Annotated in this window: 54 protein-coding genes and 2 pseudogenes (2 of these 56 cut by a window edge); 20 read left to right on the top strand and 36 right to left on the bottom strand. The window is 48.4% G+C overall.

Annotated features, from left to right (window positions below; genetic code table 11):
- The 5 genes and pseudogenes from D0T92_RS06625 to D0T92_RS06645 form a co-directional block, all read right to left on the bottom strand.
- Positions 1–372, bottom strand: a pseudogene (locus D0T92_RS06625) (RHS repeat-associated core domain-containing protein) (its annotated part extends 381 nt beyond the left edge of the window); the annotation flags it as partial.
- 107 nt (positions 373–479) lie between these two features.
- Positions 480–941, bottom strand: coding sequence for a hypothetical protein (locus D0T92_RS06630; RefSeq protein ID WP_151051344.1), 462 nt, complete (start codon positions 939–941; stop codon positions 480–482).
- A gap of 447 nt (positions 942–1,388) precedes the next feature.
- Positions 1,389–2,039: pseudogene (locus D0T92_RS06635) on the bottom strand (RHS repeat-associated core domain-containing protein); the annotation flags it as partial.
- A gap of 336 nt (positions 2,040–2,375) precedes the next feature.
- Entirely contained in the window at positions 2,376–2,786 is a 411-nt protein-coding gene (locus D0T92_RS06640; RefSeq protein WP_151051346.1) for a hypothetical protein, read from the bottom strand.
- 1 nt (position 2,787) lies between these two features.
- On the bottom strand, positions 2,788–4,284 hold the full coding sequence (locus D0T92_RS06645; protein ID WP_151051348.1) for an RHS repeat-associated core domain-containing protein: 1,497 nt from the start codon (positions 4,282–4,284) through the stop codon (positions 2,788–2,790).
- Between the two features lie 54 nt (positions 4,285–4,338).
- On the opposite strand from D0T92_RS06645, the gene D0T92_RS11725 reads away from it, so the two are divergent.
- Complete coding sequence (locus D0T92_RS11725; RefSeq protein WP_263641678.1) at positions 4,339–4,464, top strand: hypothetical protein; 126 nt, start codon at positions 4,339–4,341, stop codon at positions 4,462–4,464.
- Positions 4,465–4,640: 176 nt separating this feature from the next.
- Here D0T92_RS11725 and D0T92_RS06650 read toward each other — a convergent pair whose 3' ends face one another.
- From D0T92_RS06650 to D0T92_RS06665, 4 genes are all read right to left on the bottom strand, one after another.
- Complete coding sequence (locus tag D0T92_RS06650; RefSeq protein ID WP_151051350.1) at positions 4,641–5,330, bottom strand: hypothetical protein; 690 nt, start codon at positions 5,328–5,330, stop codon at positions 4,641–4,643.
- A 13-nt stretch (positions 5,331–5,343) separates the two neighbouring features.
- Entirely contained in the window at positions 5,344–9,522 is a 4,179-nt protein-coding gene (locus D0T92_RS06655; protein ID WP_151051352.1) for a DUF6531 domain-containing protein, read from the bottom strand.
- A gap of 132 nt (positions 9,523–9,654) precedes the next feature.
- Positions 9,655–10,527, bottom strand: coding sequence for a segregation and condensation protein A (locus D0T92_RS06660; RefSeq protein WP_151051353.1), 873 nt, complete (start codon positions 10,525–10,527; stop codon positions 9,655–9,657).
- Positions 10,524–11,300 (bottom strand): tRNA threonylcarbamoyladenosine dehydratase, encoded by a 777-nt coding sequence (locus tag D0T92_RS06665; RefSeq protein ID WP_151051355.1) that lies wholly within the window; start codon positions 11,298–11,300, stop codon positions 10,524–10,526. The genes D0T92_RS06660 and D0T92_RS06665 overlap by 4 nt, the downstream gene beginning before the upstream one ends.
- Before the next feature lie 140 nt (positions 11,301–11,440).
- On the opposite strand from D0T92_RS06665, the gene D0T92_RS06670 reads away from it, so the two are divergent.
- On the top strand, positions 11,441–11,908 hold the full coding sequence (locus D0T92_RS06670; protein ID WP_151053010.1) for a universal stress protein: 468 nt from the start codon (positions 11,441–11,443) through the stop codon (positions 11,906–11,908).
- A gap of 91 nt (positions 11,909–11,999) precedes the next feature.
- Here the strand turns inward: D0T92_RS06670 and aroD are convergent, their stop codons facing one another.
- From aroD to D0T92_RS06685, 3 genes are all read right to left on the bottom strand, one after another.
- On the bottom strand, positions 12,000–12,761 hold the full coding sequence (gene aroD, locus D0T92_RS06675; protein WP_151051357.1) for a type I 3-dehydroquinate dehydratase: 762 nt from the start codon (positions 12,759–12,761) through the stop codon (positions 12,000–12,002).
- 33 nt (positions 12,762–12,794) lie between these two features.
- Positions 12,795–13,727: a prolyl aminopeptidase gene (pip, locus tag D0T92_RS06680; RefSeq protein WP_151051359.1), complete on the bottom strand. Its 933-nt coding sequence runs from the start codon at positions 13,725–13,727 to the stop codon at positions 12,795–12,797.
- Positions 13,728–13,819: 92 nt separating this feature from the next.
- On the bottom strand, positions 13,820–14,158 hold the full coding sequence (locus D0T92_RS06685; protein ID WP_151053011.1) for a P-II family nitrogen regulator: 339 nt from the start codon (positions 14,156–14,158) through the stop codon (positions 13,820–13,822).
- Between the two features lie 167 nt (positions 14,159–14,325).
- Between D0T92_RS06685 and purL the strand changes: the two genes are divergently transcribed.
- A complete protein-coding gene (gene purL / locus D0T92_RS06690; protein WP_151051361.1) occupies positions 14,326–18,240 on the top strand; it encodes a phosphoribosylformylglycinamidine synthase in 3,915 nt (1,304 codons plus the stop codon).
- 86 nt (positions 18,241–18,326) lie between these two features.
- On the opposite strand, the gene galU is transcribed toward purL, so the two are convergent.
- From galU to D0T92_RS11385, 8 genes are all read right to left on the bottom strand, one after another.
- Positions 18,327–19,202 (bottom strand): UTP--glucose-1-phosphate uridylyltransferase GalU, encoded by an 876-nt coding sequence (galU, locus tag D0T92_RS06695; protein WP_151051363.1) that lies wholly within the window; start codon positions 19,200–19,202, stop codon positions 18,327–18,329.
- A gap of 76 nt (positions 19,203–19,278) precedes the next feature.
- Positions 19,279–21,699, bottom strand: a complete 2,421-nt coding sequence (gene ligA, locus D0T92_RS06700) for an NAD-dependent DNA ligase LigA (protein WP_151051365.1) — start codon at positions 21,697–21,699, stop codon at positions 19,279–19,281.
- A 272-nt stretch (positions 21,700–21,971) separates the two neighbouring features.
- On the bottom strand, positions 21,972–22,691 hold the full coding sequence (locus D0T92_RS06705; protein ID WP_151051367.1) for an SDR family oxidoreductase: 720 nt from the start codon (positions 22,689–22,691) through the stop codon (positions 21,972–21,974).
- A gap of 102 nt (positions 22,692–22,793) precedes the next feature.
- Entirely contained in the window at positions 22,794–24,134 is a 1,341-nt protein-coding gene (gene hpnE, locus D0T92_RS06710) for a hydroxysqualene dehydroxylase HpnE (protein WP_151051369.1), read from the bottom strand.
- On the bottom strand, positions 24,131–24,979 hold the full coding sequence (hpnD, locus tag D0T92_RS06715) for a presqualene diphosphate synthase HpnD (protein ID WP_151051371.1): 849 nt from the start codon (positions 24,977–24,979) through the stop codon (positions 24,131–24,133). The genes hpnE and hpnD overlap by 4 nt, the downstream gene beginning before the upstream one ends.
- A 93-nt stretch (positions 24,980–25,072) precedes the next feature.
- Positions 25,073–25,861 (bottom strand): malonyl-ACP O-methyltransferase BioC, encoded by a 789-nt coding sequence (gene bioC / locus D0T92_RS06720; RefSeq protein ID WP_151051373.1) that lies wholly within the window; start codon positions 25,859–25,861, stop codon positions 25,073–25,075.
- A complete protein-coding gene (gene bioF, locus D0T92_RS06725; RefSeq protein WP_151051375.1) occupies positions 25,851–27,008 on the bottom strand; it encodes an 8-amino-7-oxononanoate synthase in 1,158 nt (385 codons plus the stop codon). Before bioF ends, bioC begins: the two co-directional genes overlap by 11 nt.
- Positions 26,902–27,201, bottom strand: coding sequence for a hypothetical protein (locus tag D0T92_RS11385; RefSeq protein ID WP_191963614.1), 300 nt, complete (start codon positions 27,199–27,201; stop codon positions 26,902–26,904). The genes bioF and D0T92_RS11385 overlap by 107 nt, the downstream gene beginning before the upstream one ends.
- Here D0T92_RS11385 and D0T92_RS06730 point away from each other — a divergent pair.
- The 13 genes from D0T92_RS06730 (at position 27,200) to D0T92_RS06790 (ending at position 37,985) form a co-directional block, all read left to right on the top strand.
- Positions 27,200–28,579: an MATE family efflux transporter gene (locus D0T92_RS06730; protein WP_151051377.1), complete on the top strand. Its 1,380-nt coding sequence runs from the start codon at positions 27,200–27,202 to the stop codon at positions 28,577–28,579. The two genes, D0T92_RS11385 and D0T92_RS06730, sit on opposite strands and share 2 nt — an antisense overlap.
- Entirely contained in the window at positions 28,579–29,610 is a 1,032-nt protein-coding gene (gene murB / locus D0T92_RS06735) for a UDP-N-acetylmuramate dehydrogenase (protein ID WP_151051379.1), read from the top strand. The genes D0T92_RS06730 and murB overlap by 1 nt, the downstream gene beginning before the upstream one ends.
- A gap of 132 nt (positions 29,611–29,742) precedes the next feature.
- Positions 29,743–30,426 carry a TetR/AcrR family transcriptional regulator gene (locus D0T92_RS06740; protein ID WP_151051381.1) on the top strand — a complete coding sequence of 228 codons (684 nt, stop codon included), beginning with the start codon at positions 29,743–29,745 and terminating at the stop codon, positions 30,424–30,426.
- Positions 30,427–30,615: 189 nt separating this feature from the next.
- Complete coding sequence (locus tag D0T92_RS06745; protein ID WP_151051383.1) at positions 30,616–31,638, top strand: ABC transporter permease; 1,023 nt, start codon at positions 30,616–30,618, stop codon at positions 31,636–31,638.
- Between the two features lie 5 nt (positions 31,639–31,643).
- Positions 31,644–33,185 carry an ABC transporter ATP-binding protein gene (locus tag D0T92_RS06750; protein ID WP_151051385.1) on the top strand — a complete coding sequence of 514 codons (1,542 nt, stop codon included), beginning with the start codon at positions 31,644–31,646 and terminating at the stop codon, positions 33,183–33,185.
- Between the two features lie 82 nt (positions 33,186–33,267).
- Complete coding sequence (trxA, locus tag D0T92_RS06755; protein WP_151051387.1) at positions 33,268–33,597, top strand: thioredoxin TrxA; 330 nt, start codon at positions 33,268–33,270, stop codon at positions 33,595–33,597.
- 134 nt (positions 33,598–33,731) lie between these two features.
- Positions 33,732–34,211, top strand: coding sequence for an LPS-assembly lipoprotein LptE (locus D0T92_RS06760; protein WP_151051388.1), 480 nt, complete (start codon positions 33,732–33,734; stop codon positions 34,209–34,211).
- Positions 34,212–35,213, top strand: coding sequence for a DNA polymerase III subunit delta (gene holA / locus D0T92_RS06765; protein ID WP_151051390.1), 1,002 nt, complete (start codon positions 34,212–34,214; stop codon positions 35,211–35,213). It abuts the gene before it with no gap.
- A gap of 150 nt (positions 35,214–35,363) precedes the next feature.
- Positions 35,364–35,783, top strand: a complete 420-nt coding sequence (locus tag D0T92_RS06770) for a LapA family protein (protein ID WP_151051392.1) — start codon at positions 35,364–35,366, stop codon at positions 35,781–35,783.
- A 96-nt stretch (positions 35,784–35,879) separates the two neighbouring features.
- Positions 35,880–36,227 carry a helix-turn-helix domain-containing protein gene (locus tag D0T92_RS06775; protein WP_151049971.1) on the top strand — a complete coding sequence of 116 codons (348 nt, stop codon included), beginning with the start codon at positions 35,880–35,882 and terminating at the stop codon, positions 36,225–36,227.
- 26 nt (positions 36,228–36,253) lie between these two features.
- Positions 36,254–37,027, top strand: a complete 774-nt coding sequence (locus tag D0T92_RS06780; RefSeq protein WP_263641705.1) for an IS3 family transposase — start codon at positions 36,254–36,256, stop codon at positions 37,025–37,027.
- A gap of 179 nt (positions 37,028–37,206) precedes the next feature.
- Positions 37,207–37,458 carry a helix-turn-helix domain-containing protein gene (locus tag D0T92_RS06785; RefSeq protein ID WP_151051394.1) on the top strand — a complete coding sequence of 84 codons (252 nt, stop codon included), beginning with the start codon at positions 37,207–37,209 and terminating at the stop codon, positions 37,456–37,458.
- A 272-nt stretch (positions 37,459–37,730) separates the two neighbouring features.
- Complete coding sequence (locus D0T92_RS06790) at positions 37,731–37,985, top strand: hypothetical protein (RefSeq protein ID WP_151051396.1); 255 nt, start codon at positions 37,731–37,733, stop codon at positions 37,983–37,985.
- Positions 37,986–38,102: 117 nt separating this feature from the next.
- On the opposite strand, the gene D0T92_RS06795 is transcribed toward D0T92_RS06790, so the two are convergent.
- From D0T92_RS06795 to D0T92_RS06835, 9 genes are all read right to left on the bottom strand, one after another.
- The gene (locus D0T92_RS06795) at positions 38,103–38,876 is read right to left on the bottom strand and encodes a TatD family hydrolase (RefSeq protein ID WP_151051398.1); all 774 of its coding nucleotides are present in this window, start codon (positions 38,874–38,876) and stop codon (positions 38,103–38,105) included.
- A 192-nt stretch (positions 38,877–39,068) separates the two neighbouring features.
- Positions 39,069–39,332: a hypothetical protein gene (locus tag D0T92_RS06800; protein WP_151051400.1), complete on the bottom strand. Its 264-nt coding sequence runs from the start codon at positions 39,330–39,332 to the stop codon at positions 39,069–39,071.
- Positions 39,333–39,578: 246 nt separating this feature from the next.
- Positions 39,579–41,375, bottom strand: a complete 1,797-nt coding sequence (gene lpdA, locus D0T92_RS06805) for a dihydrolipoyl dehydrogenase (protein WP_151051402.1) — start codon at positions 41,373–41,375, stop codon at positions 39,579–39,581.
- Between the two features lie 86 nt (positions 41,376–41,461).
- On the bottom strand, positions 41,462–43,111 hold the full coding sequence (aceF, locus tag D0T92_RS06810; protein ID WP_151051404.1) for a dihydrolipoyllysine-residue acetyltransferase: 1,650 nt from the start codon (positions 43,109–43,111) through the stop codon (positions 41,462–41,464).
- 62 nt (positions 43,112–43,173) lie between these two features.
- The gene (locus tag D0T92_RS06815; protein WP_151051406.1) at positions 43,174–43,503 is read right to left on the bottom strand and encodes a DMT family transporter; all 330 of its coding nucleotides are present in this window, start codon (positions 43,501–43,503) and stop codon (positions 43,174–43,176) included.
- 93 nt (positions 43,504–43,596) lie between these two features.
- A complete protein-coding gene (gene aceE / locus D0T92_RS06820; RefSeq protein ID WP_151051408.1) occupies positions 43,597–46,266 on the bottom strand; it encodes a pyruvate dehydrogenase (acetyl-transferring), homodimeric type in 2,670 nt (889 codons plus the stop codon).
- A 491-nt stretch (positions 46,267–46,757) separates the two neighbouring features.
- A complete protein-coding gene (gene mutY, locus D0T92_RS06825) occupies positions 46,758–47,864 on the bottom strand; it encodes an A/G-specific adenine glycosylase (protein ID WP_151051410.1) in 1,107 nt (368 codons plus the stop codon).
- A gap of 91 nt (positions 47,865–47,955) precedes the next feature.
- The gene (locus D0T92_RS06830; RefSeq protein ID WP_151051412.1) at positions 47,956–48,315 is read right to left on the bottom strand and encodes a PilZ domain-containing protein; all 360 of its coding nucleotides are present in this window, start codon (positions 48,313–48,315) and stop codon (positions 47,956–47,958) included.
- 14 nt (positions 48,316–48,329) lie between these two features.
- A complete protein-coding gene (locus D0T92_RS06835; protein WP_151051414.1) occupies positions 48,330–49,307 on the bottom strand; it encodes a DNA polymerase III subunit delta' in 978 nt (325 codons plus the stop codon).
- Between the two features lie 264 nt (positions 49,308–49,571).
- On the opposite strand from D0T92_RS06835, the gene D0T92_RS06840 reads away from it, so the two are divergent.
- A complete protein-coding gene (locus tag D0T92_RS06840; RefSeq protein ID WP_151051416.1) occupies positions 49,572–50,252 on the top strand; it encodes an epoxyqueuosine reductase QueH in 681 nt (226 codons plus the stop codon).
- 99 nt (positions 50,253–50,351) lie between these two features.
- On the opposite strand, the gene D0T92_RS06845 is transcribed toward D0T92_RS06840, so the two are convergent.
- The gene (locus D0T92_RS06845) at positions 50,352–51,395 is read right to left on the bottom strand and encodes a zinc-dependent alcohol dehydrogenase family protein (protein WP_151051418.1); all 1,044 of its coding nucleotides are present in this window, start codon (positions 51,393–51,395) and stop codon (positions 50,352–50,354) included.
- Positions 51,396–51,975: 580 nt separating this feature from the next.
- Between D0T92_RS06845 and D0T92_RS11390 the strand changes: the two genes are divergently transcribed.
- Positions 51,976–52,122 (top strand): hypothetical protein, encoded by a 147-nt coding sequence (locus D0T92_RS11390; protein WP_191963615.1) that lies wholly within the window; start codon positions 51,976–51,978, stop codon positions 52,120–52,122.
- A gap of 124 nt (positions 52,123–52,246) precedes the next feature.
- On the opposite strand, the gene nusB is transcribed toward D0T92_RS11390, so the two are convergent.
- The 4 genes from nusB to D0T92_RS06865 all read right to left on the bottom strand — a co-directional run bounded on the left by nusB (position 52,247) and on the right by D0T92_RS06865 (position 54,582).
- Entirely contained in the window at positions 52,247–52,672 is a 426-nt protein-coding gene (gene nusB / locus D0T92_RS06850; RefSeq protein WP_151051420.1) for a transcription antitermination factor NusB, read from the bottom strand.
- Positions 52,673–52,731: 59 nt separating this feature from the next.
- Entirely contained in the window at positions 52,732–53,226 is a 495-nt protein-coding gene (gene ribH, locus D0T92_RS06855) for a 6,7-dimethyl-8-ribityllumazine synthase (RefSeq protein ID WP_151051422.1), read from the bottom strand.
- 92 nt (positions 53,227–53,318) lie between these two features.
- A complete protein-coding gene (locus D0T92_RS06860) occupies positions 53,319–53,639 on the bottom strand; it encodes a DUF2185 domain-containing protein (protein ID WP_151051424.1) in 321 nt (106 codons plus the stop codon).
- A 58-nt stretch (positions 53,640–53,697) separates the two neighbouring features.
- On the bottom strand, positions 53,698–54,582 hold the full coding sequence (locus tag D0T92_RS06865; protein WP_151051426.1) for a DMT family transporter: 885 nt from the start codon (positions 54,580–54,582) through the stop codon (positions 53,698–53,700).
- 299 nt (positions 54,583–54,881) lie between these two features.
- Between D0T92_RS06865 and D0T92_RS06870 the strand changes: the two genes are divergently transcribed.
- Positions 54,882–55,661 carry an FKBP-type peptidyl-prolyl cis-trans isomerase gene (locus D0T92_RS06870; protein WP_151051428.1) on the top strand — a complete coding sequence of 260 codons (780 nt, stop codon included), beginning with the start codon at positions 54,882–54,884 and terminating at the stop codon, positions 55,659–55,661.
- Positions 55,662–55,820: 159 nt separating this feature from the next.
- Here D0T92_RS06870 and trxB read toward each other — a convergent pair whose 3' ends face one another.
- Together trxB and D0T92_RS06880 are read right to left on the bottom strand one after the other, a co-directional pair.
- Entirely contained in the window at positions 55,821–56,771 is a 951-nt protein-coding gene (trxB, locus tag D0T92_RS06875; protein WP_151051430.1) for a thioredoxin-disulfide reductase, read from the bottom strand.
- Between the two features lie 205 nt (positions 56,772–56,976).
- On the bottom strand, positions 56,977–57,531 hold the full coding sequence (locus tag D0T92_RS06880; RefSeq protein WP_151051432.1) for a hypothetical protein: 555 nt from the start codon (positions 57,529–57,531) through the stop codon (positions 56,977–56,979).
- Positions 57,532–57,666: 135 nt separating this feature from the next.
- On the opposite strand from D0T92_RS06880, the gene D0T92_RS06885 reads away from it, so the two are divergent.
- A protein-coding gene (locus D0T92_RS06885; RefSeq protein ID WP_151051434.1) for a gamma-butyrobetaine hydroxylase-like domain-containing protein crosses the window boundary here: on the top strand, positions 57,667–57,671 show its 5' end (the start). The gene runs 364 nt beyond the window's last position; only the first 5 of its 369 coding nucleotides appear in the window; its start codon is at positions 57,667–57,669; the stop codon falls past the right edge of the window.

Below are 57,671 nucleotides of genomic sequence, written 5' to 3' on the forward strand. Positions count from 1 at the left end.
GGTATATATGTAGGTGTAGTTGCCTTTGTAGGTATATTCCTGTAACAGGCGGCTGCCGTCCCAAACAAAATGGGTGCGTTTGGGATGGGTGGATTGTAACGCGCCTTTGTCGGTTCCTTCTTTGCTTAGTCGTCTGCCGAACGGATCATAGGCATAAGCCCAAGTTTGGGTTTCGCCGTTGTTCTTTTTGATTTCGGCCAGTATCAGTTGGTTTTCGGTATCGTAGCGGAAGAACTGGTTTTCACCGTTGGGCAGTTGGCGGTAGATAAGGTTGCCGAGGGCATCGTAGGTGTATTCGGTGCCGTTGTATGCTTCGATGCGGTTGCCCGCACCGGTATTGCCGCCTTTATGGGCATGCCTGTCTGAAAAGATAAGGCTGTCTGAAAGGAGTAGATTTTTTCAGACAGCCTTGAGGGGTAATAACGCGTGCGTGCCTGAGGGCACACACGCTATCGATAGAGCATGCAGGCTACGGCTTGCTAATTTACTTTATGGTCATCAAATAGATCAGAATTATATATAGTAATAGATTGTATATTCATCTTTATAGCTTCTTCTAGTGGTGGATCGTCATCAGCAACTTCCAATGCAATGCCTTTTAAATTTTTTGAAAAAAACGCTTCTTCACATTCATCGTAGTAAAAACCTAAATTTAAAGCTAATACATCATGAATTGGTGTGCCTATAGAGATAGAATCAAACTTACCTAAGTAACCACTCAGAGCTGAAATTTTATAAATTGATCCTGTTCGTATATCTACATAAATTTCAATGGGAAAATCAATAAATTCATACATACATGAGTAAATATCTACTTGTGAGAATTTTAATTTTCCTATTAAATTATATTCTTTAAGTATTTTTGAGTAATTTGAAATATTATTTCCTATAACTATTCCTCCTAAACTTTTTGCAGGAATAATTGGCTCATATATATTCATAATTTAATCCTTAACTATAACTTATTGTGCAGGGAATCGTTGTACTCCTCCTTTCCCTGAAGATACTTTCCAATAAGGAGAACCACCATAGTGTCTCTGTGTACCTGGATAATATTGTATATATCGATCAGTATAGTCTTTTCTTTAGTATTTAATTCCCTCAAAGTAAAACCTTTATCTGAACCTCTACTTCGTTTCATTACCCCTTGTTTTCACCCTTTAGGCACACCACCAATTTCTTTAAGAAATGATTCTGGAGTATGTCCTTTTAAAACTTGGGGACTTTCCATAACATCATCAACACTATTAATAACCTTTTTAATTTTTTCTTTTTATGTTTAATTTTTTTTGTACATTTTCCTATACATTCTTTAGTAGCTTTGGCTCCTTTTATAAAAAGTTTTCCTATTGCGCCTATTACTATGCCTATCATTCTGACATATTGTAGAAATAACCCTAATGGATCAACCCAACCTAATGCATTTGGGGCAAATTGATAAAAGTTTGCTCCCCCTTCTAACCCAATCGGATCCTGATTCACAAACCTACCGCTATCCGGCTTATAGTAACGGAAAAGTTATAGTGCAGCCCCGTTTCTTCATCATAATACTGGTTCTGAAGTCTAAACGGCTGATGCGCCAGCGGATAAACCCGTTCGTCTTTATTGAGTTTACCCCAAGCGGTGTATTCGCCATACCATAATAAATTACCGAACTGGTCGGTCATTTCGCGCGGAATACCGATTTGGTCGGTGTGGAAATAGGCTAGGTATTGCTGCTCATCTTTATTATTGTAAAAGACTTGGGCTAGGGGTTCGTAGGCATCTTGGTCGGTATAGACGTAGGTGTAATTGCCTTTGTAGTTATATTCCTGTAACAGGCGGCTGCCATCCCAAACAAAATGGGTGCGTTTGGGGTGGGTGGATTGTGATGCGCCTTTGTCGGTTCTTTCTTTGCTTAAGCGTCTGCCGAACGGGTCGTAGGCGTATGCCCAAGTTTGGGTTTCGCCGTTGTTCTTTTTGATTTCGGCTAAAACAAGTTGGTTTTCGGTATCGTAGCGGAAGAACTGGTTTTCACCGTTGGGCAGTTGGCGGTAGATGTGGGGTTGCCAAGCACGATATTTTGGCCTTTCAGACGGACTTGGGGGATGGCCCATGCACCTTACCTGTATAGAACCTGTATAGAGACTTTTGCAAAAATAAACTATTAACGAAATTTGACGCATGAAAATGCGTTGAGAGATGTACAACTAACTAAAAACTTTCTAAATTTGAATAAAAAATAGGCAAAATCGGAAAAGTTTTTCATTTTGAAAATTTTATTGAGCATAAAATTTTAATAACTTATGTTATTGCAAAAGCCTCATGTAGTATGTATAGGCTACGACTTGTTGTCTATGGGAGTATGCAGATTAAATCTTACTAAATTAGAGTTATTAAAATTCAAGTTTTTTGGCATATAAATCGTTATAAAAATCCCAATGAATAACAAAATTCATATCTATATGTAAAAAGATAGTATCTACGAAGTTTAAATCATCAATAAAAATTAGCCATTCTTTAAAGGTTGATTCTAAGAATGGAACAGCGTCATTTACATTTAAAATATAAAACTTATCCATTAAGCTAATTTCATAATATGAAAGTATGAATATTAAAACTTCTTTAAGTTTTTTGGGTGTTACACTTGGTATTTCTACTTTTTCTGTAACATTTGACCAGTCTAATTGCGTAATAGTGGGGATATGATTTTTCAAAAAAGCTATTACTTCATTTTCACTTATATTAGTTTTTTGATGTTTTTCAAGAAAAGAAAGGCAGTTTGGTGAGAAATCATTTAAATCCATTTTAATTAAACCTTTTTAAAATTTTGTTGACAGTTTTTTTGCTAGCATTGAAGCAATACGTTTTTTTATTTTTCTTATTAAATGCATTGATATGAGCATTATGTTTATTATCATATTCAACTCTAAAACCTCTAGATTCAGTTATATGTCTTCTTCCATTATAAGGCATGGACCCAAATTTAGTGGGATTTGGTTTTGAGTTTTTAGTAGATATACCAGAAAATTCTAATGCTGCATTTAATGCTTGCTCATAAGTATCAAATAAAGCGTCACAATTGCGCCGTTTGCGTTCTTTTTCCCTATCTTTTTCGTTCTTACATTTTCCTCCTTCGGGGCAGGGTGGCTCTATATTAGATGAAGTAGCAGTAACAGAACCAACTTTTTTTCCTGCTTCATGGGCAAGAGAAGCTGTGGCTCCGATTCCTATAAGAGCAAGAGCAGCTTTCCCGAGTGCGATTAATTCTGGTGCAATCATGGGTAGAGCAAAAGCAGCTAGTCCAGACGGGTCAACCCAAGAAGTAGCATTAAGTGCAAATGAATAAAGATTACTTCCGCCATCCAACCCAATCGGATCCTGATTCACAAACCTACCCGAATCCGGCTCATAATACCGCATCAGGTTGTAATGCAGCCCCGTTTCTTCATCATAATACTGGTTCTGAAGTCTAAACGGTTGATGCACGAGCGGATAAACCCGTTCGTCTTTATTGAGTTTACCCCAAGCGGTGTATTCTCCATACCATAATAAATTACCGAACTGGTCGGTCATTTCTCTGGGAATGCCGATTTGGTCGTTATGGAAATAGGCCAGGTATTGCTGCTCATCTTTATTATTGTAAAAGACTTGGGCTAGGGGTTCGTAGGAATCTTGGTCGGTATAGACGTAGGTGTAGTTGCCTTTATAGTTATATTCTTGTAGCAATCTTGAGCCGTTCCAAACAAAATGGGTGCGCTTCGGATGGGTGGATTGTAACGCGCCTTTGTCGGTTCTTTCTTTGCTTAAGCGTCTGCCGAACGGGTCGTAGGCATAAGCCCAAGTTTGGGTTTCGCCGTTGTTCTTTTTGATTTCGGCTAAGACAAGTTGGTTTTCGGTATCGTAGCGGAAGAACTGGTTTTCACCGTTGGGCAGTTGGCGGTAAATTAAATTACCGAGTGGGTCGTAGGTGTATTCGGTGCCGTTGTATGTTTCGATACGGTTGCCGAGGCCGATATTATCGCCTTTCAGACGGCCTTTGGTGGTTTGTTCTTTCAGGCCGTCTGAAAGAATATTATTGGCAGGGTCGAAAGCGAAATGCTCTTTACCGGCGGTTTTGATTCTACCGATTTTGTCATACACATAATCCAATACGCCGCTGCGCTGGTCGGCCGTCTGAATCAGGTTGCCGGCTTTGTCGTAGCGGTAGCTTCTGCGGACGGCGCCGCCGACGAGGGTGTTTAGTTTGCTGTTGTTTTGCAGGGTCGGGTTGGCGGTGGCGGTCTGGTGTTTCAGACGGCCCATCGGATCGTATTGGTAGAGGCTGGTTAATGCCCCCTGTGTGCGGCTGATTTCTTGATGCAGCTTATCGCGCTCGATATCGGATACGGTTTCGCCGTCGATATTGATTTGGTGCAGATGGCCGCTGCCGTAGTAAAGATAATTAATGTTTCTGCCGTCGGGCAGGGTGGTTTGGCCGTCTGAAAAGATAAAGCCGTCTGAAAGGGTAGAGTTTTTTCAGACGGCTTTGAGAAGCGATAACGCGTGCGTGCTTGATGGCACACACGCTAGCTACTGATGGCGCATGCAGGCTACGGCTTGCTACCGATAAATTTATGTAGGCTACAGCTTACTTGTATTACAGTTCTTTATTCAATTAATCATTTTTTGTAGTAAATGTTATCTTCTTGACCATCCTTTTCAATGGTGAAGATACGTTTCAATGTTTCTCCTTCATATTCATAAAATAAAGTTTTCGGTACTTTGTGGATATATTGCTTAAATTTTCTTTCATCATTGCTGGAAGTAATTGTTTTAATTTTTTGATTATTTTGATTGTAAAAATCTAATTTAATCACACTACGCTCCCCCCAATTACCTGCAACTAAAATGCGCAGAACCACATCGTCATCTAGATAAATTTTCCTTTCAAAAGACATTTTATTAAATATTGTTTTAAAGTCATTTTTTATCTTAAAATAAACTATACCATCCTCAATAGACATATCTGCATTATAGTTGGAATAAGATATATCGGTATTACTCTGAAAACAAACTAATTGCTTTCCTCCTAGCAAACCCGAACAATCTAGATCATTATCCAATGCCTCTTTTATGGAAGAAAATTTCTTTGGTCTTTTAAATACTTTATATTTGAAACCTGAAGCTTCATTTTCGTGTTCTATATATTCTATATAAGAAGTATTTCTTGCATAAAACCACTCCAGTTCTGCCAAATTTATTCTGGAGTATGCTAATTGTATATCCTCAATGGATAAAGAAAGAAAATAATCTTTCGTCTCTTGTAGAAACAATTGAATTTTTGGATCATCGTACAAATTCTCGTTCATTATTCAGTCCTTATTATCTATATCTCTTGCCTGTACAGGCTCCAAGAGATTTCATCCACGTTCCTGCTTCCATCCTGTCACGGATATCTGCAAGAATATTTTCTAGGGGTATTCCTCGTTTCTTAGCTTCTCGCAACATACGATAAATCATTTTATCGGCATCTAGACCATGCAAATGACTTCCTGCGTGGTAGTCTCCAAGAGATCTAATAAATTCTCTGTTTTGCTCTACCGTCAAATTTGAGTTATACAAAGGATGTTTTCGCAATTTACTTGTATACGTTGATGTAAGTCTTGCACCATTAGCTGCATCGTCAATATTAATGCCCTCACTATCTAATAAACCTCTTGAAAGTCTGGAATATTTTGTTTTATTGCTATTTTCTTGAACTATATGATGTGGAGTTTGCCAACTTTGCACTGTCAAACTTTTTCGGTTTAACTCTCTACCTAATTTGCCGGCACTTAGCCCAAGCGAGTCAACCCAATTCTGCGAATTAGGCCCAAACCAGTATAGATTGTTACCACCCCACAACCCAATCGGATCCTGATTCACAAACCGCCCACAATCCGGCTCATAGTAACGTAAAAAGTTATAGTGCAACCCCGTTTCTTCATCATAATACTGGTTCTGAAGTCTAAACGGCTGATGCGCCAGCGGATAGACACGTTCGTCTTTATTGAGTTTACCCCAAGCGGTGTATTCGCCGTACCAGAGCAGATTACCGAACTGGTCGGTCATTTCTCTGGGGATACCGATTTGGTCGTTATGGAAATAGGCTAGGTATTGCTGCTCATCTTTATTGTTAAAGAATACCTGTGCCAAAGGTTCGTAGGAATCTTGATCGGTATAGACGTAGGTGTAATTGCCTTTATAGTTATATTCTTGCAGTAATCTTGAGCCGTCCCAAACAAAATGGGTGCGCTTTGGGTGGGTGGATTGTAACGCGCCTTTGTCGGTGCGCTCTTTGCTTAAGCGTCTGCCGAACGGGTCGTAGGCGTATGCCCAGGTTTGGGTTTCGCCGTTGTTCTTTTTGATTTCGGCTAAGACAAGTTGGTTTTCGGTATCGTAGCGGAAGAACTGGTTTTCACCGTTGGGCAGTTGGCGGTAAATTAAATTACCGAGCGGGTCGTAGGTGTATTCGGTGCCGTTGTATTTTTCGATGCGGTTGCCGAGGCCGATATTATCGCCTTTCAGACGGCCTTTGGTGGTTTGTTCTTTTAGGTCGTCTGAAAGAATATTATTGGCGGGGTCGAAAGCGAAATGCTCTTTACCGGCGGTTTTGATTCTGCCGATTTTGTCATATACATAATCCAATACGCCGCTGCGCTGGTCGGCCGTCTGAATCAGGTTGCCGGCTTTGTCGTAGCGGTAGCTTCTGCGGACGGCGCCGCCGACGAGGGTATTTAGTTTGCTGTTGTTTTGCAGGGTTGGGTTGGCGGTGGCGGTCTGGTGTTTCAGACGGCCCATCGGGTCGTATTGGTAGAGGCTGGTTAATACGCCCTGGGTGCGGCTGATTTCCTGATGCAGCTTATCGCGCTCGATATCGGATACGGTTTCGCCGTCGATATTGATTTGGTGCAGATGGCCGCTGCCGTAGTAAAGATAATTAATGTTTCTGCCGTCGGGCAGGGTGGTTTGAATACGGTTGCCGAGTGGGTCGTAGGCGTAGGCGACGGTGGTGGTCTGGCCGTTGTGGACGGTGGTTTCGTTAATGAGTTGGCCGAGGATGTCGTAGCCGAGTTCGACGCTGCTGTGGGCATTGCGGGCTTTGACGAGTTCGCCGGTAAAGGGGTTGTATTCGAAGCGGGTGCGGCTATGGCCTTCGTCTTTGCCGTTGGGCTGTTTACCGTCGACGCGGCGGCTGGTTTTTTCAATCAGTTGGCCGAGGATATTGCGTTTGAAGTGGTGGATATGCCAAACGTCGGGACGGTCGTTTTGTCCGTCTGAAAGGCCGTATTCGGTTTGGGTGGTGAGTTGTCCGGCGGGGTCGTATTGATAGCCGGTGATTTTGCCGTCCCAACCGGTTTCCTGAATCAGGTTGTCGGTGCGGTCGTAGCCGAGGTGGTAACGGTCGCCGTTTTCATTGGTGAGGGCGGTGAGGCGGCGGGCTTTGTCGTAGCCGTAGCGGAAGCTGTGGCCGAGGGCGTTGGTGCGTTTGAGCGGCAGGCCGTCGGCGGCGAGTTCGTATTCGGTTTTGGCACCGAGTCCGTCGATATGGGCGGTGAGGCGGTTGATACGGTCGTATTCGAAGGTTTCATGGCTGCCGTCGGGGTAGTCGGTGCGGATGTGGTTGCCCGCTGCGTCGTAATGATGGCGGGTGGTGTGGCCGAGTGCATCGGTGGTGCTTTCGAGGTCGCCGGCTTCGGTGTAGGTGAAGCGGGTGGTTTCGCCGGAGCAGTCGGTATAGCGGATAAGCTGGCCGTCCGAATCATATTCGAGGGTTTTGGTTTTGCCTAAGGCATCGGTAATGGTGTCGGGCAGCCATTGGCTGTTGTAGCGGTAGCGGGTGGTGTTGCCGGCGGGGTCGGTAACCTGAATCAGGTTGCCGCGTTGGTCGTAGGCGTATTCGGTGATACGTCCGGCGGGGTCGTTGACGGCTACGGGCAGGTTTAGGGTGTCGTGGTAGTCGATATGGGTGATGCTGCCGTCGGGGGCGGTGATATTGATAACATTGCCGTATTCGTCGTAGCGGTAGCGGGTTTCGCGGCCGATTTCGTCGCGCCGTACGGTAATACGCCCCCAGTCGTCGCGTTCGCTGTCGCTGCGGTGGCCGTCGGCGTCGATATGGTAGATAAGTTCTTGATTGTCGTCGAAGCCGTAGATTTCTTCGCGGCCCAATGCGTCGGTTACGCGGGTGTAGCCGTCGCGGTAGTCAAACGTCCACTGTTCGCCGAGGTTGTTGTTACTGGTTAAGACTTTACCGTCTTTGGCATAACGGTCGTATCGGTATTGCGATACCAAACCGTCGGGCTGGCTGTGTTCGACCATAATATGGTTGCGATAGCCGAAGCCGCGGATGCGTTTGCCGCTACGGTCGTAAACGGCGGTGAGGTCGCCGTAGCCGTCGTATTCATAGCGCACCATTTCGCGCTGATGAAAGCCGACCGAAGTGAGGCGGTTGACATAAAGATTATCGTCGGTACTGACAAATGCATCGGGCTCGGCGGCGGCATCAAAATCTTCATCGCTGTTGTTGAGGCGGATGGATGAGAAGTTTAGCTGCAGCTGTCTGCCGGTGCTGTCGTAAATGCTGTGGGGGAGGCCGTTGTCGCCGTAGCTGAGGCGGATGTGGTGGTTATTGCGGTCGAGTTGGGCGATAAGCGGATAAACGTCATCGTCTTCATCGACGGCGGCAAACCATAAACGGGCACCGCCGTCGGGCGAAGCGATTTGGTAGAGGCCGTCTGAAAGGCGGGAAAAATAGATTTGTTCGTAAGGATCGAAGTAGGCATCTTCCAAACCGTAGGGGTCTTCTTCGGCAGTGGGGGCGGCGGGGTCTTCGTCTTCGAAGTCGGGGCCATCGTCGTCATCGTCGTCGCTAGAATAGGGGGTGGCTTCTTCTTCGTCGTCATCAATATCGGGCAGTGCGATTTCGCGCCCCTGTTCGTCGATATAGAGGAAGCCGTCGCGGGTGCGGAGCAGACGCATGGAAAAAGGCAGCGACCAACCTTGGCCGAGCCAGCCGTTGCCGAGTTGGTCGGAATAATAGCTGCGCGCCCAAATCAGCGGCAGCGGGGCATCGAGAGTGAAATCGGTTTCGGTGTCTTCGGTTAATAATTTAATACCGAGTATGGCATTAACGGGGTTACCGACGACGGCTGCCGCTGCCTTACAGGCAAGACACACGCCCTTACCGGCATTGGCATAACCGCCGTTCACCCCCATACCGCCACCACCGGAAAAGGCTTTAACGGTTTTTTGTGTGGGCGGGGTAGGCCCGGGGGTACCGGGTATCATGGTGGCGAGGGAAATAAGGGTGGAGATGGAATCGGCAGTTTCTGCGGCGGCGGAATCGGGGTCGGCAAGGGAGACGGCGGTAGAGGCAACATCGGCAACCATATCGATAATGTCAATGGGGCCGGCGGCATTGGTTAGGGGTTCGGGCGGGTTGGCAGAACCTTTAGACACCATGGCGGGGGCTGAAGGCTGGGGAACGAGTATGCCGATTGTATTGCCTATTTTTGCCATAATAATAATTCTTTAAATTAAGAAAAAAAAGAAAGTATTAAATTAAGTATGTTTAATAAAAGAAGACTGTTTTTCATTCATTTAGTTCCGAAATTCATTATATGCCAATTCAATTGAATAAAAATTATTTATTTAATTTTCATATTTATTGTTATCGGGCGTTTCGGCTTCATGGCTTTCCAAATTTTCGTTTTTAATATGGATTTCTATCTCGGTGAAGTTTTCGGGTTGGATAATGCGCACCAAGCCTTCTTTGGCCAATTCGAGCAGGGCGATGAAGTTGACGACCACATGGGCAATGCCTTGTTCGGCTTTGAATAATTCGGAAAAACGGCATTGTCCGCTTTGATTGAGGCGGCGTAGGATGCTGCTCATTTGCGCACGCACGGAAATGGTTTCCTGAACGACGGCATGGCTGCGGGTGTGTTTGGCGCGGGAAAGAATCGAGAGCCAGGCTTGTGTAAGGTCGGCGGTGTGTACGTCGGGCAGCTTGGCTTCGACGGCGATTTCTAATGGTAAGTACGCCCAAATAAAATCACGTCCGGCGCGGGGGAGGGCGTCCAGTCCGGCGGCGGCGAGTTTCATTTGTTCGTAGGCCAACAGGCGGCGGACGAGCTCGGCGCGGGGGTCGGCTTCTTCTTCGTTTTCAATATTTTCGGGTTGCGGCAGCAGCAGGCGCGATTTAATTTCAATCAATACGGCTGCCATCAATAGATATTCTGCCGCCAAATCAAATTGGTAGGCTTCCATCTGGGCGATGTAGTGCAGATATTGCTCGGTGATTTTAATCATCGGAATATCCAATACATCGATATTTTGCTTGCGGATTAAATAAAGCAGCAAATCTAAGGGGCCTTGGAAGCTGTGCAGCACAACTTCAAGGGCATCGGGCGGAATGAATAAGTCTTGCGGCAAATCCACTACCGGTTGGCCGAAAATCCAAGCAACGGCATGAGGGTTTTCGGCGGCGGTTTGTTCGGCTAAGTGCGTGGTGTCGGCGGTCATTTTCGGGCGCCTATGTGTTCGATGGCGGCTTGGGCGCAATAAAGGCCGAATGAGGCGGTTACCAACATACTGGCGCCGTATCCGGCACAAGATAAGCCTTGCGGCGCTTCACCGGTGTCGCAAACTTCGCCGCTTTGCGGCGGTGTGATGTTTTCGGTGGAATAAACGCAGGGCACGTTCATTTTTTGCTTGGTGTCGCGCGAAAAGCCGTAGCGTTTGCGTAGGGTATAGCGCAGATTGGCCAAGAGCGGGTCGTGGGTGACTCGGCTGAGGTCGGCGGTTTGAATCAGGGCGGGATTTTTCTGCCCGCCCGCGCTGCCGCTTAAGACAAACGGTTGTTTGTGCTCGGTGAAATAGGCGGCCATTGCGGCTTTTATCCGCACTTGGTCAATGGCGTCAATCACAAAATCAAACGGTTGATCGAATAATTCGGATAGATTTTCTTCGTTAACAAAATCTTCGATTTCGGTAACTTGGCAATCGGGGTTGATTTGTAGAATGCGTTCGTGCAAAGAAGTTACTTTGGCTTTGCCGAATTCCGATGTGAGTGCGGGCAGTTGGCGGTTCACATTCGATTCGGCGACATTATCCAAGTCGATTAAGGTTAAACGGCCGACACCCGAACGCGCCAAAGCTTCCACTACCCAAGAGCCGACCCCGCCGACACCCACCACGCAAACATGCGCCTGCCCGAAGCGTTGTAGCGCGGAATCGCCGTAGAGGCGGGCAATACCGCCGAAGCGGCGCGAGGAAGTGAGAACGGAATCGGACATAAACGGAGCCTTGTGATAAATCAATATTCGATAAAAAAATGCTGGCAAAACGGCGCAGGGGTATTATACTTCAAGGTGCGTAATGAATCACATTTCACTAAAAAATCGGTCGCTAGCCGACTATGGAAAGGAGAATGATGATGTATAAACATTTGGTGGTTGCTGTTGACGGTAGTGCGACTTCTTTAAACGCTTTGAAACACGCAGCAGAGCTTGCGCGCGTGGGCGATGCTAGATTAACCTTGGTTCACGTGGCCAATCCTGCCGAATATATGGCATTGGCGCCTGAATTTTTACAGCATGAAAGTTATGAAGCTGCAGCGGTTGCACAAGGCAACGAGGTGTTGGATTTCGCCGAAGCGCGTGCCAAAGAAAAAGGCGTTACCGATGTGGTGAAACATTTGTTGGTAGCCACTAAAGGTGCCCGTGAAATGGCACAGGAATTGGTGGATTATGCCGATTCGCAAGGCTCGGATCTGATTGTGTTGGGTACGCACGGCCGCAGCGGTTTAATGCATTTGCTGATGGGCAGTTTCGCCGAAACCGTGATGCGTCAAAGCCATCTGCCGTTATTGGTTATCCGCAGCGTGGCGGAAGAAGAGGAATAAAACGACACGAAGCGCGCTGAAGCAGTGTATTGAAGCGCATCAGTGATTAGGCCGTCTGAAAGGTTTTTCAGACGGCCTGTTTATTTTTTATTTAATGTTCGCCCGATAGCGTGTTCAAAATAAAGCGTAAATCATCGGCGCCAATCTGGCCGGGTGCGGAGGCTTTGCCGGCGGTGCCGAATGTGATGGCCGAGCCGAAAGTGGCGCCGGCCAAACGGCTGATCATGCCCAGTTTGCCCATAGAAATGGTGACCAAAGGCTGAATGGCATATTCTTGAAGCATGGTTTGGGTGGCATCGAGTAATATCAACACATCGGCAGGCGAGTGCGGCATCACGGCGATTTTGCAAATATCCGCCCCCCAATCCTGCATGGTTTTCAGACGGCCTATGATTTCTGTTTTCGGCGGTGTGTTGTCGAAATCATGGTTACACATCAAAACGGTTACGCCTTGTGTTTTGGCTATGGCAACGGTTTCTTTCACTTGATCGGCCGCGGCAAACAGTTCGATATCAATCATATCAATCAGGCCGGAAGAGATGGCCGTCTGAATAAGGTTGAAATAAGCGCTTTCGGGCATCGGGCAGTTGCCGCCTTCTTCGGCGCGGCGGAAGGTAAACAATAGCGGCGTCTCAGGCAGCGCCTGCCGTGTTTCCCGTAGGCGTTCGATAATATAGTCGGGATTGCGGGCTTCTTTGAAAAAGTCGGCGCGAAACTCCAATATATCGAAATCGGCACGGCGGATGTCTGCCAGTGCGGCTTTCAGGCCGTCTGAATCTTCTGCAACCAAAGGCACGGCGATTTTTGGGATGCCGTCGCCCAAAGTGAGGTTTTTAACGGTTACGGTGTTCATTTTATTCCTTATTGGGCCGGATAGCCTGCCGCTTTAGATATTGCGCTCGGCAAATTCGTCGGTAGCCTGTACCAAGCCGCGTGCGATTTCGCCTTCGGTGGAGGCGTGGCCGCCTTGAACGATTCTTAAATCCGCTTCGGGGAACACTTGTTTTAAATCCCATGCGCTTTGCATCGGTGTGCATAAATCATAACGCCCCTGCACAATCACGGTGGGAATATGGCGGATGGTGTCGATATTGGCCAATAATGCGCGTTCGTTATCCAGCCAGCAGTGATGGGTAAAATAATGGTTTTCGATACGGGCAATCGCCAATGCCTGTTCCGCATCTTCTTCTACCGGCTTGGGTTCGAACTGTATCAGCCAGCTTTCCCATTCCGCCCATGCTTTGGCGGCTTGCAAAGCGGCGGCGCGGTCGCTGCCGAATAATAATTCATGATAGGCAGCTACCAGCTTGCCGCGTTTGGCTTCGGGGATGGGCGCCAGATACTGTTGCCATTGTTCGGGGTGGATACGGGAAGCGCCGCCTGCTTCGTTAATCCAATCTACTTCGGCCTGCCGCGCCAGAAAAATGCCGCGTAAAATCAAGCCGCGTACCCGTTGCGGATGGCTTTGGGCGTAAGCCAGCGATAATGTGCTGCCCCATGAACCGCCGAATACCAGCCAGCTGTCGATATCCAGCATGGTGCGTATTTTTTCAATATCGTCTATCAAGTCCCAAGTGGTATTCTCGCGGGTTTCGGCATAAGGGCGCGAGCGGCCGCAACCGCGCTGGTCGATAACCACGATACGGTAGCGGGCAGGGTTGAAAAATCCGCGTACTTGCGGCGATGCGCCCGCACCGGGCCCGCCGTGAAGAAAAATCACCGGAATGCCGTCGGGATTGCCGGATTCTTCCCAATAGATTTCGTGCAAATCGGATACAGGCAGCAAACCGCTTTGATAAGGCTCTTGAATCGGATACATAAAATACCCCTTGCGCTTGGAAGATGTTTAGAAAAAATAGGGTATAGGCCGTCTGAAAACGGGCTTTCAGACGGCCTTTGGTGTATGGTTGATTAAACCGCTGCGTCGGAACGCTCGCCGGTACGGATACGGATGGCTTCTTCTACCGGCAAAATAAAAATCTTACCATCGCCGATTTTGCCGGAATGTGCCGCTTCGATAATGGTTTCGACGGCGCGCTCGACGTCGGCATCGGAAAGCACCAGCTCTAATTTGATTTTAGGCAGAAAATCCACCGCATATTCGGCACCACGGTAGATTTCGGTATGGCCTTTTTGACGGCCGAAGCCTTTGACTTCGGATACAGTCATACCGGTGATGCCGATTTCAGTGAGTGCTTCGCGTACATCGTCGAGTTTGAACGGCTTAATCACGGCTTCGATTTTTTTCATGGTTTTCTCGCATGGGAAATGAGGTTTCAGACGGCCTTGTTTTAACATAAACACGAGCGCTATTCAATCTACTTTCATTTGCTTGGGCATATCAAAATACCTCAGCAGCCAAAGTGGTTTTCGCGTACAATTCGGGCTTTCCCAACTGCTTTTGAAAGCCCGAATCTATGTCTGTTGTTTTAGCTTTGCGCGGCGTTAACGCCCTTTCTGATTTCCGCATCGAAAAACTACTGCAAAAAGCTGCCGCCGCCGGTTTGCCGACAGCGGCACCTCATAGCGAATATTGGTATTTTGTCGGCAGCGATACCCCTTTGAATACCGAAACCATCGAAAAATTACAAGCTTTATTGGCCGCCGAATATGTTCGCGAAACACCGGCTGCCGATAACGGCCATCATCTGTTTCTGATTACCCCGCGTATCGGCACTATTTCGCCATGGGCATCGAAAGCCACCGATATCGCCCACAACTGCGGCTTAAACGATATCGAGCGCATCGAACGCGGCATGGCGGTATGGTTAGACGGCCAACTCAGCGAAAGCCAAAAACAACAATGGGCGGCTTTATTGCATGACCGTATGACCGAAAGCGTTTTGCCCGATTTTCAGACGGCCGAACGCTTGTTTGCCCATCCCGAAGCACAAACCTTTGCAACGGTCGATGTGTTGGCGCAAGGCAAAGCGGCCTTAATAGAAGCCAACCGCAGCTTAGGCTTGGCTTTGTCGCCCGATGAAATCGACTATCTGGCCGAGAATTATCAAGCGCTCAAACGCAACCCCAGCGATGTCGAATTGATGATGTTTGCGCAAGCCAATAGCGAACACTGCCGCCATAAAATTTTTAATGCCGATTTTATTTTAAGCGGCGAGCAGCAGCCTAAATCATTGTTCGGCATGATTCGCGATACCCACAACGCGCACCCCGAAGGCACGGTGGTTGCTTATAAAGACAACGCTTCCATTATTGAAGGCGCGACCATCGAACGTTTCTATCCGCATGCCGACGAAGCACAAGGCTACCGTTTCAGCGAAGAAGAAACCCATATATTAATGAAAGTGGAAACCCACAACCATCCGACTGCTATTGCCCCGTTTGCAGGCGCGGCCACCGGCGCGGGCGGGGAAATCCGCGACGAAGGCGCAACCGGTAAAGGCGCACGCCCGAAAGCAGGCTTAACCGGCTTTACCGTATCCAACCTCAATATCCCCGATCATCCGCAACCGTGGGAAGGCAGTTATGGCAAGCCTGAGCATATCAGCAGCGCGTTGGATATTATGATTGAAGGCCCCATCGGCGGCGCCGCATTCAATAATGAATTCGGCCGCCCCAATCTGCTGGGATATTTTCGCACGTTTGAAGCCGAGTTCGACGGCCAGATGCGCGGCTATCACAAGCCGATTATGATTGCCGGCGGTTTGGGTAATATTCAGGCGCAGCAAACCCATAAAGACCGTATTCCCGAAGGCGCATTGCTGATTCAGCTCGGCGGCCCCGGCATGCTGATCGGTTTGGGCGGCGGCGCGGCCTCGTCTATGGATACCGGCAGCAATGCCGCCGATTTGGATTTCAACTCGGTGCAGCGCGGCAATCCCGAAATCGAACGCCGTGCCCAAGAAGTGATCGACCGCTGTTGGCAGCTTGGCAGCAATAACCCGATTATTGCCATTCACGATGTCGGCGCGGGCGGCCTGTCGAATGCGTTCCCCGAACTGGTGAACGATGCCGGGCGCGGCGCGGTATTTAAATTGCGCGATGTGCCTTTGGAAGAACACGGCTTAAGCCCGATGCAGATTTGGTGTAACGAAGCACAAGAGCGTTATGTATTGTCGATTCTGCCCGAAGATTTGGAAGCGTTCCGCCAAATTTGCGCTCGCGAACGCTGCCCGTTTGCCGTGGTCGGCACCGCTACCGATGACGGCCATTTGCAAGTACGCGATGATTTATACGACAACGATCCGGTAGATTTGCCTTTGAATGTTTTGCTTGGCAAACCACCCAAAACCACCCGTAACGACCAACCGCTTCAGCCGTCTGAAAAAGCTTTTTCGGGTAACGGTATCGAATTAAAAGAAGCGGCTTACCGCGTATTGCGCCTGCCGACCGTTGCTGCAAAAAACTTTTTGATTACCATCGGCGACCGTAGCGTCGGCGGCTTGTCCCACCGCGATCAGATGGTCGGCAAATATCAAACGCCGGTTGCCGATGCCGCTGTGACCATTATGGGTTTCAACACCGATAAGGGCGAAGCTATGGCGATGGGTGAAAAACCCACGGTGGCGCTGTTTGATGCGCCGGCTTCCGGCCGTATGGCGATTGGCGAAGCATTAACCAATCTGGCCGGGGTGAATATCGGCGATATCGGCCATATCAAACTTTCTGCCAACTGGATGGCTGCCAGCGGCAATGCGGGCGAAGATGAAAAACTGTACCGCACTGTTGAATCGGTATCGCAAGCCTGCCAGCAATTGGGCATCAGTATTCCGGTGGGCAAAGATTCGCTGTCGATGAAAACCGTATGGCAGGAAAACGGTGCGCAAAAAGCCGTCGTTTCGCCTTTGAGCCTGATTATTACCGGCTTTGCACCCGTGCAGGATGTGCGCAAAACCGTTACGCCCGAATTAAAAAATGTGGCCGACAGTGTTTTACTGGCGGTTGATTTAGGCTTCGGCAAAGCGCGTATGGGCGGCTCGGCTTTGGGGCAGGTTTATCAAGACTTAAGCGGCGATGCGCCCGATATTGAAGCAGGCCGTCTGAAAGCCTTTTATGCGGCAGTGCAGCAATTGGTGGCCGAAGATAAATTATTGGCGTATCACGACCGTTCCGACGGCGGTTTGTTGGCCACGCTGGCGGAAATGGCTTTTGCCGCCCGTTGCGGTGTGCAGGCCGATGTTTCTGCGCTGATTGCCGCCCTATCGAATGCGAAAAATGCCGAAGAAGCGGCTTTGCGGGTGCTGTTTAATGAAGAATTGGGGGCAGTATTGCAGGTACATGCCGCCGATGCCGATAAAGTGGCCGCTGTGTTTGCCGAACAGGGTTTAAACGATGCGGTACACCTTATCGGCCAAGTGCAGGCAGATGCCCAGTTCCGCGTATTGAACGGCGATACCGTTTTATTGGACGAAAGCACGCTGAAGCTGCAACAGGCATGGCAGGAAACCAGCCATCAAATCCAACGCCTGCGCGACAATCCGGCCTGTGCCGACAGCGAATGGGCATTATTGGCCGACAACGAACGCAGCAAACTGTTTGCCGATTTAACCTTTGATGTGAAAGAAGATATCGCCGCGCCGTTTATCAACCGCGGCGCCAAACCCAAAATCGCCGTATTGCGCGAACAGGGGGTAAACGGTCAGGTGGAAATGGCGGCCGCCTTTACCCGTGCCGGTTTTGATGCTTACGATGTGCACATGAGCGATTTAATGGCAGGCCGTACCCGTTTGGACGATTTCAAAATGCTAGCGGCTTGCGGCGGTTTCAGCTATGGCGACGTATTGGGTGCCGGCGAAGGTTGGGCAAAATCTATTTTGTTCCACCCGCAACTGCGCGACCAATTCGAAGCCTTTTTCAAACGCGGCGACACCTTAACGCTAGGCGTGTGCAATGGTTGCCAAATGGTGAGCAATCTGGCGGAAATTATTCCAGGAACGGCGGCCTGGCCGAAGTTCAAACGCAATGAGAGCGAGCAGTTTGAAGCCCGTTTGAGCATGGTAAACGTGCCCAAGTCTTCCTCATTGATTTTGGCCGAAATGCAGGGCAGCAGTTTACCTGTAGTGGTGAGCCACGGCGAAGGACGCGCCGATTTTGCCCATCACGGCGGCCAAGTTTCAGACGGCCTCAATATCGCCCTAAGCTATGTGGACGGCCTCAATCAGGTTACCCAAACCTATCCGCTCAACCCCAACGGTTCGCCGCAGGGCATTGCCGGTGTTACCAACAGCGACGGCCGCGTTACCATTATGATGCCGCACCCCGAACGGGTGTACCGTACCGCCCAAATGAGCTGGTCGCCCGAAGCATGGCGTGATAGCGAACTTTCCGGCTGGTACCGCTTGTTTGCCGGCGCGCGTAAAGCTTTAGGATAATTGCCGTTTTAGTGTAGGCTGATTTGAAATCAAGCCGTCTGAAATATTTCAGACGGCTTTTTATATGATTTTATATCGATAAAACGTTATTCGGTTTTTTCGATATAGTTTTTTAATAACTGGCGGAATGCTTCGCCGGTTTCGGGGTGTTTCAAACCGTAAGCAACGGTGGCTTCCAAATAGCCTAATTTGCTACCGCAATCATAACGGGTGCCTTCAAAGGCATGCGCCAGTACGAATTCGTGGTCAAGTAGGCGGGAGATGCCGTCGGTGAGTTGGATTTCATTACCGGCGCCGCGTGGCAGATTGGTGAGTAGGTCGAAGATACGCGGGGTGAGGATATAGCGTCCGACCACGGCCAGATTGGAAGGCGCTTCTTCGGGCTTCGGTTTTTCCACAATATTGGTGATGCGTTTGTAGTTTTTCAGGTTTTCGATTTCTACAATACCGTATGAGCCGGTTTGTTCGGGCGCAACGGTTTCCACACCCAATACGCTGTTGCCGGTTTGGTTATAGATATCGACCATTTGTTTGAGCGCGCCTTGCGGCGCATCAATTAAGTCGTCTGCCAGAATCACGGCAAAGGGATTTTCGCCGACGGCGGCTTTAGCGCACAAAACGGCGTGCCCTAAGCCCAACGCTTCTGCTTGGCGGATATACAGGCAGGTGATTCCCTGCGGCAGAATGTCTTTAACATGTGCCAACAGTTTGTCTTTATGGCGTTGTGCCAATTCGTTTTCTAATTCGTATGCTTTATCGAAATGGTCTTCGATACTGCGTTTATTGCGTCCGGTGATAAACACCATTTCGGTGCAACCGGCGGAAACGGCTTCTTCTACGGCATATTGAATCAAGGGCTTATCGACAATCGGCAACATTTCTTTCGGGCTGGCCTTGGTGGCGGGCAAGAAGCGTGTGCCCATACCGGCAACGGGGAAAACGGCTTTTTTAATCGGTTTCATAAAAGATTCCTTAAAGGGAAAGTTTGAGTAAGGCTGTTTTGCAAATTATCTTAAAGTATATTCATTAAAAAATGAATTAGGACTTATGGGAAAGCAGAGCCAAAAATTGTGCTTCGTCCAACACGGTAATGCCTAAGGTAAGGGCTTTTTCCAATTTGCTGCCGGCCGCTTCGCCCGCGACCACATAATCGGTTTTTTTCGAGACGCTGCCGGAAACTTTTCCGCCGGCGGCTTCAACCATCGCTTGGGCATCGTCGCGTTTTAGGGTGGGCAGGGTGCCGGTTAGCACAAAGGTTTTTCCGGCTACGGCGGCATTGGTGTCGCCCGAATCGGTTGGGTCGGTTTCAGACGGCATACGACTGAGAAAATCTTTAACTGCATGCAGAATGGCGCGGTTGGCGGGTTGGCTACGCCATTGTTGCCAATCGGCAGGCAGCGCCTGATCGTTGATGAGGTTGTCGATATTTTGCCCGGCCAAATCCCATAGAGCGGCGGCTTTGGTTTCGCTGATTTTAAATTCGGGCAGGCGGTTGATCCATTTTTTCGGTTCGGCATATTGTGCCAGCGGTAGGCTGATTTTTTGTGCTTGTGGGACAACGCCGACGGCCAAGAGCTCGTCTATCATGGCTTGTTGTTCCGGCTGGGCGAAAAAGTGGGCGATAGAGCGGGCGACTACGCTGCCGATATCGGGCAGGCAGGCCAGCAGCGGCTCGGGGGCATGGCGTACGCTTTCCAATGTGCCGAATGCTTGGGCAAGTATTTTGGCGGTACGCTCGCCGACATGGCGGATGCCCAATGCAAACAAAAAGCGCGCCAGTTCGGGATGTTTGCTGGCTTCGATACCGGCCAAGATGTTTTCCGCCCATTTGGTCGGCAACGGTTTTTTAGGGCCGTCTGAAACTTTTTCGGTTTCGGTTTCTGCGGCCTCTTCGGCATCGGCATTTTCTTTCATTTGTTGCAAGGTTGGGATGTCCAAGCGGTATAAGTCGGCAAAGTGTTTCACCAAATCTTGGCCAACCAATTGCTCGATTTGTTTTTGCCCCAAGCCGTCGATATCCATGGCTTTGCGCGAAGCAAAATGAATCACGCCCTGCGCACGTTGGGCTTGGCACAACATACCGCCGCTGCAACGGGCGACGGCTTCGCTTTCTTCGCGCTCAATCGGGCTGTTGCAAATCGGGCACCGCTCCGGCAAATGATAGCGCGGATAGAGCGGCTGCGGATCGGCAACGGTTTCGGCAAATAAATCGTCTGCCGCGCTAACCGTGGTGTCGGTTTGCATCGGGCGGCGCTCGAATACAACGCGCACCACTTCGGGAATAACGTCGCCCGCACGCCGCACCACGACGGTATCGCCCTTGCGGACGTCTTTTCTTTGCGTTTCGCCCTCGTTGTGCAAGGTGGCGTTGGTGACGGTAACGCCGCCGACAAATACCGGCTGCAAACGGGCAACGGGCGTTACCGCACCGGTGCGGCCGACCTGAACATCAATCGTTACAACTACGGTTAAGGCTTCTTCAGCAGGGAATTTGTGCGCGATGGCCCAGCGGGGGGCGCGGGAAACAAAGCCTAAGGTTTCCTGTTGCGCCAAACTGTTGACCTTAATCACCATGCCGTCGATTTCGTATGGCAGGTCGGGGCGTTTTTTCGACATTTTCTCATAGAATGCCAAAACGCCGTGAATATCGGGGAAAACGCGGTAATTGCCTTCGGGCAGGCTGAAACCCAATTGATTTAAATAGGCCAGCTCGGCGCTGTGCTGTTGCGGCGCTTTGACACCTTCGAGACGGGCAATGCCATAGGCGAAAAAGTGCAGGCGGCGTTTGGCGGTAACGCGTGAATCGAGTTGGCGCAGACTGCCGGCGGCCGCATTGCGGGGATTGGCAAATGTTTTTTGGCCGTTGGCGGCCTGATGTTCGTTTAACGCGGCAAAATCTGCTTTCAGCATCAATACTTCGCCGCGCACTTCGATGAGTTCGGGCAGTGTGTCGCCGTGCAGTTTCAAGGGAATGCTAGCGATGGTTTGGATATTGCGGGTCACATCTTCGCCGGTACTGCCGTCGCCACGGGTGGCGGCCTGAACCAATACGCCGTTTTGATAAAGCAGACTGACGGCGAGACCGTCGAACTTAGGCTCGATAATGTATTCGGGCTGTGCGCCGGAAAGGCCGTTGCGAACCCGTTCGTCAAACGCCAGCATTTCACTGTGATCGAATGTGCCGTCTTCGTTAGGCGGCGAAAACGCATTATTCAGCGACAACATCGGCACCACATGGCGCACGCTGTCGAAGCCTTCCAAAGGCGCGCCGCCGACGCGGAGGGTCGGGCTTTCGGGCAGGCGCAGTTCGGGGTGGGAGGCTTCGAGGGCTTCGAGTTCTCGAAACAGTGTATCGTATTCCGAATCGGGTACGGTCGGCGCGTCTAAGGTATAGTATTCGTAGGCGTAGCGGTTGAGCAGATCGGTTAATGCGCGGATGCGGTCGGTGGTTTGAGTCATAAATAAAAGGCCGTCTGAAAAATAAACAACGGTATTTCAGACGGCCTTTATTGTGTTTGGTTTGCTTGGTTTGCAGTTCATAATAATGAATAGTAAACCATAAGGCCGTCTGAAACGGATAACCCGTATTGTATAGAAAAAGCGGCGGTATGGCTTTAGTGCGGCTAAAAAGGCCGTCTGAAAATATTTTCAGACGGCCTTTTATAAGTCATAAATATCATTGGGTTTGAGAAAACGGGGGCTTAATCCGGCCAACCGCTCAATTTAAATCCCTATAAATAAACAATTTCACCGCTGCGGCCTTGGCTGGCGTTGCTGCTCCACCAAACAAATTTCGGCATGATGTCTTCATAGTTTTTGCGTTCACTGCGTGCTTCGCCGGGGTGGGTTTTCATCCGTTGCGGGGAATTGACCGGGCCGGGGATGAGTACATTGGCGCGTAGGTTGGGGAAGCGTGACCACTCATCGGCGGCGACTTTGCATAGGTAGTTCAGTGCGGCTTTGGAAGCGCCGAAGCCGCCCCAGTAGGCGCGTGGGTCTTCGCCGTGGCTTTCGCCGACAAAAATCACCGAAGCATCGGGCGAGGCTTTGAGGGCGGGCAGGAAAGCACGGGTTAAGCCCATCGGGGCGACGGTATTGATGCGGTATTGGTTCACCCATTCGGCGACGGTTTGGAAATCCAACGGCGATAGGGCGTAGAAATAGCTGGCGCAATGCACGATGCCGTCGAGTTTGCCGCCGGTAGCTTCGTTGATGGTGGCGGCGAAACGCTCGAATTCCGCTTCTTCGGCGGTGAGTAGGTCGAAGCAGATGGCAAAGGGTTCGGGGCCGCCTGCGGCGACAATCTCATCATATACTTTTTCCAACTTTTTCTGATGTCTGGCCACCAGTATCACGGTGGCACCTTCGGCGGCATAGGCTTTGGCCACTTGTTCGCCGATACCTTGCGATGCGCCGGTTATCAGAATGGTTTTGTCTTGAAGTTGGGGCATGTTTCTCTTCCTTTTCGTCTCAATCGCTATCGGCGGCAGGCCGTCTGAAAGTAGGGTGGTTGGTTATTTGAGGGGGTGCGGCAAAAATAATTCTGTATTTTATCAGCTTGGTGCCCGATCGGCATTTTTCAATCCGTTTAAATCATGAATACATTGTTCGGCAGCAGCTAAGCCCGATTGTACGGCCGCTTCGAGGGTGGCGGGATAACGTGGGTGTAGGTAATCACCGCAGGGGTATATATACCGTTGATGCAAATACATCAAATCGGGTAGGTATCGGTTAACGCTTGATGCCGCGGTAGCGCGTTTTTCGGTAATCACTTGTGCGGCCGTCGGTTCGCCGAGATGGGGGCAGAGGGTTTTGAGGTCGTGGTGTACCCGTTTTATCCATTCTCCGTTTTTATAGGGGCCAACAAGGTCGGATACGCTGATAACGGCGGCGGTTTCATGCTCGGACAGCCCTAATGCGCCGCGGTCGATAAACCATTGGGCGGTATTTTCTGCCAAGCCGGTGAGCGGGGCGGGTAAGTGCACGCTTTCGGCATAGCGCAAATAAACGGTGGTAATGGCGTGATAGCGCATATTGCGGTAGGCCGTCTGAATATTATCAGTTGTTTCAGACGGCATCAGGGCGGCGGCATGATAGGGGGCGACGGCGAGAATGGCGGCATCAAAGGTTTCGTTGTTTATGCATACTTTGCCGCCCGGCAGCGTGCTGAGGCGGCCGACCCGCGTTTCCATACGGATATCGGCATGGTGTTGTGCTAAAAAGGCCAGTGCCGGATCAGCAACGAGGCTGCCGAGATCGCGTTTGGGCAATAGGTAATCGCTGCCTGCGGCATCCGACCAAACGCCGTCTTGCAAAACATTGCACAAGGTATTTAGGGAAGCCGTTTCCAGCGGGGTGTTTAATGCGCCCCAAACCAACGGCTGCCAAAACTGGGCGGTTAATGTGTTTGAAACGCGGCGGCTGTGCAGCCATGCGGCGACGGTGGTATCGGCAGGATGGCTATGGTGTCGGCTTTGCAGGGCGCGCATATCGTTAATCAGCCTGATTTTTTCTTTCCAGCCGATGTTGTTGGCAGTAAGCAGGCCATAGAGGATATGCAGCGGCGGGGGGAGGGCGGCCGTCTGAAATTGCAGGCCGTCTGAAATATGCCATTGCAGGGGCAGGCGTAGAAAAGCTTCTTGTTCGGATACGCCGATTTTGTTCAGCATGGCGGCTACGCTGCGGTAGGCGCCGATGAGGATATGTTGGCCGTTGTCGAGAAAGCTGAAACCGTGGCTGTCGGTATTGAGTGTGCGCGCCCGCCCGCCGGCTTGCCGGCCTGCTTCGAATAAGGTTAGGCGGGTGTGCGGTGCCAGCGCTACGGCGGCCGACAAACCCGCCCAACCGGCACCGATAACGGCAACTTTGGGTAGCGGGCGGGGGGATGGTTTCATGGGTTGAATCCGAACAGCCATATTTTCAGGGCAATGCGTTTTTTACGCGGCGAGGGAATGGCGATTTTATATTTCAATACGTTTTCGGCACCATCGGCAATGATTTCGTTTAATAAGGCATAGTAAATGCCGGCCATAATCAAGCCCGGTTTTTGGGCTTTTTTGTCTTGTTGCGGCAGCAGGGCGACGGCTTCGCGGTAGAGATTGCGCGCGCGTTCGGTTTGAAAGGCCATTAAGGCGGCGAATTCGGGGGTGGGGGTGTGCTGCATAATCACTTGGGCGGGCACGTTGAAACGTTGCATTTCTTCGGTAGGCAGATAGATGCGGCCGTTGCGGGTATCTTCGCCGACATCGCGGATAATATTGGTTAATTGCAGCGCCAAGCCCATTTTTTCGGCATAGTCTAGGGTGGCCGCTTGGGTGAAACCGAGAATACGGGTTATCAGACGGCCGACCACGCCGGCGACGCGGTAGCAGTATTGTTTCAGGTCTTCAAAGCGTGCATAGCGCGCCTGTTCCAAATCCATCTGCATGCCGTTGATGATTTCTTCTAGCTCTTCATGCGGCAGCGAAAAATCGGCGGCGATGGTTTTTAATGCCTGACAAACGGGGTGTTCGGGCGTTTCGCCGGAAAACACTTTTGCCAAATCGCCGCGCCACCAGTTGAGCGTGGTTTGTGCGACATGTGCATCGGAATGCTCGTCCACAATATCGTCCAGCTCGCGGCAAAACGCATATAACACGGTCATCGCATCGCGTTTCGGGGGCGACAGAAAACGAAAACCCGCCAAAAAGCTGGATTGGCTTTCGGCGGCTTTTTGGCGGCAGTATTCGAGCGGTAGCACGGCGGTTCCTGAAACGTTTTTATAGTTAGGGGATTGTAGCGGTAAATACCGGTGAGAACAATGACGGCACAATGATTCTGCTATCGGAAGGCTTTAGCGGTGTCCGGTCGCGACAATATAAACTATTTTATAATCCAGTGGCAGCATGCCGTTTGGGTCGCGCATGGGTTCGTAGGCCGTCTGAAAACGCTGCCAGCTTTGTTTTCCGGTTAGGCCCTTGTTGCCGCGTTGCAAGACATGGTTGGCACCGATGTTTTTCAGGCTTCGCAGCAGCGATTCGAGAGTGGGAAAGGTTTGGGTGTAGGTTTCGGTGTGTATCTGCACATCGGCAAAGGCTTGAAAGGCCGTCTGAATTTCACTTTCAGTGAGAAACGGGTTCACGGGGGCGGGTTGCCCGACCGACTGCCATGCGGTTTTGAGTTGGTGCAGGCTGCCGTGGCCGAGGGTGGCGACGGCAGCGGTGCCGTTTTTTCGGATAACCCGTTGCATTTCGGCGGCGGCTTGGTCGAGGTCGCACCATTGTACGGCGAGATTGCTGAAACAGGCATCGACGCTGTGGTCGGCCAGCGGCAGGTTTTCGGCGTCGGCAAGGATACAGGCGTCGGCGCGTTGGTGTTGTGCGATATGGCGCAACATGCCTTCGGCCAAATCGAGCGCCCACACTGTGCCGCCGGAACGGCGGATTTGCTGACTCGTCCAACCGCTGCCCGCGCCGATATCGAGTATGGTGCGGTTATCGAGGCCGTCTGAAAACTGTTGTTCGAGCAGGCGCAGCAGGCGCAGGCCGCTGTGTTGTTGCAGTACGGCGGCGTTGTCGTAGCTTGCAGCAGCTTGGCTGAATGCGCGGGCGATGTGTTGTTTGTGTAAGGTTTCAGACGGCATCTTGCAAGCCTTTTACCAAGGTGTCGATATGGGTATCTTCATGGGCGGCGGTGAGCGTAATCCGTAAGCGTGCGCTGCCGGCGGGTACGGTAGGCGGGCGGATAGCGGGTACATACAGCCCGTTACGGCGCAGTTCGGCCGATACGGATAAGGCGCGCTCGTTGCTGCCGCCTACAAAGGGTTGGATGGCGGTTTCAGACGGCATTAAATAATCGGCCAATCCTGCCTGAGTCAAGGCCGTCTGAAAACGGCGGATATTGTGCCGCAATTTGGCGCGTAAGTCATCGGCATGGCGGATGCGCTTCAATGCGGCGGCAAGGGCGGCGGCTTGTGCGGGTGGGAAAGCGGTACTGTAAATCAGGTGGCGGGCGGTTTGGGTGAGGTATTCGGCAACGGTTTGGCTGCATAAAACCGCCGCGCCCATCAGCCCGACCGCCTTGCCGAAGGTGACCACCAAAATATCGGGGCGAACGCCGACGGCCGCCGCACTGCCGCGGCCTTCTTCGCCGAGTATGCCGATGCCGTGGGCGTCGTCAATCAGCAGCCATGCGCCGTATTGTTCGCTTAAGGTTTTCAGACGGCCTATATCGGCTTTGTCGCCGTCCATGCTGAATACGCCTTCGCTGGCAATGAGGATGGCACTTTCGGGGTGGTCGTTTAATTGTTTTTCGAGAAAGTCGTAGCGGTTGTGGGGGAAACGGCGGTAGCGGGCGGCGCCGAGCATGGCCGCTTCCTGCATGGAGGCATGGCAGAGTTTGTCGGCCAATAAAATATCGTCTTTTTGCAGCAAGCCCAATAAAACGGCCTGATTGGCGGCATAGCCGCTGGGGAAAAGCAGCGCGGATTCGTAGCCGAGCCAGTCGGCCAATTGATGTTCTAAGGCTTGGTGTACGTCGGTATAACCTGTTACCAAAGGCGAGCCGCCGCTGCCGGTGCCGTATTGCGCCAATGCCTGCTGCCATGCGGCAATCACGTCGGGGTCGCGGCTGAGGCCGAGATAGTCGTTGCCGGCAAAATTCAGATAGCGCACGCCGCCGCTTTCAATATAAGGCGGCAGAGTGTCTGCGCGGCGGGCGGTGCGGCGGCGGTAGGCCGATTGCGCGGTTTTTTTGTCTAATGCGGCTTGCAGGCGGGTGTTCCAGTTCATATCTTGGCTGCGGGGCGTAAAGCGCTAAAGTGTCTATGCTTTCAGACGGCCTGTCAAACATATTGGCCGTTTTCGCACTGACTACCACGGCAGTTTTTTGATACACTATCGGGTTTTGATATATGACGGCGAAACGGGCGGATACGGTTGTTCTGCACAGAAACAGGCCGTCTGAAATTTTTGGAGCATTCATGCTTTTTGATTTAAACCGTTATGCTTTTCCGGTATTTATAAAAGAAGCACGCAAATTGGCGGTTTTGGCGATGCCGATGCTGTTGGCGCAGGTGGCGCAGGTGGGGGTCAGCTTCGTGGATACGGTGATGGCAGGCGGTGCCGGTAAAAGCGATTTGGCCGCGGTGGCACTGGGCAGTAGTGCGTTTGTGATTATCTATGTGACGTTTCTCGGCGTGATGACGGCTTTAAACCCGATTATCGCCCAACTTTTCGGTGCAGGGAAAAAGCAGGAAGTCGGCGAAATGGGGCGGCAGGGTATTTGGTTTGGCCTGATGCTGGGGATTATCGGTATGCTGCTGATGTGGTTGGCAATATGGCCGTTTAAACTTTATTTGTCGCTCGATAACGATATTAAAGACATGATGGCGCTGTATATGGTTTTCACCGGTTTGGCGATGCCGGCGGCGATGATACACCGTGCGCTGCATGCGTATGCATCAAGCTTGAATAAACCGCGGCTGATTATGTTGGTGAGTTTTGCCGCCCTTTTCTTAAACGTGCCGCTGAATTATGCGTTTGTGTATGGCAAATTCGGTATGCCGGCTTTGGGCGGTGCCGGTTGCGGTGTCGCGACGGCAATAGTGTTTTGGTTTAATGCGACTGCTTTATGGCTTTATGTGGCCAAGCAAAAATATTTTAAACCGTTCGGGTTGATGGATAAATTCGACCGTCCTAATGTCGAAACACTCAGGCAGATTTGGTCGCTCGGTGTGCCTATCGGGTTGTCTTTTTTTCTTGAAGTGAGTCTGTTTTCTTTAATCGTTTTTTTGGTGGCACGTTTGGGTGAGGATTATGTGGCGGCGCAGCAGGTGGTGATCAGTCTGACCAGTGTGATTTATATGATTCCGCAAAGTGTCGGTGCATCGGGTACGGTGCGGGTGGGGCAGACTATCGGGCGTAGGGAATATGTACGGGCGCGCTATATTGCGGGCGTATCGTTGGTAATGGGTTTGATATTGGCTGTTATCACGGCGTTGACATTGGTTTTTTTCCGCGACAGCTTGGCGGGTATGTATACAGACGATGCGCATGTCTTAACGATTGCGGCAACGGTATTGCTGTTTGCCGCCGTTTTCCAGTTGGCAGATTCAACCCAATGCGTGGCTTCTTATGCATTGCGTGGTTATAAATTAACAAGGGTGCCGATGTTGATTCATGCGATGGCTTTCTGGGGCATAGGTTTGGTGCCGGGTTATCTGTTGGCTTTCCATGCCGATATGGGTATTTATGGTTTTTGGACGGCGCTAATCTTCTCGCTCACGTTTGCCGCTGTTTGTTTGGTGTGGTATTTGGAAAAATACAGCCGTTCGTTTGCACTACGAAAAAGGATGTTGTAATGCAGGTTTTGCATAATGTGGATTTAACCCCCTTGAATACGTTCGGCCTGAAAGCCCGTGCGCGTGATTTTGTGGTGTTGGCCGATGCCGGCGAGTTGCCCGAATTGGTGAAACTGCCAGAATTCAACCGCAACAGCGTGCTTTGGCTGGGCGGCGGCAGCAATATTTTGCTGATGAAAGATTATGACGGCTTGGTGGTTCACATTCAAAACAAAGGGATAGATGAACTTTCCCGTTCAGACGGCATCGTTTATATAGAAGCGCAAGCCGGTGAAACTTGGCACGATTTCGTTTTGAAAACCTTGTCTATGGGCTTGAGCGGCTTGGAAAACCTGAGCCTGATTCCGGGAACGGTCGGCGCCTCGCCGGTACAGAATATCGGCGCATACGGCGTAGAAGTGAAAGATGTGATTGAGCGCGTGCGCTGTTTTGATTTGGATACTTCAACGTTTATCACGCTGAGTAATGCCGATTGCCATTTTGCCTATCGCGAAAGCCTGTTTAAGCAGCAGGGCAAAGGGCGTTATGTGATTGTTTCGGTGGTTTTTGCATTGAAAGAGCAGTTTACCGCCAATGCAGGCTATGGCGATTTGGCGGTGATGCTGGCAGAAAAATGCGCAGGCAGGCAGGCTACTGCGCAAGATGTTTCCGATGCCGTGTGCACCATCCGTTCCGGTAAACTGCCCGACCCGAAAGTGTTGGGCAACGCCGGTAGTTTTTTTAAAAATCCGGTGGTGGCCGCCGAGGAGGCGGAGCGTTTGTTATCTGTCTATCCGGATATGCCGCATTATCGGCAGACAGACGGTTCGGTTAAACTGGCTGCCGGCTGGTTAATCGACCAATGCCGTCTGAAAGGCCATTGTATCGGCGGTGCGGCAGTGCACGACAAACAGGCTTTGGTTTTGGTTAACAAACATCAGGCAACCGCCGAAGATGTGGATGCGTTGGCACGCTATATCCGCCATACGGTTAGCGAAAAATTCGGCGTTGTATTGGATACCGAACCCAATTGGCTGCCGGAAAATTTCTGAACCCACTTATTTTTTACATCATCCGGTTTCAGGCCGTCTGAATAAACGGTATATTGTATGATGTGAATATTTTTATCATGATTATATCGAAAAGCCGCATTCGGTTTTCCGGCATGAAAAAGGATCTGTACCATGGTTAAAGAAAACAAACAGAGCACATACACACGTATTATCGATGCCGCCTTGGTGCTGTTTAACGAAGAAGGCGAACGCAATACCAGCACCAACCACATTGCAGCGCATTTAAACATCAGCCCCGGCAATCTTTATTATCATTTCCGCAATAAAGACGAAATTATCGTGCAGCTTTTCAAACGTTATAGCGAAGATTTGCTGAGTTATCTGCATGATGCCAAGCTGCCCGCCGGTGTGTGCGATGCTATAGATTATATGTCGGGCGTTTACGATATTATGTGGCGTTACCGCTTTTTGTTTAACGATGTGAACACCCTGCTGGCCAGAAGTGCCGAGCTTTTGGGCGAACACAATAATTTTACCCAAGCCAAAGTGTCGCCGTTATTGGTGAACCTACTTGCCCGTTTAAATAGTTTGGGCATTATGCAGGCCGATGAAATCGCCATGAACGATTTGGCTTTGAATATGTGGGTGATTACCAAATACTGGTTTGATTTCGACGGCTCGATACACGGCCGCGCCAAGCTCACCGAAGATTCGAAAGTACGCGGTATCCAACGCACCCTCAGCCTGTTGCGGCCTTATCTGCGTAAAGAATATTTGGATGAATTTGATAGTACGATGAACAAATTATTGGCGGAATCGAGCCGTATACTCAAAAAAACGGCCGAATCAGAATAAAACGGGATGGTGAAAATTATGCGGTAGGGTAAGGCCGTCTGAAACAATATCCGCCCATCCTGAGCAAAGCCGGCACTATGCCGGCTTTATCCATAGCACCTGCGTTTTGATTTCCGTATAAAACGGTATAGTCATAAAGCGATAAAAACGTTATGCTTGCGACCACTTTTATAAAACTGCGTATTCCCTATGCATTCCAATTTTTCCCAAAACGCATGGCAGGCATTCAAACGGCACAAACGCGGCTGGCTGGCATGGCGCCTGTTGATTGTTTTATTCGTTCTGGCCGTGCTTGCGCCTTTATGGAGCAACGACAAACCCTTATGGGTGCGTTATCAGGGGCAATATTATTTTCCGCTGGTGCACACCTATAACGAAACCGTATTCGGCGGCGATTTTGAAACGCCAGCCGATTATCTCGACCCGTTGATTAAAAGCAATATCACATCCAACGGCAATCAGGCGGTTTATCTGCCTAATCCTTATGCCGCCAATACCCTCAACGATTTTGATACCGACCCCGATCCGGCCAAACCTTCCGAACGCCATCTGCTCGGCACCGACGACCGCGGCCGCGATGTTTTGGCGCGCTTGGTGTACGGTTTTCGCGATTCGCTGCTGTTTGCACTGGCACTCACTGCCATTACCACCGTTATCGGTGTTTTGGCCGGTGCCGTGCAGGGCTATTTCGGCGGCAAGGTCGATTTGGTGATGCAGCGTTTTTTGGAAATCTGGGGCGGCCTGCCCGAACTTTACCTGCTGATTATTTTGTCTTCGTTTTTTAATCCCGGTCTGCTGATATTGCTGGTGTTGCTGACGCTGTTCGGCTGGATGGGGCTTTCTGATTATGTCCGCGCCGAGTTTTTGAAAAACCGCCAAGCCGATTATGTGCTGGCGGCAAAAAGCATGGGCGTGGGCAACCGCACGATTATGTGGCGGCATATTCTGCCCAACAGCCTAACGCCGGTATTGGCGTTTCTGCCGTTCCGTATTTCCGGCGCGGTGCTGGCGTTAACCAGCTTGGATTTTCTCGGCTTGGGCGTGCCCGCATCGCAGGCAAGCTTGGGCGAGCTTTTGGCGCAGGGCAAAGACAATCTGGATGCATGGTGGATAGGCTTGTCGGCCGTCGGTACGCTGACGGTGATGTTGTTGTTATTGGTGATGATTGGCGAGGGTTTGCGCTATGCGTTTGATGTTCGGGCGCGGAGTTAAATGATATGAATATTCTCGAAATCGAAAACCTAAACGCTGCGTTTCCCGGTAACAAAGTCTTGCACGACATTAACCTCAACGTAAAAACAGGCCGAAAATTGGCGATTGTGGGTGAAAGCGGCAGCGGCAAAACCGTGTTGGCACAAGGTATTATGCGCCTGAATCCGGCCGTATCGTTTACAGGCCGTCTGAAATTCAACGGGGAAAACCTGTTGGATAAATCCCCGCGCCAATTGCAGAAGCTGCGCGGGCGCGAAATCGGTATGGTTTTTCAAGAACCGATGACGGCTTTAAATCCGGTGATGCGGGTCGGCAAACAGATTGCCGAAGTATTAACGCTGCATCTGGGTTTGCCGGCCAAGCAGGCATGGGAAAGGGCGGTGGCTTTATTGGCGGAAACCGGTATCCGCGACCCCGAAGAAAAGATATTTGCTTTTCCGTTTCAGCTTTCCGGCGGACAGCGGCAGCGGGCGATGATTGCGATGGCAGTGGCGGCCGAGCCTAAGCTATTGATTGCCGACGAGCCGACAACCGCGCTCGATATGGCGGTGCAGGCGCAAATTTTGGATTTGCTTGCCCGTTTGCAAGCCGCCCATAATATGACTTTGGTGTATATCAGCCATGATTTGAATTTGGTGCGCCGTTTTGCTGACGATATCGCCGTGATGCAAAACGGGCGTATTGTCGAGCAGGGCGTTACCGAAACAGTATTTACCAATCCGCAACACGAATACACCAAAATGCTGTTGAACGCGGGTGCGGTTCGGCAGGTGCAGCCGTTGGCGGAACAGGCGGAAACGGTATTGGAAGCCGACCGTATCAGTGTGGCCGTTAGCGAGCGGGCGGGGTGGTTGAAAAAGCGCAGTAAAGTATTGTTGCATCCGCTGTCATTCGATTTAAAGGCGGGCGAAACTTTGGGTATTATCGGCGAGAGCGGCAGCGGCAAAACCACATTGGCCAAAGCGGTTATGCGCTTAATGCGTTCGGAAGGCCGTCTGAAAATCAACGGGCAGGAGTGGCAGCCGCTGTTGCGCAAAGAAATCCAAATGGTGTTTCAAGACCCGTTCGGTGCGTTTAACCCGCGTATGAACGTGTTTGATATTGTTTCGGAAGCCTTGCGGGTGCACGAGCCGGAAATCGGCCGCCAAGCCATGCGCGAACGTGTGGTTGCCGTGTTGCAACAGGTCGGCCTGCCCGATGATATTCTTGATCGCTACCCTCATGCTTTTTCGGGCGGGCAACGGCAGCGGCTGGCGATTGCCCGCGCCATTATCGTGCGCCCGAAAGTGTTGGTGCTCGATGAACCGACCAGTGCTTTAGATGTGCAGCGACAGCAGCAGATTTTGGAATTGCTGGCCGATTTGCAGAAAAAATACGGTTTGAGTTTAATCATTATCAGCCATGATTTGGCCGTTATCCGTGCATTGTCGCATCGGGTGATGGTGTTGAAAGACGGGCATGTGGTCGAGCAGGGCGTATTGGAAGCCGTGTTTGAAAAACCTGATGCAGACTATACACAAAAGCTATTGTCTTATTACAACCCTTGAAATTTTATCTGCCAGCCCCTATGCTGTTAAGTATCACGCAACCAAATGGTTTCGGTTTAACAAATCACTCTAAGGAAAAAACATGAGCAGCGATTTAATTGTACATGCTACCGACAGCACTTTCGAACAAGACGTTTTGAAATCGGATGTTCCCGTATTATTGGACTTTTGGGCACCATGGTGCGGCCCTTGTAAAATGATTGCCCCCGTTTTAGACGAAGTAGCCGCCGAGTTTGAAGGCCGTCTGAAAGTGGTAAAAATCAACGTTGATGAAAACGAACAAATCCCGGCACAATTCGGTGTACGCGGTATCCCCACGCTGATGGTATTCAAAAACGGCGAAAATGTTGCTACTAAAGTGGGTGCGTTAGCCAAAGGTCAATTGGTTGCCTTTGTAAATGCTTCTATCTAACAAACAGACTATCTGCCCATAAATAGGGTTGTTGTCTTCAAAGGCCGTCTGAAAAAATTCAGACGGCCTTTTCCATCATTTGCCTGCATGGGCTATAATCGCAGCCTGTCCTGTATCCAAGGAAAGATACATTTATGAAAAAAATCCTTATTACCGTTGCCGCACTGATGCTGACCGCCTGCGGTTTTCATTTAAAAGGCAACAATAACTTATTGGGCACGCTGCCTTATCAATCTTGGTATATCGGCGGCGTAGAAAGCATGCAGTTGCCGTTGGAAAAAGCCTTATTGCGTGCCGACGGCCGTAGAGTGTCTCCTTCGGATGCGCAGGCGGCGATTATGATTACCGATCTGCAAACCCGTCGCGATATCTATACCATCACCCGCGCGGCAGACATTAATGAATTTTTGCTCATCTTGCGCGTGGAAGCACAGGCTGCGGTAGACGGCAAAGCGTTTGGCGCACCGATTCAGGTGGTGGTTGAACGCAAAATGGATTTTGCCGACAGTGAAGTATTGGGCAAACAGGAAGAAGAAGCCACGATTTGGTCGGAAATGCGTGCCGATGCGGCCGATCAGATTGTTCAACGTCTGATGTTTCTGAAAGCCCAATAAATGCCTGTGATGCGTATCGGCGAGCTTTCGCCCGATTTACCGTTAAAACCGCTGTATGTGATACACGGAGAAGAAGACCTGCTCAGAATCGAAGCATTGGATACTTTGCGGGCGGCGGCGAAAAAGCAGGGCTATCTCAATCGCGAAGTCTATACCGCCGATAATGCGTTTGATTGGAACGAGTTATTGCAATCGGCGGGCAGTATCGGGTTGTTTGCCGATCTCAAACTGCTTGAAGTGCATATTCCAAACGGCAAGCCGGGTAAACAGGGCGGGGATGCTTTGCAAACCTTGGCCGAGCGGCTGCCGGAGGATACCGTTGTGATTGTGATGCTGCCCAAACTCGAACGCACCCAGCTTAAAGCCAAATGGTTTACCGCACTGGCGCAACACGGTGTGGTTTTAGAAGCCAAAGCCATCACCGGCGCGGCTTTACCCGAATGGATAAGAGGCCGTCTGAATGCATTAAACCTGAATATCGAACACGATGCACTGGCTTTGTTTTCCGACCGGGTCGAAGGCAATTTATTGGCGGCCAAACAGGAAATCGACAAACTGGCCTTATTGTATCCGGCCGGCCATTTGGTAAATCTGGCCGATGCCGAAGCGGCTGTTGCCAATGTGGCACGTTTTGACGTGTTTCAATTGGCAGGCGCATGGATGAGTGGCGACAGTGCCCGTGCAGGCCGCCTGTTGGAAGGCTTGGAAGCCGGCGGAGAAGAGCCCGTTTTATTATTGTGGGCCTTAGCTGAAGACATCCGCACGCTTATCCGCTTAACCGCCGCTTTAAAACAGGGGCAGAGCGTTCAGGCCGTGCGCAACAGTTTGCGTTTGTGGGGCGATAAGCAAACACTGGCACCGCAGGCAGTCAAACGCATCAGCATCAACCGCCTGATTGCCGCACTTCAAGAATGCGCCCGTATCGACCGCATGATTAAAGGCGCGGAAGACGGCAATGCTTGGGCGGAGTTTAAGCATTTGGTTATGGGCTTGGCCGCTTAAAGCGTATACCATAGGCCGAACAGATTAATTTACGCTATAATTAAGCTTCTTAACCTTATTTGATTTTCGCATAGCGAAAAATTTCAGGCCGTCTGAAAACGCTTTCAGACGGCCTACAATAAAACCGTTATATCTTAGGAACATCACCGTATGGATAATAAAACCAAACTCAAATTAGCCGGGTTGGCAATATTGGCAACCGCCGTTTTGAGCCTGATTCTTGTATTGTTTACCGACTCATGGCCGCTGGCTATCCTGATTGCCGTTGCTGTGATGGCCGGTGTGATCGGCGGCCTGATTTGGTCGTCACGCCGCCAACAACGCCAATTTCTAGAGCGTTTGAAAAAATTCGATATCGACCCCGAAAAAGGCAAAGTCAATGAAGCCAACCTGCGCCGTATGTATCACAGCGGCGGGCAGGCGCAAAAAGATGTGATAACCATTCTTTGCGTATCACAAAAATGCTCGGTAGAAGAAGCGCATGCGATGATGAAAAAACGCCCGACGCGTCAAGAAATGAACCAAATGGCGCAACAATATATGAAAGGCCAGCGTAAACCGCACCGTTAAAACATATTCAATATATTAAATATCAGGCCGTCTGAAATCTTGAACTGCACCCCAAAAGTTGGACACTCCTCCAACCCATTAAGGTGCAGTTTTCTTATGAGCAAATATACATTAGACTTTAAATACCAAGCCGTGCAATATTATCAGCGCGTACGCAGCCAACAGCGTACTGCCGATCACTTTAATATTTCCCGTACCCATTTACGCCGTTGGATAGCCGCATACAACCAAGGCGGCATCCGCGCACTTGAGCATCCGCAGGCCATTATGATCATCAAACGCAAAAACCCCTTTATCGTCGATAAACCCGACCACGAAAAAACACAGGCGGAACTAATCGAAGAGTTGCGCTATATGCGGGCGGAGAACGACTATCTAAAGGAATTAAAAGCCCTCAGGCAGAAAGAAGCGGTCGCCAAAAAAGCGAAGCCGTCCAAGCACTGAGGGCAAAACATCCGCTTAAATACCTGCTGCACAGTGCTGCACTGCCCAAAAGCAGCTTTTATTACCACCACGGCCGTCCCGACCCGGACGAACAGGACAAAGCCGCCGTTGCCGAAGTTTATGCCCGCCATCAAGGGCGTTACGGATACAGGCGGATTGCCGCCACTTTGTCATGGAATAAGAAAAAGGTTATCCGTTTGATGAAACTGTTGCAATTGAAAGCCAAAGTGCGTCCGAAAAAAGCCTACCGCCATCCGGCAATGGGCGAACCGTCGGATAATATTCTGAACCGCCGCTTTGAGGCGCAAAAGCCCAATGAGAAATGGCTGACGGATGCCACCGAATTCAAGTGCAGCAATGGCAAACTGTATCTGTCACCGATATTGGATGTATTTAACCGCGAAATCGTCGCTTATGCGATGAGCCGCCGCCCGAACAGCGAGATGGTGGAAAGAATGCTGAATGATGCGGTCTGCAAACTGACAAAGGCAGATAAAGTGCTGCTGCATTCCGATCAAGGTGTGCTGTACCGTACGGAAGCCTACCGCCGCACGTTGGCAGAACACGGCATAGTGAAAAGTATGTCGCGTAAAGGCAATTGTTGGGACAATGCACCGATGGAAAGCTTCTTTGCGATACTGAAGACGGAATGCTTTTATCAGGAAGGCAAAGTTTCGACAACAGAGCTGATGCAGACAATAGATGACTATATACGATACTACAATCATGACAGATGTAGTTTGAAATTGAAAAAGCTGAGTCCTGTGGCATACAGAACCCAGCTCGAAAAGGCAGCCTGAAAAGGCTTTTATGTTTGTCCAAGATTTGGGGGTCAGATCAATCTTTCAGACGGCCTTTCATATTGTGTTTCCATATTGGTTTTTTATTTATGAAAAATATTAGAGGTGCCTTGACATTGAATTAAAAATAGATAAAATATCGAATAAATTATTCGATATTTTATCTGATGGGATTTATCATGGCTTATAATGGAAAAGCATCTAAACAACAAGCAAAAATAGCAGCATATGTATTGTCTTATGAATTTGGAGCTACTCAATCAAGCATAGCTCAAGTGTTTAATACATCACAATCGGTCATTAGTCAGTGGATTAAGGAAGTTACTTATCAAAAAAAAATAGGTGATCTTGAAGGCCAAATAGATAAAGCAATGGAATTAGTACAAGAGTTAAGTAAGCAACTACAAATAGAATCTAAAAGATTAGACTGAAAGTAAATTGGCATAATTGTGTTAATCTGTAATATTAAAAATACATATTAAATAGTCTCTGAAACATAATATTATCTTTCAAACGGCCTTTTATATTGTCATTTTAATAGTGGTTTTAAGATTTCCTATTAGGAAACGAATATTAAATAAAATTGGTATTTATCAAAATACAGTCGTTCCATACAATACGCACATCAACAAAGCAGACAGTAGTTTAAAACTTTTTCCTAACTATCAAACTAAATTAAAAATACATCATAAGGACAATTATCATGAAAAAAACAATGCTTACTTTCGCCGCTTTAGCTACTTTAGCCACTTCTTTTGCTTCTGCCCGTGGTGCTCATTTGCCGGCTTATAATCATGCCAATAATTCAGGTGAAATTGTTGGTTTGCAAGCTGTTCAATACGAAGGTATGAAACGTGCCGATAAAAACGATGACAGCATCAAATTCAGCTTTCCCGGCAGCACAGAAGTTGCCGTAGACAACGGTTATCAATTCTTAGGCAGAACTGAAAGACGTTAATAGATTTTCAATCAATATTCCTTAAAAGATAATAAGCCGTCTGAATTATTTCAGGCGGCTTATTATTTTCCGGAAAGCTTAAATGGCAAAGCCTGTGTTAAATAGTCAAGAAGCAGCTTAAATGGATGAAACCGTTGCCAATAATGTTTCAATATTCTGCTCGGTTACCGCTGCCACTTCTTCAAGGCTGATATGTCGCAATTGTGCCATTATTTCTGCAATTTTTCGTACATTAGCTGGTGTGTTCACTGTGTTTTTCAGCATAAACGGGCTGTCTGTTTCTAAAACCATATCTTTTAACGGCAGATTTTGCGCTGCTTGGCGGGCTTTTTTAGCGGTAGGGTTGAGGAGTAACGAACCAATGCCGATTTTAAAACCATTTTTAATTAATAATTGCGCTTCTTCCAGGCTACCTGAAAAGGCATGGGCAATACCACCTTGGGTAAATCGGCTTTTTTTTACTGCTTCAACAATGGCCGAAGTTGCTTTCAAATTATGCATAATCACAGGGCGGCGCAAACGTTCGGCCAATACCAATTGGTGGCAAAAACAGTCGATTTGTTTTTCATGTTGCTCAGGCGTTTGTTCCTTATCATAAAAATCCAATCCGATTTCACCAACCCATGCTTGCGGATATTGTTTCAGCAGCGATGCCAAGTGATGGAAATCTTGCTCGGATGCCGCTTCGGCAAACCAAGGGTGAATGCCTAAAGCAATATGTACCGATGGTATTTCGTCTAGTGCAATCACTGCTTGAAAATCATCCGAACAGGTTGCCGGCACAATAAAGCGGTGCACCCCTTGAGCTTGGGCGGCTTTTAATATATCAGGCAATTGATTGCTGAATGCCGGATCGGCAAGGTGGCAATGGGTATCGGTGAGTTTGAGCATGTTGTAATAGTTTTTGGTTTTCGGCTATAAGTTCTATTTTATCGTAAAAATCATATAGTCAATAATCGAAAAGCAGCTTAGTTTATGATTGAAGCAGATGCGTATTTCTATTTGATTCTCTAAAAGTAATGACAAAACAGGCTGTCTGAATAATTTCAGACAGCCTGTTTTGAATCAATATTTAATCATCTATTAATTACGTCTTTCAGTACGGCCTAAATGATTGTAGTGGTATTGGAAAACTGCGTCGGAAGTTTCGCCGCGGGGTGCAATAAATTTAACACGATCATCATTTTTAGCTGCACGTCTCATGCCCTCATAATGAACTTCTTGTAAACCCGGAATCGGGCCTGAGTCGTTAGCATGGTCATATTTAGGCATATGGGCGCCTTTAGCAGAAGCGAAAGAAGCGGCAAGAGTAGCTAAAGCGGCGAAAGTAAGTACGGTTTTTTTCATGATGGTGATCCTTTTAATATGTGCTTTGTATTGGTTAATATGTCAGACAATATTTAAAATTTGTTGTCTGCTTTGTTGATGTGTGTATTGTATAAAACAACCAATAATTGATAAATACTAATTTTATTTAACTTTCATTTCTCAATGGGAAATCTTAAGCCGCTATGAAAATAACCATATAAAAAGCCGTCTGAAATCTTTCAGACGGCCTATATAATATTGATTTAATTTAGATATTAAATAATATTATTTTTTCTTACGTTGCGGTGGCAAGTCGGTACATACACCCAATGCTACTTCTGCACTCATACCGATGCTTTCGCCTAAGGTCGGGTGAGGATGGATGGTTTTACCGATGTCTTCGGCATCGCAACCCATTTCAATTGCCAAGCAGACTTCGCCAATCATATCGCCGGCATGAGTACCAACAATACCGCCGCCAATAATATGGCCGGTTTCGGCGTCGAAAATCAACTTGGTGAAACCTTCGTCACGTCCGTTGGCAATGGCGCGGCCGCTGGCTGCCCAAGGGAATACCGATTTGGTGATTTTGATACCGTCGCGTTTGGCGATTTCTTCGGTAACGCCCACCCATGCTACTTCAGGGTCGGTATAGGCCACACCCGGAATCACGCGGGCATCAAAGTAGGCTTTGTGTCCGGCGCAGTTTTCGGCGGCAACGTGTCCTTCGTGTACGGCTTTGTGTGCCAACATCGGTTGGCCGACCACATCGCCGATGGCATAAATGTGCGTCACATTCGTACGTTGTTGTTTATCCACTTCGATAAAGCCGCGTTCGGTGACGGCAACGCCTGCTTTGTCGGCGCCGCATAGTTTGCCATTCGGCGCACGGCCTGCGGCAACCAATACCAAATCGTAACGTTGTGGCTCTGCGGGGGCTTTTTTGCCTTCGAAAGTCACATAAATACCGTCTTCTTTGGCTTCAACGGCAACGGTTTTGGTTTCGGTCATAATATTGTCGAAGCGGTGGGCGTTCATTTTTTCCCACACTTTAACCAAGTCGCGATCTGCGCCTTGCATCAGGCCGTCCAACATTTCCACAACATCTAAACGGGCGCCTAAAGTGCTGTATACCGTACCCATTTCTAAACCGATAATACCACCGCCGATAATCAGCATTTTTTCTGGTACTTTGCTTAATTCAAGCGCGCCGGTACTGTCGACAATACGGGGGTCTTCCGGAATAAACGGCAGATTTACCACGCGGCTGCCGACTGCAATAATGGCATTTTTGAAGGCAACGGTTTTTTTAGAACCGGTTTCGGTGGCTTGTTCGTATTGTGAAGATTCGGTTAGCGCCACTTCGATATGGTTGGCGGAAACAAATTCGCCACGGCCTTGAATCACATCCACTTTGCGGGCTTTAGCCATACCGGCTAAGCCGCCGGTTAATTTGCCGATCACTTTTTCTTTATAAGTGCGCAGCATATCGATATCGATTTCCGGAGCAGGGTATTTGATACCGTTGGCGGCAAGATGTTTCACTTCGTCAATCACAGCGGCATTGTGCAACAATGCTTTAGAAGGAATACAACCCACGTTTAGGCAGACGCCGCCCAAGGTGTTGTATTGCTCGATAATGGCTGTTTTCAAGCCTTGGTCGGCTGCGGCAAAAGCAGCGGAATAACCGCCGGGGCCGCCGCCCAATACAACCACATCGTATTCTGCATCGGCAGAACCGGAGAATTGAGCCGCTTGCGGAGCGGGCGCGGCGGCTGCTGGGGCAGCTTCTTGTTTCGGTGCGGCTGCCGGCTCTTCGGCTTTAGGCGCTTCTGCTGCGGCACCTTCGGCTTCGATAACCGCAATCACACCGCCTTCTGAAATTTTATCACCCACTTTTACTTTAACTTCTTTTACCACACCGGCTGCTTCTGCGGGTACATCCATAGTGGCTTTGTCGGTTTCCAAAGTAATCAGGGTATCTTCAACGGCAACAGTGTCGCCGGCTTTGATTTCGACGGCAATAATGTCTACATTTTCATGACCGCCGATATCGGGAACTTTGAGTTCAATCAAGCTCATTGTCAAACCTTTCTCTCAAGCAGCTAAGCTGCTCTGCTTATTGTGTATTTTCAGACGGCCTTGATTATCAGGCCGTCTGAAAAGCCTTACAGTATTACGCGGCGGAAGTCTTTCAACAGGTTCGCCAGATAAACGGTAAAGCGCATACCTGCGGCACCGTCGATAACGCGGTGGTCAAACGACAGGCTCAACGGGCACATCAGGCGCGGTTCGAAAGAAGAACCGTTCCAAACAGGTTTCATTTGTGATTTGCACACGCCCAAGATAGCGACTTCCGGTGCGTTCACAATCGGCGTGAAGCTGGTGCCACCGATACCGCCGAGGCTGGAAATGGTAAAGCATGCGCCTTGCATTTCTTGCGGTTTGAGTTTGCCTTCGCGGGCTTTTTTGCTCAACTCAGTCAACTCTTGTGAAATTTCTTTCAAGCCTTTTTTATCGACATCTTTAATCACCGGTACAACCAAGCCGTTAGGCGTGTCGGCCGCAAAGCCGATGTTGTAGTATTTTTTCAGAATCAAATTGTCGCCATCAAGCGAAGAATTGAATTCCGGGAAGGCTTTTAGTGCGGAAACAGAGGCTTTAATAATGAACGCCAGTGGAGACAGTTTCAGACCTTCGCGCTCCCACTCTTTATTCAGCTGTTTACGGAATGTTTCCAAGTCGGTCATGTCGGCTTCTTCGTTCACGGTAACATGGGGAATCATCACCCAGTTACGAGACAAGTTTTGACCGGAAATTTTCTTAATGCGGGAAAGCTCTTTAACTTCGATTTCACCAAATTTGCTGAAATCGATTTTCGGCCATGGCAACAGATCCAAACCACCACCAAGAGAAGCGGTTGCAGCAGCAGGCGCTCCTTTACCGGCGCCACCTTGCATAGCAGCTTTCACAAAGGCTTTAATGTCTTCACCGACAATACGGCCTTTCGCACCGGTACCTTTTACCAAGCTCAAGTCAACACCCAATTCGCGTGCCAGTTTACGGGCAGAAGGACCGGCATGGGCTTTGGCAAATGCGGCTTCGTTTACAGGGGTGTTACCAAATGCGGCAACAGGTGCACTTTCGGTTTTAGCAGGAGCGGCGGCCGGAGCAGCAGGTGCTTCGGCTTTGGGTGCGGACTCTGCTTTAGGTGCTTCTTGTTGGGCAGGCGCAGGGGCAGCTGCGCCACCGGCTGTTTCCACTTCGATAATTTGCGTACCTTGAGAGACTTTGTCGCCCACTTTGATATAAACCGCTTTCACTACACCGGCAGCTGTGCTGGGTACGTCCATAGTGGCTTTATCGGTTTCTAAAGTAATCAGGGTGTCGTCTAAAGCAACGGTATCGCCTTCTTTGATTTCTACGGCAATCACATCAACACCTTCGTGGCCGCCGATATCCGGTACTTCCACTTTAACAGTGGCACCGCCTGCGGCAGGTGCGGCTGCAGCAGGGGCTGGTTCGGCTGCTTTTTCAGCAGGCGCAGCGGTTTCGGCGGGCGCGGCAGAAGCTTCGGCTCCGGCAGCTTCAACCAATACGATAACGTTGCCTTCTGAAACTTTGTCGCCCACATTTACTTTAACTTCTTTCACCACGCCGGCGGCATCAGCCGGAACGTCCATAGTGGCTTTATCGGTTTCCAAGGTAATTAGGGTGTCGTCAACGGCGATGGTATCGCCGGCTTTGACTTCTACGGCAATCACATCTACGTTTTCGTGACCACCGATATCGGGTACTTTGATTTCTACAATGCTCATTGAGTTATTCCTTTTATGAGACAGTTCATTTTGAAAATACGGTTACAGGCCGTCTGAAATGTTTAATGGCCCGAGCTTATTTTGAGAACAACCACGCCTGAAATAATCAGCATAGCGCCTAACCATCGGCTAAACGTTGTGGGATCTCCATAAAACAATATGCCTACGATAAATGCACCTACTGCACCGATCCCTGTCCATACTGCATAAGCCGTACCCATCGGTATGCTTTTTTGTGCCAGATACAGACAAAAACCACTCATTGCCATACATACAATAGCCATCGTAATACCCGGCCATCGAACGCTTCCGGTTTGTGCGAGTTTCAAACCGATAGGCCAACCTATTTCTAAGAGTCCGGCGGTTATCAGGTAAATCCAATTTAAGGTCATATTGCTGATGTGTTTATATTCGGCTGATTGTTTTATTGCCCGGTAGGCCGTCTGAAACCAAGAATATTGTTTTCAGACGGCCTGTTGGCTCAATTAACGCTTCCAGCTCGGCGCGGTATCAGTTTTAATACCGTATTTTTCAATAGCTTGTTGTACAACTACTTTCTCAATCTTGCCTTGGTTGGCCAGTGCGCTCAGTGCGGCAACGGCAACATGGCGGCTGTCTACTTCGAAGAAGTCGCGCAGGTTGGCACGTGAATCACTGCGGCCGAAACCATCGGTACCCAGAACGTGGTATTCGTTTGGTACATAAGCGTGAATACGGTCGGCAAAGTTGCGTACATAATCGGTAGAAGCAATTACCGGACCTTCGCGACCTTGTAATTGTTGTGCAACAAACGGTAGCTTGTCGGCTTCCATCGGATGTAAGCGATTGTAGCGGTCGATTTCAACAGCATCGCGGTACAACAGGTTGAAAGAAGGTACAGACCAAACATCTGCTTCCACGCCGAAGTCGGCTTTCAGCATGTCGGCTGCTTTGATCACTTCATTCAAGATAACGCCCGAACCCATCAGCTGTACTTTCTTATCGCTCTTCGCACCTTCGCGGAACAAATACATGCCTTTCAGAATTTCTTCTTCAATGCCTTCGCGTTGCGGCATGGCAGGGTGGGCATAGTTTTCGTTCATCACGGTCAGGTAGTAGAACACATCTTCTTGCTCTACATACATACGGCGCAAACCGTCTTGAATAATTACAGCCAATTCATATTGGAAAGTCGGATCGTAAGACAAGCAGTTCGGGATCAAATCGGCTTGAACATGGCTATGGCCGTCTTCGTGTTGTAAACCTTCGCCGTTAAGGGTGGTGCGTCCGGCAGTACCGCCCAACAGGAAGCCGCGGGCGTGCATATCGCCAGCTGCCCAAGCCAGGTCGCCGACACGTTGGAAACCGAACATTGAGTAGTAAATGTAGAACGGAATCATGGCATAGCGGTTGTTGGCATAGCTGGTAGCAGCTGCAATCCAGTCGGCCATCGCGCCCGGCTCATTAATACCTTCTTGCAACATTTGACCGTCGATAGACTCTTTATAGAACATCAGTTGGTCTTTATCTTGCGGGGTGTATTGTTGGCCTTTCGGGTTCCAAATACCGTATTGACGGAACATACCTTCCATACCGAAAGTACGGCTTTCATCAGGTACGATCGGTACGATACGTTTGCCGATTTGTTTGTCTTTCATCAAAGTAGAAAGGATGCGCACGAATGCCATTGTGGTAGAGAATTCACGCTCGCCACTGGATTGAAGCTGCGCATCGAATGTTTCTAATGGCGGAATCGGCAGTGCTTCGGTGTTTGGATTACGTTGCGGCAGGTAACCACCCAATGCATTGCGGCGGTCGCGCAGATATTTCATCTCTTCACTGTCTTCAGGGAAGCGGTAGTAAGGCAGATCGCCGCTTTCAATTTGTTCGTCGCTTACAGGAATACCGAAACGGGTACGGAATTTTTTCAGTGATTCCACATCCATTTTTTTGGCTTGGTGGGCAACGTTTTGACCTTCGCCTGAAGAGCCCATGCCGTAACCTTTAATGGTTTTGGCCAGAATCACAGTAGGACGGCCGTCAGGATTGGTTACAGCTTCGTGGTAGGCAGCATAAACTTTGTGCGGGTCGTGACCACCACGGTTTAATGCCCAGATTTCATCATCGGACATATTGGCAACCATGGCTTTCAATTCGGGGGTGTTGAAGAAGTGTTCACGTACATAAGCACCGTCTTTTGATTTGTAGGTTTGGTAGTCACCATCCAAACATTCCGCCATACGGGCTTTGAGGGCATTGTCGGTATCGCGCGCCAATAAAGCATCCCAACGGCTGCCCCAGATAACTTTCAATACATTCCAACCGGCACCGCGGAAGTTGCCTTCCAATTCTTGAATGACTTTGCCGTTACCGCGCACAGGGCCGTCCAAACGTTGCAGGTTACAGTTGATCACGAAAATCAGGTTATCCAAACCTTCGCGGGCGGCCAATGAAATAGCGCCTTGGCTTTCCGGTTCGTCCATTTCGCCGTCGCCGCAGAATACCCATACTTTACGGCCTTTGGTTTTGCTCAAACCGCGTGACTCCAGATATTTCAGGAAGCGGGCTTGATAAATCGCCATCAACGGGCCCAAGCCCATAGATACGGTTGGGAATTGCCAGAATTCAGGCATCAGGTGAGGGTGGGGGTAGGAAGATAAACCGTCACCGTTTACTTCTTGACGGAAGTTGTCAAGTTGCTGTTCTGAAAGGCGGCCTTCTACGAAAGCACGGGCATAAATACCAGGGGAAGAGTGACCTTGGATAAAGATCATATCGCCTTCTTCGCCATCGCCTTTGGCTTTCCAGAAGTGGTTGAAGCCGACATCATATAAAGTGGCAGCGGATTGGAAAGAGGCAATGTGTCCGCCCAATTCGAGATTTTTTTTGCCGGCACGCAGTACCATAGCGGCTGCATTCCAACGGATAATCGAACGGATACGGTGTTCTAATTCGTGATTACCGGGTGACTTTTGTTCTTTTCCTACAGGAATCGTATTCAAGTAGGCAGTAGTGGCATCAAACGGCATATGAACGCCACGGCGGCGGGTATATTTAACCAGTTGTTCCAATAGGTAGTGAGCCCGGGTTTCGCCTTCGGTTTCCAATACGGAGCTTAATGCGTCCAACCATTCCTGGGTTTCAATCGGATCAACGTCTTGCATTTGGGTCGACATATTTATCCCTTCTGTTGAGTATTTGCGAATCAGCCTTTCAGACGGCTTATTCATTTTCGGTTATGAAACTTATCGGGTGATATAGTAAGGCTCCGCCCGATAACATGATTACAACACTTAATTTCTTAAGATTCAAAGCATTAATAAAAGTATCTATACATGCATATTTTCGGGGGTTTTTAACAGCTTAAAAATATACCTGCATATACTTTTGTCAGGATGAAATCGTATCAGTAAAACAGATTGCTGGCAAATGATATGCTGTATGCTTTTTTAAATATTTTTATATATATCCAACATTAATTTTTCTATATAGAAAATAATTTTTAATTATTAATAGATTTATTTTCTTTTTATGTTCAAGTTAAAACAAAATTGAAAATAAGTAAGAAATGTAAAATTATTTCAGACGGCTTTGGTTGTACGAATATTAAATTAGTTTGGGTTTACGAAAATATTACATAAATCGGTACATAATGTTTTATCAGATTTTATTTCATGAATTTTCGTTTTGTTTGTTTGACGGGTTTGTTTTCTTTTGTCGCAATAAAGTCGGATGAATTGTGTTGTAAAAAAATTTGTAAAGGTTGGGGGAGTCCGTATTGCACTAAGTCTTCAGGTGCCACCCAAAGGCCGTCTGAAATGGTTTGAGTTGGGGTACTCGTTTCGAGCATTGCTGAAAAAGGGGTAATCATTAATAAACGGTGAGTAAGGCGGTGGGTGATGGCCGGAGATTCTTCAAGGTTTTCTGGCAATACTGAAAACAAGGATGCATAGTGATAAAGATCGTTGAGGTGCTCGAAACAGGGTACGCAATATAAGCCGCCCCAAATGCCTTTTTGCGGACGTTTTTCCAGCCATAGGGCGCCGTTTTGGCGGCGTATCACTAACCAGTAAAGCGGCAGTGTCTTGACTTCGGGTGCAGACTTTTTACGCGGCAGTTCTGCAATACGGTCTTGTGCTTTAGCTTCACAAATATCAGCCATCGGGCATTGGCTGCACAAGGGCTTGCTGCGTTTGCATACGGTAGCGCCAAGATCCATTAAACCTTGCGTATAGGCTGGCATGTGTTCGTTTTTTTGCGGCAGTAGGCTTTCAGCCAACGCCCATAAGCTGTTCTCAAATTTTTTATCGGCAGGGTTGCCGTCGCGGGCGAAAATGCGGCAGAGAACCCGTTTGACATTGCCGTCGAGTATGGTTTCCCGCTGTTGGAAAGCAAAGGCGGCAATAGCGGCTGCCGTACTTCTGCCAACACCGCATAATTTTTCCAGTTCGCTGCGGCTTTGCGGAAAGTCACCGCCGAATTCATCCATGATTTGTTTGGCAGCTTTATGTAGGTTGCGCGCGCGGCTGTAGTAGCCCAAACCTGCCCACAAATTCAATACTTCGTCCTGATCGGCTTCGGCAAGGCTGGCAACGGTCGGAAAACGGGCGATAAAACGGGGATAATAATCCGATACGGTCGCTACTTGGGTTTGTTGCAACATGATTTCGGAAAGCCAAACATTATAAGGCTGCCCGACCTGCCAAGGCAGATGGTGGCGGCCGTGTTGTTTTTGCCATGTGATGAGGCGTTCGGCAAAGCTTGATGTGGTCATGAATTGGCGTTCGCTTGGTTGGCAGATGCCGTCTGAAAAGGTTTTCAGACGGCATCGATATTTGAAATAGCGTTGGATAGTGAATCAGGGGCTACATGGTAAACGTTGCGCGGTCGCTGCGTATATTGTTACCTAACTCGGCTTCAATCAGATTTTTAGTTTGAATACAGATTTCATCATCGCTGAATGCCAAGCCTACGCCTTTGGGGCGTTGCGCCGAAGTGCGGGCAGGGTTAATCCAAACCACTTGGGTGCGCAGGAATTTTTTACCGGGATGGTCGGTGAGCTCTAACGCCAGTAAAACTTCATCGCCCAATGAAAAAGAGTCATCAGTGGGCACAAAAAGGCCGCCGTGTTCTAAAAACGGCATATAGCTATTATAAAGTGCAACTTTTTCTTTTAACTGCAAGGCCATCATTTTGCCGGGCAGGTGGTCTTTTGCGTTGTTCATAGATGTTTCCCTTTTTATTTGTTTTGCCAAAATTGAAGATATTCTGTGAGTAAGGCTTCGAGCTGCATTTTAACACTTAGGGTGTGATATCCGTAAGGGCTTAAACGGTTCAGACGGCCTGTAAGGGTAAATAATGATGCAGGTGTGGTTTTCGCACCCGTTTGCGCTAGTTCGGCGGCATGTTCGGGGTAGTAGAGTGGTGGTAGTTGCTGTTGCGCCAAGCCTACATCAAGCAGCCATTTGTGTAGCCAATCGAGGAAAACGGCCAATGGTTGTTTGTGTTTGTCGAATTCCGCGGCGTAATCGAGTATAGCCAATAAGCGTGGGGCAGCCAGCAACGCGAGTAGTTTTTCGCGTAATGCATCTAAATCAGGCTCCGGTTCGAAAAGCGGGGCGCCACCGTGAAAAGCCAATAGTGGTCGGGCATTTTCTATTTGATGCTGTTCCAGATATTCAAGCGCTTGTTGGTGTGAAGGGGGCGGCAATACCATTTGGCGGCAGCGGCTTTTAATGGTCGGCAATAGCTTGTCGCGGGCATGGGTAACCAATAAAAAGATAACGTTTTCAGGCGGCTCTTCCAATGCTTTCAAAATGCCGTTGGCCGCTTGAAGGTTCATGCTTTCGGCCGGATGAACTAATACAATACGACGGCCGCCGCGTACGGAAGTTAAATGGATATTATCGACTACATCGCGAACGGCATCGATTTTAATTTGTAGCAGTTTGCGGCCGACAGCTTCGCCTTCGGGGATTTCCGGTGTTAACTCGTAAAAATCAGGATGGCTGTTTTGCTCAAACAAATGGCATGACGGGCAGGTGCCGCAAGGGTTTCCGTCGGCATCAGGCTGTTCGCACAATAAGGCCTGCGCGGTATATCGTGCGAAAGCTGTTTTGCCGGTATTTTCTTTGCCGGTAAACAGCCAGGCATTAGGCAGGTTTTGCCGGTGAGCGGCAATTTGCTGCCATTGGTTTTGATGCCACGGATAAATCATGGGAACGAAGCCTGCGGAGAAAAATGTTTATTATACCTGCGGCAGATATAAATGTTGTGCTGCCAGTCGGTTTTATAAAATCGAATAGGGGGTTAAATGAATATTTCTATGCTTTTTTGCCGTAAACACATCATCGCCGCCTTACGGCATAAGGCTGATTCTGTTAGAATTATAAACCAATTAATCGAACATTTTCAGACGGCCTGAAGGAATAATTCTTCAAGGCCGTCTGAAGCCTATTGATAAAACACACTGCTAAAAGATATGAATAAACAAAAACCTGAAGTAACGCCGATTGACCGCCCCGAATTGATTCCGCCCGGCGGTGAAAAGAAAGTGCTGCTGCATTCATGCTGCGCCCCCTGTTCGGGCGAAGTGATGGAAGCGATGTTGGCCAGCGGTATTGATTTCACGATTTATTTTTATAATCCGAATATCCATCCGAAAAAAGAATACGAAATCCGCAAAAATGAAAATATCGCTTTTGCAAAAAAACACGGTATTCCTTTTATCGATGCCGATTACGATGTGGACAATTGGTTCGAACGCGCCAAAGGTATGGAAATGGATCCGGAACGCGGTCGCCGCTGTACCATGTGTTTCGATATGCGCTTCGAGCGTACTGCGCTGTATGCCCATGAACACGGTTTCCCCGTGATAACCAGTTCGCTCGGTATTTCACGCTGGAAAAACATGAATCAAATCAATGATTGCGGCGTGCGTGCGGCAGAAAAATACCCCGGTCTGACTTATTGGGAATATAACTGGCGCAAAGGCGGCGGCAGTGCGCGTATGATTGAAATCAGCAAGCGCGAGCATTTCTATCAGCAGGAGTATTGCGGTTGCGCTTATTCGTTACGCGATAGCAACCATCACCGCAAATCACAAGGCCGTCCGCCGATAAAAATCGGAGTGAAATATTATGGCGACGAAGAGACCAAATAATATTTAATGGTAATTTAATTTCTTTAGTTAGCCGATAAACAATAGGCCGTCTGAAATGTTTCAGACGGCCTTTGATTTTTATGTGTCGATTATCAAAGCTTAATCAACAGTTAATACCACTTTCATCGCACCATTTTCAGCTGCATGTTTGAATACATCATACGCTTGCTCCAATTCGTTGAATTTGAAATGGTGGGTCAGCATTTTGGTGTAGTCAACAGAGCTGGTTGAAATGGCTTTCATCAGCATTTCGGTGGTATTGGTATTCACCAAGCCGGTGGTAATGGTCAAGTTTTTAATCCACAGTTTTTCCAGTTTGAAGTCAACGGGTTTACCATGAACACCAACCACAGCCACGTGACCGCCAGGTTTTACAATATCTTGGCACATATCCCAAGTAGCCGGAATACCGACTGCTTCAATAGCGGCATCTACACCATCTTTACCGACAATATCGGTTACCATTTTGGTAACATCGCCGGAAGCGGGGTTGATGGTATGGGTAGCCCCCAATTCTTTAGCCATTTTGAGGCGGTTTTCATCCATATCGCACATAATCAGCGCAGAAGGGCTGTAAAGCTGTGCGGTTAATAGAGCAGACATACCGACGGGGCCAGCACCAGCGATAAATACGGTATCACCAGGTTTTACATCGCCGTATTGAACACCGATTTCATGGGCGGTAGGCAATGCATCGCTGAGCAACAGGGCGATTTCTTCATTTACATTAGATGGAAGCGGAATCAGGCTGTTGTCGGCAAACGGAGTACGAACATATTCGGCCTGAGTGCCGTCGATCATATAGCCTAAAATCCAGCCACCGCCATTGCTACAGTGTGAATAAAGTTGAACTTTACAGTTGTCGCAAGTACAGCATTTGCTCACACATGAGATGATAACTTTATCGCCTTTTTTGATGTTTTTCACACCACTGCCGACTTCTTCGACAATGCCCACACCTTCGTGGCCTAAAATACGTCCGGGTGTGATTTCAGGGTTTTTACCTTTCCAAATACCTAAGTCGGTACCGCAGATGGTTGTTTTTACAATTTTCACAACGGCATCGGTCGGGTCAATAATTTGCGGCTTGGGTTTTTCTTCAAAACGAATGTCGCCTTCACCATAATAAGTCATTGCTTTCATTTCACTGTCCTTTCGGGATAGTTTGGATAATTTATTTATGTTGATTTTATAGAACAAATACTCGTTTAAGTCAATTTTTTAATTATTTCAATATGTTATGGTATAACATTGTTTTAAACTCACTGTTATTTTAAATACAAAAGCATTAAATTGTTTTGATTTGAAACAATATGAACCGTAACACTTGAATTTACCGATTGAATTTTTTCATAAGGATAAATTACGCTTTATTCGAGGGCATAAGAAAAGGAATAAAACAGATGTTTGAGCGATAAAATTTTTACAAAATAAGTTTTTTTATTGCGATATTTTACAAAGTTGGCAGTAGAAGAAATCAATACAGTGTTACGTAAAAAAGACAATAATTAGCTATGGGAAAAGGTGGTTAATTGATTGAGTGCTAAAAGCGAGAAATAGCAGTTTATGCTTGATTTAAAATATATTCATCATATTGATTTTTTGTTGAATTTCCTATAAATCTATTTTGATTTGGAGTGTATAAATATTATCAATATATATTTAAGTTCTCAATAATATTGCAGGCAATTGGGAAATAACTGCTGAGTTTTCAGGGGTAACAATGGATTCTTTTAACGATTATTTTAAAGGTAAAGAGATTACTAATGCGATTAAAATAGGGAAGGTAACAAAATATGAGCAAGCAAAAGACTTGGTAGAAATATTGCCAAGCGGTAGGGCTCCTCAGTCTTTTTGTTACATTAAATAATTTTTTAAATCTGGTTGGAAATTTAAGCAGCGCATAAAAACCTTTTGGACTTGCTTGATTCCAACATAAAAAACCGCCCATATAGGGCGGTTTAAACGCTTTATAGTGTGTTATCGTTGCCGGCTTAATGACGTTTGGGGTCATTCGGGCGCAGTTGTACCGCCAGTTTGTCGAGAATGCCGTTTACAAACTTATGGCCATCGGTGCCACCGAATGTTTTGGTTACTTCGATGGCTTCGTTAATAATCACCGGATAAGGTGTTTCGGGCATGGCGGATAATTCATGGCATGCCATCAATAAAACGGCGCGTTCAATCGGGCTGAGATCATTCTCGTCACGGTCGAGCAGTGGGCGGATAAGCTGGATATATTCTTTTTGATTGGCATGTGCACCGAAAAAGAGTGTGGTAAACAATTCGTCGTCGGCTTTTTTGAAGTCGCTGCTTTCGCGGATGTTTTTAGCAATTTCGGCGACAGGAGCCTGAGTCAGTGCGGATTGGTAAAGTGCCTGTACGGTAAATTCACGTGCGCGGCGGCGGGGTGTTTTCATGGGCGGTTCCTTGCCTTTCTTTTTCAGACGGCCTGATATGGGCAGGCCGTCCGAACCGATTACTCTTGGTCGTCGTCTTCTTCAAATACTTCTAACTGCTCTTCTAATAGCAGGTTAACCAAGTTGGCACATTCTACGGCGACAAGGGCGGCATCGCTGGCTTTTTCTTCAATGCGTACGTGCGCCTGTTCGTCGTTTTCAGTGGTGAGAATAGCGTTGGCAATCGGAATATTGAAGTCTAACCCAACACGGGTGACACCGGCGCCGGATTCGTTGGAAACCAGCTCGAAATGGTAGGTCTCACCGCGGATAACCGCACCGATAGCGATAAGGGCATCATATTGTTGGGAGGATGCCATGTTTTGCAAAATCAATGGCACTTCTAAAGCACCGGGTACGGTTGCGACGGTGATGTCATCGGTATTTACACCCAATGCAATCAGTTTTTCAGTACAAACTTTCAACATGGCACTGCCGATTTCATTGCTGAAACGGGCTTGTACAATACCGATGCGCAGTCCGGCACCATTATGTTCGGGTTGGATAGTATTCATAAGATTGCTTTCATCATTAAGGTTTATTTTATGTGTATTTCAAATACAAAAATGAATAGGGAAAATATGGTTATTATTTGCCCTTTGGTTTTTTATTCTTGCGGCTGCCAATCTTCTACCGGTTCGAATTCGCCTTCTTCATTTAATTCCCAAGCATGGCCGGGTGGCGACTGAAGATAAGGAACAATAGCAGGATTGCGGTCGGCTATGTCTTTGATTGAATACAGCACAAAATTATCAGGATTGGCTGTATATTCATCGGTTTCATCACCTTGAAAAAAACGCCAGCCAGTGTCGTCTTTAAAGTCTGAGGCTTCACGATACATAAAACCAACAGGTGCTCCTTCTTCGGTTACGGTTTTAGCAGCGATAACAAGAAAAGGTGTTTGGGATAAATTAGCAAAAGCGTTCATTTTTCAGACGGCCCATAAAAAATATCGGAAAGCGCAGATTTTACACGATTCGGCCTGTTTACGCATGATGCTTTTGCGGGCGCAGCGAACCGAGATAGATGGCAGATAAAGTTAAAGCGACGCCACACCACTGCCAGCCGTTAATCGGCTTATCAAGCAGGAAATAATCAATCAGCAGGGCGGCAACGGGTTCGCTTAATAATAATAAGCCGGTTACCGATAAGGAAAGCAGGGGGATGGCATAAGCAATCAGCCCCCATGCGAAACATTGCATCACGGCGCCGTAAATCAAAATCAAGGCGGCATCATGAAAGGTAGTAGGGTAAAGTGCTTCGCCATTAAATAGAAGTGCAGGCAACCACAATACCGCCATGCCGCCCAAGCTGACCAATAGCATCATCGGCAATAAAGAAACCGGCTGAATCTGATGGGTTTTGCGGACAAAAATCATCGATAAGGCCAACATCGAGCCGGAAACAATCCCACTGGCAAACCCCCAGCCGGCTTGGGTATTGTGGTTAAACTCGGGGCTGGCAATCAGTACAATCCCGAATATGGCCATCAATAAGCTGAATAATTGCAACTTGGAAGGACGTTCGCCGAAAAAGAAAAAGCCGGCGGCGGTGAGAAAAAATATCTGCAAGCTGTTGAGCAGCGTAGAAATTCCGGGCCCGACGGCATAAATACTTTCATGCCACAAGCCCAAATCAATACCGAGAAACGCGCCGGAAAGGCAGGCGAATGCGAATGCTTTTTTATTGTGTGGTAGTTTTTGCCCGAAAAAACGGCTTAATAACCAAAAAATAACCGCCGCTACGCACAAGCGCCAAAAAGCCATCGCAAACGCTCCGACCGGAACGAATTTTACAATCAGGCTGCCCAATCCGAAGATAACGCAGCCGACAATCAGCATGGGGGCGGCAAGGCGGTTTGGTTCTGGCATAAAGCGCGTAGGAAATAATGATTAGGGGAACCGATTGTAAATCAGGCCGTCTGAAATGAGAAGTTAGTGCCATATATCGGAATGCAGTTGCAACGGATGGCCTGTATAGCCGGTTTCAAAGTATTGCAGGATATTTGCCGGTATATTGGAAGCGAAAGCTATTTAATAACATTCGTTTTATTTTTCCTTACAAAACAAGACCGGAAAAATCATCTTTTTTTCAGACAGCATATACGTCAACAGGCACAAACTTGGTTATAATGATTAATTCTATTTTTTCGTGACTCAGGAACCATATAATGAATAAAACGTTTAAGTTGGGCGCACTGGCTACGGCGGCCGTATTGGCTTTGGCCGGGTGCCAACAAAACAGCGACAACAATCAGGCAGCCGCTGCGGCTTCGGGAGAAAAAACAGCTTCCGCTGCGGCTTCTGCACTCGGTACACCAGTAGAGCAAGCCAGCTATGCTATGGGTATGGATATCGGCCGTTCATTGAAACAAATGAAAGATCAGGGTACCGAAGTTGATTTGAAAGTTTTTAACGAAGCCTTGCAAACTGTACTTGACGGCAAAGAAACCAAGCTGAACGACCAGCAGGCGCAAGAAGTGATGATGAAATTCCTGGCCGAGCAGCAACAAAAAGCCGAAGCTAAAATGGCCGAAGAAGGCAAAGCCAATTTAGAAAAAGGCCAGGCCTTTTTGAAAGAGAATGCTACCAAAGAAGGCGTAAAAACCACGGCTTCAGGCTTGCAATATAAAGTCAACAAAGAAGGCACCGGTGCGAAACCTAAAGCAACCGATACGGTTACCGTTGATTATGAAGGCCGCTTGATTGACGGCACGGTGTTCGACAGCAGCAAACAGCACGGCGAGCCGGTGACTTTTGCGTTAAATCAGGTAATTCAAGGCTGGCAGGAAGGCATTCAGTTGATGAAAGAAGGGGGCGAATACACCTTGTATATCCCCGCCGAACTGGCTTACGGCCCGGCGCAAATGGGCGATAAAATTACGCCGAATTCCACTTTGGTATTCGACGTGAAATTATTGAAAGTCGGTGCAGAGGCCAACGGTCAATAATGACACCCACTGTTAGCAATCAATAAAAAAGATTGCAATCTTTCTTGTCAGAGAAGGCCAATATGCTACCGCATACCGGCCTTCTTCTGTTATGGAAAGCTGAACTTCAAATCCGAATCTGCCAGCTTTTTTATTTTAAACCTAATTGGCTGATTTATTTTATAAATTTTGCCCATCCAGCCAACGCTCGGCATCTAAAGCAGCTTGGCAGCCTGATGCAGCGCTGGTAATCGCTTGGCGGTAGGTATGGTCTTTCACATCGCCGGCGGCCCATACGCCTTCTATATTGGTGGCACCAACATTATCTGCAATACCGCCTTTGGTAATCAGATAACCGGTTTCATCCATATCCAACTGGCCTTTGAAAATATCGGTATTCGGTTTATGACCGATAGAAATAAAGACTCCGTTAACGGCAATTTCTTCCGTTGTGCCATCGTTGTTTTTCAAACGCACACCAACCACACCACTATCATCACCCAAAACCTCATCTAAATTTGCATTCAACTTCAAGATGATTTTGCCTTCTTCTACGCGCTGCATTAATTTATTAATCATAATTTTTTCGGCGCGGAAGGTATCACGGCGGTGAATCAGGGTTACCGTATCAGCGATATGTGCCAAATACAAGGCTTCTTCGACAGCGGTATTACCACCGCCTACTACGGCAACATTTTGTTTCTTATAAAAGAAACCATCACAAGTGGCGCAAGCGGAAACGCCTTTTCCGGCAAATTTTTCTTCGCTCGGCAAGCCTAAATATTTGGCGGAAGCACCAGTGGCAATAATCAGAGCGTCGCAAGTGTATTCGCCCATATCGCCTTTTAATGTAAACGGACGTTTTTGCAGGTCGGCCGTGTGAATCTGATCAAAAATCATTTCCGTACCAAAACGTTCCGCATGTGCTTGAAAACGTGCCATTAATTCGGGGCCTTGTACACCGTCTGCATCGGCAGGCCAGTTATCGACTTCCGTTGTCGTCATTAATTGGCCGCCTTGTGCGATACCGGTGATAATGGTCGGTTTAAGGTTGGCACGGGCGGCATAAACGGCAGCCGTATAACCGGCAGGGCCTGAGCCGAGAATAATCAGTTTTCTATGTTCGCTCATAATGATTTCCTTTATTTATTTGTAATAGAGTAAAGACTGAATAGGTTACAGACAGCCTGTTAATTTAAGATATTGAAACTATACCTGCTCTACATCGTGCTGTGTTGCAATATTGTGATTGATAAAATTTATAGAAGGTAATATTCGGCCAACTTAAAGCTAATAATATGCCGTCTGAAAAGCTTTCAGACGGCATATTCATTGATTAGCGGCGGCGGAAACCACGGCGGGCAGGGCGGCGGTGGTTCGGTTGCGCCCTTTGGGTTGGCCGATAAGCCGGAGTGGCTCGATTTTTATTTGGAACGGTTTTAGTGTTTAAGTTATTGCTGGTACGACGTGGTGGTCGGGCAGACTGATAATAATTGGCCTGAGCACGGCGTACAGCCGGCGTATCGGCACGGGCTTTTTGAAATTTATTGGAAAGGGCATTACCGATAAACGCACCGGCCGCCGCACCAATGAGGCTTTGCAATAGCCAGCTACCGGTTGAGGAATCATAAATATATTGCTGACCGTCATTTCCGGTAACCGGCTCGCCTTGATTACCGTCTGCCCAATATTGTTCCGGAATGGTTTCCTCAACACCGCTGGCGGTTAGCTCATAAACTGTATTGTCTTGTTGTGCATTTTGGCGGGCAAGCTCTTGTTGTAATGCTTCAATCTGCTTTTGCTGCTGTTCGAGTTGGGCTTGTGTGTTGTCTTTACAGGCAGCCAATAGAAAAGAAGTAGAAATCAGTGTTAAAGCAATGGTCTTTTTCATTAGTGTTCCATTTGAATGAATAAAAAATCAAGTAAACAGCGGCTTAATATAAGGTAGTAAATTATTTATTCAAGGCCGTCTGAATATTTACTGGTAAAATAACCTATCATTGATACTGAGACGAATACCGTTAAAATGAA

The organism is Neisseria zalophi, assembly GCF_008807015.1.
Taxonomy (GTDB): Bacteria; Pseudomonadota; Gammaproteobacteria; order Burkholderiales; family Neisseriaceae; genus Neisseria; species Neisseria zalophi.

Excerpts from the sequence above, each read along its gene's own strand:
- D0T92_RS06630 (WP_151051344.1), bottom strand. The coding sequence starts at position 941 with ATGAATATATATGAGCCAATTATTCCTGCAAAAAGTTTAGGAGGAATA.
- D0T92_RS06640 (WP_151051346.1), bottom strand. The coding sequence starts at position 2,786 with ATGGATTTAAATGATTTCTCACCAAACTGCCTTTCTTTTCTTGAAAAA.
- D0T92_RS06645 (WP_151051348.1), bottom strand. The coding sequence starts at position 4,284 with ATGGGCCGTCTGAAACACCAGACCGCCACCGCCAACCCGACCCTGCAA.
- D0T92_RS11725 (WP_263641678.1), top strand. The coding sequence starts at position 4,339 with ATGCAGCTTATCGCGCTCGATATCGGATACGGTTTCGCCGTCGATATT.
- D0T92_RS06650 (WP_151051350.1), bottom strand. The coding sequence starts at position 5,330 with ATGAACGAGAATTTGTACGATGATCCAAAAATTCAATTGTTTCTACAA.
- D0T92_RS06655 (WP_151051352.1), bottom strand. The coding sequence starts at position 9,522 with ATGGCAAAAATAGGCAATACAATCGGCATACTCGTTCCCCAGCCTTCA.
- D0T92_RS06660 (WP_151051353.1), bottom strand. The coding sequence starts at position 10,527 with ATGACCGCCGACACCACGCACTTAGCCGAACAAACCGCCGCCGAAAAC.
- D0T92_RS06665 (WP_151051355.1), bottom strand. The coding sequence starts at position 11,300 with ATGTCCGATTCCGTTCTCACTTCCTCGCGCCGCTTCGGCGGTATTGCC.
- D0T92_RS06670 (WP_151053010.1), top strand. The coding sequence starts at position 11,441 with ATGTATAAACATTTGGTGGTTGCTGTTGACGGTAGTGCGACTTCTTTA.
- aroD (WP_151051357.1), bottom strand. The coding sequence starts at position 12,761 with ATGAACACCGTAACCGTTAAAAACCTCACTTTGGGCGACGGCATCCCA.
- pip (WP_151051359.1), bottom strand. The coding sequence starts at position 13,727 with ATGTATCCGATTCAAGAGCCTTATCAAAGCGGTTTGCTGCCTGTATCC.
- D0T92_RS06685 (WP_151053011.1), bottom strand. The coding sequence starts at position 14,158 with ATGAAAAAAATCGAAGCCGTGATTAAGCCGTTCAAACTCGACGATGTA.
- purL (WP_151051361.1), top strand. The coding sequence starts at position 14,326 with ATGTCTGTTGTTTTAGCTTTGCGCGGCGTTAACGCCCTTTCTGATTTC.
- galU (WP_151051363.1), bottom strand. The coding sequence starts at position 19,202 with ATGAAACCGATTAAAAAAGCCGTTTTCCCCGTTGCCGGTATGGGCACA.
- ligA (WP_151051365.1), bottom strand. The coding sequence starts at position 21,699 with ATGACTCAAACCACCGACCGCATCCGCGCATTAACCGATCTGCTCAAC.
- D0T92_RS06705 (WP_151051367.1), bottom strand. The coding sequence starts at position 22,691 with ATGCCCCAACTTCAAGACAAAACCATTCTGATAACCGGCGCATCGCAA.
- hpnE (WP_151051369.1), bottom strand. The coding sequence starts at position 24,134 with ATGAAACCATCCCCCCGCCCGCTACCCAAAGTTGCCGTTATCGGTGCC.
- bioC (WP_151051373.1), bottom strand. The coding sequence starts at position 25,861 with ATGCCGTCTGAAACCTTACACAAACAACACATCGCCCGCGCATTCAGC.
- bioF (WP_151051375.1), bottom strand. The coding sequence starts at position 27,008 with ATGAACTGGAACACCCGCCTGCAAGCCGCATTAGACAAAAAAACCGCG.
- D0T92_RS06730 (WP_151051377.1), top strand. The coding sequence starts at position 27,200 with ATGCTTTTTGATTTAAACCGTTATGCTTTTCCGGTATTTATAAAAGAA.
- D0T92_RS11385 (WP_191963614.1), bottom strand. The coding sequence starts at position 27,201 with ATGAATGCTCCAAAAATTTCAGACGGCCTGTTTCTGTGCAGAACAACC.
- murB (WP_151051379.1), top strand. The coding sequence starts at position 28,579 with ATGCAGGTTTTGCATAATGTGGATTTAACCCCCTTGAATACGTTCGGC.
- D0T92_RS06740 (WP_151051381.1), top strand. The coding sequence starts at position 29,743 with ATGGTTAAAGAAAACAAACAGAGCACATACACACGTATTATCGATGCC.
- D0T92_RS06745 (WP_151051383.1), top strand. The coding sequence starts at position 30,616 with ATGCATTCCAATTTTTCCCAAAACGCATGGCAGGCATTCAAACGGCAC.
- D0T92_RS06750 (WP_151051385.1), top strand. The coding sequence starts at position 31,644 with ATGAATATTCTCGAAATCGAAAACCTAAACGCTGCGTTTCCCGGTAAC.
- trxA (WP_151051387.1), top strand. The coding sequence starts at position 33,268 with ATGAGCAGCGATTTAATTGTACATGCTACCGACAGCACTTTCGAACAA.
- D0T92_RS06760 (WP_151051388.1), top strand. The coding sequence starts at position 33,732 with ATGAAAAAAATCCTTATTACCGTTGCCGCACTGATGCTGACCGCCTGC.
- holA (WP_151051390.1), top strand. The coding sequence starts at position 34,212 with ATGCCTGTGATGCGTATCGGCGAGCTTTCGCCCGATTTACCGTTAAAA.
- D0T92_RS06770 (WP_151051392.1), top strand. The coding sequence starts at position 35,364 with ATGGATAATAAAACCAAACTCAAATTAGCCGGGTTGGCAATATTGGCA.
- D0T92_RS06775 (WP_151049971.1), top strand. The coding sequence starts at position 35,880 with ATGAGCAAATATACATTAGACTTTAAATACCAAGCCGTGCAATATTAT.
- D0T92_RS06785 (WP_151051394.1), top strand. The coding sequence starts at position 37,207 with ATGGCTTATAATGGAAAAGCATCTAAACAACAAGCAAAAATAGCAGCA.
- D0T92_RS06790 (WP_151051396.1), top strand. The coding sequence starts at position 37,731 with ATGAAAAAAACAATGCTTACTTTCGCCGCTTTAGCTACTTTAGCCACT.
- D0T92_RS06795 (WP_151051398.1), bottom strand. The coding sequence starts at position 38,876 with ATGCTCAAACTCACCGATACCCATTGCCACCTTGCCGATCCGGCATTC.
- D0T92_RS06800 (WP_151051400.1), bottom strand. The coding sequence starts at position 39,332 with ATGAAAAAAACCGTACTTACTTTCGCCGCTTTAGCTACTCTTGCCGCT.
- lpdA (WP_151051402.1), bottom strand. The coding sequence starts at position 41,375 with ATGAGCTTGATTGAACTCAAAGTTCCCGATATCGGCGGTCATGAAAAT.
- aceF (WP_151051404.1), bottom strand. The coding sequence starts at position 43,111 with ATGAGCATTGTAGAAATCAAAGTACCCGATATCGGTGGTCACGAAAAC.
- D0T92_RS06815 (WP_151051406.1), bottom strand. The coding sequence starts at position 43,503 with ATGACCTTAAATTGGATTTACCTGATAACCGCCGGACTCTTAGAAATA.
- aceE (WP_151051408.1), bottom strand. The coding sequence starts at position 46,266 with ATGTCGACCCAAATGCAAGACGTTGATCCGATTGAAACCCAGGAATGG.
- mutY (WP_151051410.1), bottom strand. The coding sequence starts at position 47,864 with ATGACCACATCAAGCTTTGCCGAACGCCTCATCACATGGCAAAAACAA.
- D0T92_RS06830 (WP_151051412.1), bottom strand. The coding sequence starts at position 48,315 with ATGAACAACGCAAAAGACCACCTGCCCGGCAAAATGATGGCCTTGCAG.
- D0T92_RS06835 (WP_151051414.1), bottom strand. The coding sequence starts at position 49,307 with ATGATTTATCCGTGGCATCAAAACCAATGGCAGCAAATTGCCGCTCAC.
- D0T92_RS06840 (WP_151051416.1), top strand. The coding sequence starts at position 49,572 with ATGAATAAACAAAAACCTGAAGTAACGCCGATTGACCGCCCCGAATTG.
- D0T92_RS06845 (WP_151051418.1), bottom strand. The coding sequence starts at position 51,395 with ATGAAAGCAATGACTTATTATGGTGAAGGCGACATTCGTTTTGAAGAA.
- D0T92_RS11390 (WP_191963615.1), top strand. The coding sequence starts at position 51,976 with ATGGATTCTTTTAACGATTATTTTAAAGGTAAAGAGATTACTAATGCG.
- nusB (WP_151051420.1), bottom strand. The coding sequence starts at position 52,672 with ATGAAAACACCCCGCCGCCGCGCACGTGAATTTACCGTACAGGCACTT.
- ribH (WP_151051422.1), bottom strand. The coding sequence starts at position 53,226 with ATGAATACTATCCAACCCGAACATAATGGTGCCGGACTGCGCATCGGT.
- D0T92_RS06860 (WP_151051424.1), bottom strand. The coding sequence starts at position 53,639 with ATGAACGCTTTTGCTAATTTATCCCAAACACCTTTTCTTGTTATCGCT.
- D0T92_RS06865 (WP_151051426.1), bottom strand. The coding sequence starts at position 54,582 with ATGCCAGAACCAAACCGCCTTGCCGCCCCCATGCTGATTGTCGGCTGC.
- D0T92_RS06870 (WP_151051428.1), top strand. The coding sequence starts at position 54,882 with ATGAATAAAACGTTTAAGTTGGGCGCACTGGCTACGGCGGCCGTATTG.
- trxB (WP_151051430.1), bottom strand. The coding sequence starts at position 56,771 with ATGAGCGAACATAGAAAACTGATTATTCTCGGCTCAGGCCCTGCCGGT.
- D0T92_RS06880 (WP_151051432.1), bottom strand. The coding sequence starts at position 57,531 with ATGAAAAAGACCATTGCTTTAACACTGATTTCTACTTCTTTTCTATTG.